This is a genomic window from Vibrio splendidus (assembly GCF_001557875.1).
Taxonomy (GTDB): domain Bacteria; phylum Pseudomonadota; class Gammaproteobacteria; order Enterobacterales; family Vibrionaceae; genus Vibrio; species Vibrio splendidus_F.
In genome coordinates this window covers 57,672-115,342 of record NZ_LNRF01000010.1, presented here as the reverse complement: position 1 = coordinate 115,342, position 57,671 = coordinate 57,672, and the positions used below count along the sequence as shown (strand labels likewise).

Here is a 57,671-nt window from a genome sequence, read left to right as displayed (position 1 = left end):
TGCCAAGTATTTACGGTCACGAATATCGCCCCAGTAATGTTGGCAAGGGTTGGTGAACATCAAGTGGACATCAATCTGCTCACCCAGAGCCTTCAAGGCATCCATGTAGCGAGGAGGCAGTGACGAAATACCAAACACAAACAGGCGTTTAGGCAGATGCTGCAATTGACCTTGTTGATTGGCTAACGCTTCAATGAAGTCGTGATACAAGTTACCACGGTGATATTTTGATTGGCCTTGATAGAGTGTTTGATCGTAAAGTGCCTGCCACAAAATTGGCTGCCAAGGGTGCTCTTGTTGCCCTTCACCATCAATCAACTCTGCAACAGGCTCTCCAGCCTCCCACATCGCCATCCACTCAGGACGATACACTAAGTAGCCATCGAAGATATCGGCAATTTTCTCGGCTAATTGATACAACTTAGAGCCGTCTTCGTCGTTTTCAAGATAGCGCTGTAGGGGTAAGAAATCAGGGTGGTCAAGTTTCGCAGGTAGCAAGCTCATTAGCTTCCACGTCATCGCTTCTTTGTTAAAAGCACTGCGTTTCGGTACATCAGGAAGCACTTGGGTAAACATATCCCAAATGAAGGTTGCTGGAAGAGGAAAATCGATATTTGCTGCTACACCAAACTCTTTGGCGAGTTCCATCTTAAGCCATTGAGACATACCCGGGCTCTGAACCAAGATCTGCTCTTTCTCGAAAGGGTTGGCTAAAGGGTCACTTTTGATTAAGTGAACGAGAAGAATTTTTAAAGTATCAACTTTATTGGAATGGTAAACAGTAAACAAAGTGCACTCACGCTAATCTTGCCACAATATAAAGCCAGATTAGCATAAGTGCTGAGTTTGGATTAGGAATATAAGCTTATGAAATACCGAAAGCTTAAAGTCCGCTTATCTTTTGAACTATTGCCTCTTACAATCTACCCGCTACCGCGCCTAAAACACGGTGAGGTTTGTAGTTCATGTAGTAACGAATAGCGACATAACCCACTACCAATGTAGCCACAATCAATTCAAGATACGCTAGTCCAAACACTTGATTGATGTAATGCGCTTCAATACCTTGAGTTTGCATCCACGCAGCCAATTTAAACAGTGCCGTTGCACCAATCACAATTGGGAAGGTAAATGCGGCATAGCCTGGGCTAAACGGTAAACGAAGTAGTTTGAAGAACGCTGCGTAAATGATGAACGTCATTAGCACTGCAATACCAAACAATAGACCGATGATAACTGGCGATGGATCTGCTGAAACCGTTAGGTATCCCGCTAGAGATAGGCTTGCAGGTGCAGCCATAATCGCAATCGTTGGTTTCGCTGCGTCTGGCACTTCATGAGAGAAGAGCAAGCGGTAGATCATCACAGGTAACATTACCGCATAAATCAACAAACCAAAGACCAAAACAGCGTTTGCCACAGGCTCTAGAGTCGGGTTACCAGAGAAGGAAACATCCGCAACGATAATACCGATTGGTGGTACAAACCAGCTAGGCACCATATGGTGGATCTCAAACTGTTTTGCTCTGTGGTATAGAAAGCTCACCAAGAACACCACGTGCAATGCAACAGACGCCAACCAAACACTTTCGCTAAGGAAGGTCGAAATTGGTGCCAAAGAAGCTGAAACAACCATACAACCCATCGCAAATGTTGGCACAACACTTCCCACGACTGGGTGAGCAAGATCTGCACGCAATAAATGTCCGTGAATCAAAAACTTCACAGCCAAAACAAGAAGCAAACATCCAGCAATCGCTGCGCTTACCCATTGAACCAAACCCGGTGTATGTAAGATATCTTGTGATACTAAAACGCCATCCCAGCACCAGCCTAAGCTTGCGATTGCTAGTGCTAACCCTGCCATGGGTGTTGGAGCTCCTGTTAATCTATATTTAATACGTTGAATCATGTCAGCCTCTCTTAAACTTAATTCACTAAACTTGTGAACTCATCAGCTTGTTGAAGCCATAATACGCTTGCGCTTCGTTAAACAATATCCAATTATATATAACAAGTGTTCATCAATGCTGAACATAACCCATTTTCACCAGCAGAGTAAAACTAGGAATCTGATGGCTAATATTTCAATTAAACAACTCAAAGTGTTTGTCACTATTACTCAGCACTCGACATTGACTGCAGCCTCTGAGGCTCTGTTTCTATCTAAGGCCGCTGTCAGCATGGCACTAGGCGAAATGGAGAAACAACTCGGTCACTCTCTATTTGACCGGGTCAACAACCGATTAATTCTCAACCAAGAGGGACATAAGTTGCTCCCATTGGCCGATGAGATATTACATCGTGCTGCTGGTATTGATGTTTTGTTCCGTGACGACCAGCCCTTAAGTGGCAATCTAAAGGTAGGCGCGAGTGACACAATAGGTAATCAAGTTGCGCCATTTATTCTATCTGGCTTTCGTGAACGAACTCAGCATCAGGATCAAAGCTTGTTCATTTCAAACAGTGCGCTGATCTGCCAAAAGTTGGTGGATTATGAACTTGATATCGCGCTAATTGAAGGGAAAACATTACACCCAGAACTAATTTCGAGTCAGTTTAGCAGCGATGAAATGTGTATTATTGTTAGTAATCAACATCCTCTCGTTTCAAAAGAAAAAGTGACTTTAAGCGATTTGGAAGATAGTCACTGGATTCTACGTGAATCAGGCTCAGGGACCCGCGAGTTTTTCCTTCGTACCGTTGCGCCTCGCATCGAACATTGGTATGAACCCTTTGAACTCAACACCACTGAAGCGATCATCAATTCAGTATCAGCCAATCTTGGATTCGCGTGTTTATCACGACTGGCGGCACAACGAGCGATTGATTCAGGCCGAGTAAAAGCGCTTGATGTGCCACTCGACATGAAACGACGTTTCTGGATGCTGGTACACAAAGACAAATATCAGAGCCCGCTGCTGAAATCTTTCATGAGTTATTGTGAAGACTGGGCTACACATCAAGATTGAGGCCGCATAGTTGGGGCTCCAACTGGACTTTTAACATCAGAAACTGTATAAAAAGCCAGTAAAATTTATCAAACTTAGAGGATTAACCATGGCTGTTATCGTCAAGTACGTGGTGGAACGCAACGGAGAAGAGAAAATGACTTTTACCTCTAAAGCCGAAGCCGACGCATACGACAAAATGCTGGATATGGCTGATGAGCTTTTTGAACTTTTAGGCAAAAGCGATTTAGTTGAAGATGAAGGCAAGCAAGAAGAACTTGCAATGTACCTAGCGAAGAACAAAGAAGAAGTTCTTTATGCACTAGGTGCTAAGCGTAAACCAGCTCCGAAAAAAGCGAAGAAGCTTGAAGCTGTTGAAGACGCAGAAGAAGATGCAGCGTAACTAGCTGAAGTTTTCTAAAAAACGCCAATTACTCTCTCTAAGCAGAGTCCATAATTGGCGTTTTTTTATGCTTAACGAAATATAATGAACTCTGTTTATAGTTGAAATCGCTCTAAACATTCGCTTGCACTAAAGTGTGATGAAGATCTAATCTATAGCCATCAGGTGATGGGGTTCCACCTAAGCTTTTGCTTCAACCGCCCGTTCTTTTGAACCGTGCTAATGACTCCTACAGAATCGAAAACAGGTAATACTGTTGGATGTATCGCTATTCCTCCATTTTAAATGGACTTGGTTTATTAAGGCTGAGTTTCATGGGCCTTTGGATTATCGATACTCAAGATCTGTAGTGAATTAACCGCACCTCTTCCAACACATCCTGTTTTCTCAACGCCCTAAGTCTTCAATGACTCTAATAGTGAGAAAACATTATGCACTACTCTTCCGAAATTCAATCCATGTGCCCTATTCAAAGGGGTGACCTTCACAATTCAGCGCCAATTCCAGTTGAGGGCGCAATGGTTAGTCCAAAAGATGTTATCGCTATTTCTGGCTTAAGCCATGGCGTCGGCACTTGTGCACCACAACAAGGTGCAGCAAAACTAACACTGAACGTAAAAAGCGGCATCATCGAAGAAGCACTCATCGAAACAATTGGTTGTTCTGGCATGACTCAATCTGCCGCGATGGCAGCCGAAATCCTCACCGGAAAAACCATTCTTGAAGCGCTTAATACCGACTTAGTGTGTGATGCGATCAACGTAGCGATGCGTGAAATCTTCCTGCAGTTTATTTACGGTCGAACTCAGTCCGCTTTCTCTGAAGGTGGTCTAGAAATCGGTGCAGCATTAGAAGACTTAGGTCAAACGCAGCGCAGCCAAGTGGGAACCAGCTACTCAACCGCAGCAAAAGGCGTCCGTTACCTAGAACTCGCAGAGGGCTATGTGACTAAGCTTGCACTTGATGATCACCGTGAGGTAATTGGCTACGAATATCTCAACCTCGGAAAAATGATGAAGGCGATTAACCAAGGCGTGCCAGCGAATGAAGCAGCCGACCTTGCGACAGGGACATACGGTCGCTTCGATGAAGCCGTGACCACCATTAACCCACGCCAACAGTAATTTTTGCCAATTTAGAGGAAAGATATGATGAACACTCAATTTAATGAATCTGTAAGTCGCGTATTGGCAGAAATGAACTTCGACTCTTTGGAGCAAGCTGACCAATACTGCAAAGCCCACAACGTTGATCCAAAAGCGTTAGTAATGGACACCCAGCCTATCGCTTTTGAAAGCGCTGCCGATGCCTATATTCTTGGCTCAGCACTAGCGCTATTTCGTAAAGCCACCAGCGCAGAGCAAGCAGCGAATATTATTGGTGAAGGCCTTCAAGCATTCACCAAACCCGGCAGTGTTGCTGAGCAACGCCAAGTTGGTATTGGGCATGGCGCGCTAGCAGCTCGTCTTCTCAATGAAGAGAGCCACTGCTTCGCCTTCCTTGCGGGTCACGAGTCTTTTGCTGCTGCAGAGGGTGCGATTAAAATTGCGCTAAACGTCAATAAATCACGTAAAAATCCATTAAAAGTTATCCTAAATGGTTTAGGTAAAGATGCGGCGTACTTAATCTCACGCATCAATGGCTTCACTTACGTGCGCACTCAGTACGACTACCAAACGGGTGAACTTGTTGAAACAGAACGTCGCCGTTTCTCAAATGGCCCTCGTGGCGAGATCTTATGCTACGGCGCCGATGATGTTCGTGAAGGTGTGGCAATCATGCACAGAGAAGAGGTAGATGTGAGCATTACGGGTAACTCAACCAACCCAACACGCTTCCAACATCCTGTTGCGGGTATCTACAAAGCAGAGCGTACTCGCCAAGGTCTGCCTTACTTCTCAGTCGCTTCAGGCGGCGGTACAGGTCGAACATTACACCCAGATAACGTAGCAGCAGGCCCAGCGTCTTACGGCATGACAGATACCATGGGCAGAATGCACGCTGACGCGCAGTTCGCAGGTAGCTCTTCTGTTCCTGCTCACGTGGCAATGATGGGCTTCATAGGCATGGGCAACAACCCAATGGTCGGAGCGACGGTTGCATTGGCTGTGGCAGTGAGCGAATCTCAAAACGCATAATGACAAAGTGAACTCCTCAACCTGCCTGTTATGTAGAGTCTGTTAGTTGAGAATCAAGCAATAACGAACGACTAAAACTCTACACCTATCACTAAAACCAAACAGCCAGCCTTATGCTGGCTGTTTTTTATTCATACTTGCTCTACTATCTATTTCTAATAATTATTTGTATCTAAGATTAAAGACATTCAGCTGTCGCATTTAACTACATATTTTCAAAGGATTAATATGAAAGAGCTCATCATTCATACCATTACCGTGTTCATGGGCTTTTTTGCCATAATGAACCCTATCGCCAACACTCCGATCTTTCTTGGATTAACGGGTGACAATGATAGGGAAACAGTCAAGTCTATCGCTTTCCGCTCGGTGTTCATCGCCTTTATAATCGTCAGTACCTTTGCAGTGTCAGGTAAGCTCATCTTCGACCTATTTGGTATCACGCTTTACGCACTTCGCATCACTGGCGGGATCCTAGTTTTCTTGATTGGCTTTCACATGCTGCAAGGAGACTCGACACACTCTAAAGCGAAAGAGAAGGTCAACTCAGATGCTCAACAAGATGCTGCGCTCAGTATCGCCGTATCGCCATTGGCAATGCCAATATTGGCCGGCCCGGGTACCATTGCCACCGCGATGAACTTTGCCAGCACCGAAGGCATCTATGAAACCATCATCACCATCGTCGCCTTTGGTCTCTTGTGTGCATTAACCTACGTATTGTTTGTATTCGGCGAGCGCTTCGTTAAAGCAGTTGGACCAAGCGCATTGAATGTAATTACCCGAATGATGGGTTTGATACTCGCCGTTATCGGTATGCAGATGCTGATTGAGGGTATAGAACAGGCTTATAAGGCGCTGTTTGTTTAAGCTCAGACTACGAAAATCTAATACAAAAATAGCCAGCTATTTGCTGGCTATTTTCTTTGTCGCTTTTGTTTATGAGTTATAAATTAGTTCGCAGGGCAGCCTTTTACTTCTGAACCATTACTCATGTAGATTAGATCACCATCCACTGGTGCGTAATTCGCTGCAGTGACATCGGGGTTATTAACAAAGAACTCGCGTAGCACTGAGGCATCCGTTAACTGCGTCGATTCAACATCAATGACTGGGTAGTCATCACCACCAGCAGCACTGAAACTTATCACAGAGAACGTGTAGGTGTCCGCTAAGTCAAAGCCTTTGCCGTTGATGTCACGAATGGTCACATCACCCAAATCACAGTCTACAGTTAAACTAATATTATCCAATTGAGCGTAAGCGCCAGAGCCTGCAGTCATAGTCGCAACAACGTCTAAATACGCTTTCACTTCAGCTCCCGTCATCGTTGCTTTAGTCACGAAATTACCGAAAGGCTGTACCGTCAGTACATCACGATAAGCAATATCACCCGCCGCAATTGAGTCACGAACACCACCAGAGTTCATTACACCAAAGTCAGCATTCACTAAGTCGTAAGTACGGTATGCTTCACCTAATAAATGACCCAGATTAGTTTGTTCTGAGCGAACAACATCACGATCACCTTCCAACTTATCATCAGTTTTCGAGATAATGACATCCAACAACTCTTGCCCCTGCTGCTGATACGCGGAAAGAGTCGCTATTACTGTTGCGTTAGGTTCGATTTCAGCTTGGATAAACTGATAATCACCATTTTCGTCTTTCTCTTTCAAGTTTACCGGCACTAAGTCGTACTTCGCTAAATGCAGTTTACCGTCATAAAACTCAAAGTCAGCTCTGCCTACATACTTACCCCATTCATGTGCTTGCATGATGTAAGTACCATTCTGCTGATCTGGCTTACAGTCATCTCCCGGATTAAAGTCTGCGTATTCATTACCTTCCATACAAACTGGATTTTGAGAGTGTCCGCCAATAATTGCGTCTAGCTGACCTTCTTCTAGAGAGCGAGCAAGTAACACATCACCAGGCGCTTCACTACCATGTTGACCATCGGCGTAGTGACCCATATGCGTGGTAGCAAAAATCAAGTCAACCGTTTCATTCGCCTCGATTTCTTTTATAGCTTTTTTGATTTCTACTTGCGGGTCCGCAAAGTGAATCGTTGCGACATTATCAGGGTTAACCAACTTCGCCGTGTCTTTGGTTGTTAGGCCAATAACAGCCACTTTTAGCCCATTAATAGTGAAGACTTTATATGGAGAGAAAAGGCGTTCATCAGTAACTGTGTCTCCATCTTTGATATAAATATTCGCCGCTAGCATTGGGAAATCAGCTAGCTCAGACTGCATCTCAAGCACATCCAGGGTGTTGTCGAATTCATGATTACCTAATGCCATTGCGTCGTAACCAAGAAGGTTCATACCAACAAAGTCTGGTACTGCGTCCTGCATGTCAGACTCAGGCACACCGGTATTAATATCACCACCAGACAATAGAATGGTTTCACCACCGTTTTGGGTGACTTCAGCTCGAATGCTATCGATCAAAGTCTTGCGAGCAGCCATTCCGTACTCACCCTTACTGTTCTCCCAAAAACGACCGTGGTTATCATTAGTATGTAAAACAGTAAACTTGGTACAAGAAGCAGCAGTGTCACATGTCACTGCGGTATCATTGCTGCCCGAGCCACAACCAACCATCGCCACGCCGATAGAGAGCACCAGTAAAGACTTAGTAAAATTCATAGAAGATCCTTTATTAATCGTTTTAATGTCGTTATGGCTGGAAATATACTTAATTAATATAGGGTTATAGTGATCTTCATCTTAATTACGCAGCTGAAAATTTGAGTATTTACTCGGACTGTAGGCACAAGCGATTAATCAACAGAAGTCGAATAATTCTGATAATAAACATAAGTTTATAAAGAAAGTGTGACTCAGCCTATTGATACTGCTAACAACACGGTGAGTTGAATATGAGTGACGAATATAGAAATGAAAGCATACTGAGTGGTTGAATAAAACGCCGTAGCATTAAGAACATGGTGCAATATCCGGATAATGAAAACTATCGCCAGAAAGACAAGCAATATCATTTTACAGACTTTATCCCAATGCGCCCTTTCATAACGAGGGCGCTCTCTTTATGATGAACGCAATTAAATTAACTTTGCTAACGGCAGCGCTTGTTATTCGAGCCGTTGTTTTGGAATAGCAAAATCAAGACTCAACACATGGAGATTCAACATGGCTTACTTTTCACTAGCCTTCGGTACGGCAACCAAAAATCGCGACAATAAAATCATTGAAGCGTTCTTCCCTAACCCACTTCTAAACCCAAGCGACGCTCTTGTAGCGGCTGTGGCAGAAGTATCAGGTTACTCTGAAGGCAACCAAGCTATCGAAATCTCTGCTGCACAAAGCGCAGAACTGGCGAAAGCATTCGCAGCAAACGACGATGCAGCTAACGCATCTTTCGCAGAAAAAGCAGCAGCATCTGAGCAGCCACTTGTTCTTGTTGTTCTTGCGGCTGACGAGAAGCCAGCATCAGTTGCTGAAGGCTTCCTAAAGCTACAACTAATCTCTAACCGCCTAGTTCAACCACACGGTACGGTACTAGACGGTATCTTCGGTCTACTGCACAACATCGCATGGACTAACGAAGGTCCAATCGACCTTCCTGAGCTGGCTGAGCGTCAAATCGAAGCTCGCCTTGCAGGTCGTGCTCTATCTGTAGATTGCGTAGACAAGTTCCCTAAAATGGTCGATTACGTGGTACCAACAGGTATTCGTATTGCTGACACTTCTCGTGTTCGTCTTGGCGCACATGTGGGTGAAGGCACAACAGTAATGCATGAAGGTTTCATCAATTTCAATGCAGGTACAACTGGCGTAAGCATGGTTGAAGGTCGTATCTCTGCGGGTGTTGTTGTAGGTAACGGTTCAGACATCGGCGGCGGCGCTTCTATCATGGGTACTTTGTCTGGTGGCGGTACTATGGTTATCTCTATCGGCGAAAACTGCCTACTAGGCGCAAACGCAGGTCTTGGCTTCCCTATGGGCGACCGTTGCACGGTTGAATCTGGTCTTTACGTGACTGCGGGTACTAAGGTTCGCATGCTAGATAAAGAAGGCAACGAAGTAGAAATCATTAAAGCTCGCGACCTAGCTGGCGTTTCTGATCTTCTGTTCCGTCGCAACTCGATCACTGGTCAAATTGAATGTCTTGCAAACAAGTCTGCTGTTGAGCTAAACAGCGAGCTACACAGCAACAATTAATCGAAGCGCTAGATGCTAGATGCTAGATGCTAGATGCTAGATGCTAGAAAATACGAAGCCGCTGGGGTTAAATCCAGCGGCTTTTCTTTTATCTGTAGATAACGAAAGTCGTTACACCTTCTCTGCGGCTAACTGCTCAAGAGCTTGGATAGAGGTTTCAGATACCAGTGTGCCATCCATGTAGTAGCTGACCTTGTCGCCATCGCGAACACCCAGCAGTACTGCTTTTTGACCATCGTTGTAAGTAATGTCCATACGAATGGTGTTCTCATCGATCTGCTGCATTTCACCCCATTCAATCTGACGATTATTGAAGCCAAGTGGTGCATCTTTCAGAGAGTCATCAAGGCTATCATTCACATCAATCATGGTATCGACTTTACTATCAAAGATGTGAGGCGCACCAGTGAGTGGGTTTTTACCCGCCCAGAATTCAATTGAGTTAAATACAATATAATCGGCTGCCATTGTTAGCGCGTAAACCGGAGCAAGTAAGAAGTTGACCCCTGCACGAGCGTAGCGGTTGTCTACAACCTCAACGTTGAACTTCATTAATTTACCAGTCACAGCGTTACTACCGACACATCCAGCTAACGACATGACAATCGCTGCCACTGCTACTGCTTTTGTGATTGTTGTTTTCATAGTTCCCTCTTATGCCACGATGATTGATTCAATTTTTTGCATAGCCAAACGATACTCTCTGCATAAATGCAGAATTTGTTGGCCTAACAAATTGATTCCATAACATTTAGCGTAGTGGAGATTTTTAGAACAGCAAACTGCAAAGGTTAATTTCTTCGCTCTGGTTCCTAAATTTTGAGAAATAAAAAAGCGCAGACCTTTCGATCTGCGCTTTTCATTTTTGCTTAACCTAGCCTAGATTAATGCGGCTAGTAAGAAAGTGATTAACCCACATTCTTACGTGCATTTTGGAACATACGCATCCAAGCACCATTTTCACCCCAACCTTCTGGAGACCAAGAATTTGCAACCGTACGGAATACACGCTCTGGGTGAGGCATCATGATAGTCACGCGGCCATCCGTCGTTGTTAGGCCGGTGATAGCATTTGGTGAACCGTTCGGGTTATTCGGATATTGCTGCGTTGGGTTACCGTAGTTATCAACGTAACGCAGTGCAACCGTACCTGAGTTTTCAATCGCATTTAGGTGGTCGTTGTCACGCACTTCTACGCGGCCCTCACCGTGAGAAACAGCGATTGGCATACGAGAACCTTCCATGCCGTTGAAGAATACAGAATCAGACTTCTGAACTTCAACGAGGCTGAAACGAGCTTCAAAACGCTCAGATTCATTGCGAACAAAACGTGGCCAGTATTCAGCTCCAGGGATAAGTTCACGCAGGTTAGACAACATCTGACAACCGTTACACACACCTAGAGAGAAGGTATCTTCACGCTTGAAGAAGTTTTCAAACTGGTCACGCGTCGAATCGTTAAACAGAACCGATTTAGCCCAACCTTCACCAGCGCCTAGTACGTCACCGTAAGAGAAGCCACCACAAGCCACAAGGCCGTTGTACTCTTCTAGAACCGCTTGACCCGTTAGGATGTCGCTCATGTGAATATCAGTTGCTTCGAAGCCTGCACGGTCGAATGCTGCTGCCATTTCAACGTGAGAGTTAACACCCTGCTCACGTAGAATCGCCATCTTAGGCTTAGCGCCCGTGTTAATGAACGGTGCAGCGATATCTTCATTGACGTCAAAGCTTAGTTTCACGTTCAGGCCTGGGTCTGAGTTATCTTTCTTCGCTTCATGTTCTTGGTCAGCACAAACTGGGTTATCACGTAGACCTTGCATCTTATGCGTGGTTTCAGCCCAGATAGTACGTAGCTCAGTACGGTTACGTTCAATCACTACAGACTCACCAGACTTAATCACTAGCTCATCAGATGCTTCAACAGAACCAATTACGTGTGAGCACGCTTCTAGGCCGTTTGCTGCAAGGGTAGAAAGAACCGCGTCTAGGTCATCGTTGCGAACTTGGATTACTGCACCTAGCTCTTCATTGAACAGTGCTGCTAGTGTGTCTTCACCTAGCGCTGCAATATCAGCGTTGACACCACAGTGACCTGCGAACGCCATTTCGGCTAGCGTTACGAATAGACCGCCATCGCCTTTATCGTGGTAAGCCACAACTTGGTCGTTAGCAACCAATGCTTGAACGCCTTCGTAGAAACCTTTTAGTTGCGCTGCGTTGTCTACGTCTGCTGGCTTATCACCAAGCTGCTTGTAAACTTGTGCAAGTGCTGTCGCACCCATACGGTTTTTGCCGTTACCTAGGTCGATAAGAACTAGGCTTGTATTACCTTTGTCAGTGCGAAGCTGAGGAGTAATCGTCTTACGAACGTCTTCAACACGTGCAAACGCAGTGATAACAAGAGATAGCGGAGACGTTACTTCTTTCTGCTCGCCGTTCTCTTCCCACTTAGTCTTCATCGACATTGAGTCTTTACCCACTGGGATAGTTAGACCCAGTGCTGGACATAGTTCTTCACCAACAGCTTTAACCGCTTCGTAAAGACCTGCATCTTCACCTGGGTGACCCGCTGGAGACATCCAGTTAGCCGACAGTTTAATGTGTTTGATATCGCCGATGTTAGTCGCTGCGATGTTGGTAATTGCTTCACCAACCGCTAGACGAGCCGATGCGCCGAAGTCTAGAAGTGCAACTGGCGTACGCTCACCAAGTGACATCGCCTCACCGTGGTAAGAGTCGTAACTAGCTGCAGTTACAGCACAGTTAGCAACAGGAACCTGCCATGGGCCAACCATTTGGTCACGAGCAACAAGGCCAGTTACCGAGCGGTCACCGATGGTGATAAGGAATGTTTTCTCAGCGACTGTTGGTAGACGAAGAACACGGTCAACCGCTTCGTTCATTTCGATACCAGAACGGTCAATCGCTGGGTTATTTGCTTTTAGCGTTTTCGCGTCACGGTGCATCTTAGGTGTTTTACCTAAAAGGATGTCCATTGGCATGTCGATTGGCGTGTTGTCGAAGTGTGAATCTTCAAGTTTAAGTTCACGCTCTTCCGTCGCTTTACCAACCACTGCGTATGGTGCACGCTCACGCTTACAAATCGCGTCGAATGTTGCCATGTCTTTATCAGCAACTGCCATTACGTAACGCTCTTGAGATTCGTTACACCAGATCTCAAGTGGGCTCATGCCCGGCTCATCGTTTGGCACGTCACGTAGGTTGAAGATACCGCCACGCTCACCGTCGTCTACTAGCTCAGGAAGTGCATTTGAGATACCGCCTGCGCCCACATCGTGGATGAATGCGATTGGGTTCGCATCACCTAGCTGCCAACAACGGTCGATAACTTCCTGACAACGACGTTCCATTTCTGGGTTTTCACGTTGTACAGAAGCGAAATCTAGATCTTCAGAAGAAGAACCAGAATCCATTGAAGATGCCGCACCGCCACCAAGGCCGATGTTCATCGCAGGACCGCCAAGAACGATTAGGCTTGCACCTACTGGGATCTCTTTCTTCTGAACGTGCTCATCACGGATATTACCAAGACCACCAGCTAGCATAATTGGCTTGTGGTAACCACGTACTTCTTCACCTGCGTGAGAGTTTACTTTCTCTTCGTAAGTGCGGAAGTAGCCAAGTAGGTTTGGACGACCAAATTCGTTGTTGAATGCCGCGCCACCAAGAGGACCTTCAAGCATGATATCCAAAGCAGTAACGATACGGCTTGGCTTGCCAAAGTCAGTTTCCCAAGGTTGAACGAAGTTCGGGATCTTAAGGTTAGATACAGAGAAAGCAACAAGACCCGCTTTTGGCTTACCACCAATACCGGTTGCGCCTTCATCACGGATTTCACCGCCTGAACCTGTCGATGCGCCCGGCCACGGAGAGATTGCCGTTGGGTGGTTGTGCGTTTCAACTTTCATCAAGATGTGTGTTTTCTCTTGGTGGTAGTTGTACTGGCGAGTTTTTGGATCTGGGAAGAAACGACCTACTTCAGAACCTGTCATTACCGCTGCGTTATCTTTATAAGCAGACAGAACGTGTTCTGGTGTCGTTTCAAAGGTGTTCTTAATCATCTTGAACAATGATTTTTCTTGCTTAACGCCGTCGATAGTCCAGTCAGCGTTAAAGATCTTGTGACGACAGTGCTCTGAGTTCGCTTGTGCAAACATCATTAGCTCGATGTCAGTCGGGTTACGACCTAGCTTCTCAGTGAAGCTTTCAAGAAGGTAATCAATCTCATCATCTGCAAGAGCAAGACCTAGGGTAACGTTTGCTTTTTCAAGCGCTTTACGTCCGCCAGCTAATAGGTCAACTTCCGCATAAGGAGCAGGCTCAGCAACAGTGAACAGCGCTGCCGCAGATTCGAAGTCAGTGAAAACGACTTCCATCATACGGTCGTGCAGGATTGCTTTCAGCTCAACAAGTTGAAGCTCAGAAAGTTCAGCAGAGGTTTCAATGTAGAAAGCAGTACCGCGCTCTAGACGTGACACTTTAGCCAGTCCGCAGTTGTGTGCGATATCTGTAGATTTTGAAGACCAAGGCGAGATAGTGCCCGGGCGTGGCGTTGCAAGCAGCAGTAAACCTTCAGGTTCATGCTCTTCAATCGTTGGACCGTAAGTCAGTAGCTTTTCTAGCTTCTCAACTTCAGACTCATCTAGGTCTGCCGTTAGATCAGCAAAGTGGGCAAACTCAGCGTAAATACCTGTTACAGGTAAGCTTAATTCACGACAAAGCTCTAAAAGCTTGTTAACACGAAACTCAGATAGAGCTGGGGAGCCACGCAAAATTCTCATGTGCTTACGTCTCTTATGCAGTTGATTAAGGTAGTATTGGAATAAATTCAGTGGGTTATAGGAACAACCTAACTGTTTTCTTCGAAGCTATTCCCGAAGGTTGCCAAACCTATGCCGATTCCACCTCTTCAATGCGAGCGCATTATAAAGCATTTCTTTTTGTGACGTAACACCAAAAGCAACCGTTTGCGTGATTTTTTTTATCTTTCTGCGTAAATGGTACTTTTGCTGCATTTATCACCACTTTTACAACTGTTTAATTAAACCTGCTTTGCCAGCCTTCCGGGGTTTGGTATAAAGGGGCTTCCACTTTTCGAGATTTCATTTTGATGCCTAAATTTACGCTCATCTTTTCGTCTAAGTTCCTTCTGCTCGCGATCGCCCTATTTGGGTTGGCTGGATGTCAGATTGAATCTGAACCTAAAAGTGTCCTTGAGCAGATACGAGACCGTGGTGTTCTTCGTGTCGGCACCCTAAATAACCAACTCTCTTATTACATCGGTCCTGATGGCCCTGCTGGCTTGGATTACGAATTAGCTCGTGAGTTTGCACAAGAGCTCGGTGTAAAGCTTGAGGTTAAACCCGCTTACCGTTTGTCTGGCTTATTCCCTGCACTGCAGAAAGGTGAGATCGATCTTATCGCGACCGGCTTAACGCAAAATAACAACCTGACACGCGCTTATCGCGCCGCGCCTGCTTATTACTATGTAAGCCAGCAGGTCGTATACAAAAAAGGTCAGTGGCGACCAAGAAATCTTGAACAACTGATCAAGTTCGAGAATGAGCGTCAGGCTGACTTTGTTAAAGCGCAAACTGAATCAGAAGAGGCGGCGTCTACTGACACATTAACGCCATCTTTGGTTGTGGTGAAAGACTCACACTTTGAGCCAACACTAAAACAGCTGCAGAAAACACACGATGACTTTATCTATGATGCGGTCGGCAATGCTGATATCAACGACCTGTTAAAAGAAGTTTCGACTGGCGAGCGCTTATTCACTGTGGCTGACTCGATTGAGCTGTCACTGGCACAACGTTTATACCCAGACGTAGCTTTGGCTTTTGAACTGACAGAAGACCAACCTATCTCTTGGTATTTGCAGAAGTCTGAAGATGAAAGCCTGTATGCTCTGTTGATTGAGTTCTTCGGTAACCTAAAACAGTCTGGTGAGCTGGCTTCACTAGAAGAGAAATACATCGGCCACATCGGCACTTTTGACTACGTTGATACTCGTGCCTTTATCCGCGCACTGGACAGCAAGTTACCAAAATGGTCGCCGCTATTTCAAAAGTACTCTCAAGAGTTTGACTGGCGCTTGATTGCCGCTTTGGCCTACCAAGAATCACACTGGAACCCTGTTGCGCGCTCACCAACGGGTGTTCGTGGCATGATGATGTTGACATTACCCACCGCGAAGAGTGTCGGGGTAACCAACCGTCTCGACCCGAAACAGTCGGTACAAGGCGGGGTTGAGTACCTACGTCGTATCGTTAACCGAGTGCCAGATTCAATCACTCAACATGAAAAGATCTGGTTTGCCCTAGCCTCATACAACGTAGGTTACGGGCACATGATGGATGCTCGCCGCTTAACCAAAGCACAAGGTGGTGATCCTGATGCTTGGGGTGATGTGAAAGACAGGCTCCCTCTACTCAGACAGAAGAAGTACTACAGTAATACTCGTTATGGGTATGCGCGTGGTGATGAAGCAAGGAATTACGTTGAGAACATTCGCCGCTATTACCAGAGCATTATTGGCCATGTGAATCAGCGTAATAAAGAACAAGAAGCAAGCCTTGAAGGTTTGGTGGTGATCCCACCTTTAGAAACCTCAGGTGCTGAATCAAGTATCAGCGCAGCTCAGTCGACAGTAAGCAGTTCTGAGCCTTCGCAGTAAAAACCAAAAGAGCAATGCCATCTAGCATTGCTCTTTTTTATTGTCTTTTTTCGACTCTTCTTTCGTCACTAAGGGATAAGTGAAGCCGGCAGGAAAATAATGATGAGATCTCGAGTGTCATATTGCAGTAACAATCGAACCTTATAACGGCACACCACAATCAAGATTATGCTCTGTTGCACTGAGATGCTGGCTTTAGGCTAGAACTGCTCTTCTATTTAAGCCAAGCGTGCGACAGGCCAAACAAACGAATAACACTATAATTAAATCGTTAGTCCAAACTAAAAAGTCAGACGACAAATAGGAAATCATTGAAATGATGAAGAAACTGAAATCGAAACGCCTTGATAAGACCGTTGCTGCAAACCGTCGTAAGCGTATGCTTTCAAATAATAAGAAGAAGATCATTTGGCGCAATCGCGCTTTCATGCAGATGATTGCTGAGTAAATGTAGTTACTAAGTCAGCTTGCTTGGCACTCTTGCGATTGAGAGTGCCGAAAGTACGCTGCTATTTCTTGTTGCCAACCTTCATTTCCGCCTCTAAACGCTGCTCTTCCAACTGACGTTCTTGCTTTCGCTTCTCTTTTATCTCTTTTCTACGACGCTTGAAAAACGCTTGTAATTGCTCACGGCACTCTTCCTCTAACAAGCCATGTTCAACGTCGGCATAGTGGTATGAGGCCTGACTTTCAAACAAATTCAACACTGTACCTGCAGCGCCCGCTTTTAAGTCTGGGGCGCCAAATACAATGCGCTTTACTCGACTGTGTAGCAACGCACCTGCACACATTGGGCAAGGCTCTAGCGTGACGTATAAAGTGGTATCGAGCAGGCGATAGTTTTCTATGGTTTGGCCGGCTTTACGCAAAGTTTCAATTTCTGCGTGTGCCGTGGCATCGTGGCTACCAATCGAACGGTTCCACCCTTCAGAGATAATCTCACCATCTTTGACCAACACGGCACCCACGGGAACTTCTCCCTCACTCTCAGCTTGCTTAGCCACCTCGATGGCGCGTCGCATGAAGATTTCATCTTGAGGGGTGAATTGGTGGTCTGACAAAGGGAACTCCAGAAAACAAAGGATAAAAACGAAAATAGGTATGCGGTGAAGCATACCTAATCTTTGAGATAATGAACAATAAAGAGATAAGAGACAACAAGAGACAATGAACCATTGCCGCTTGCTGGTTAGTCGAACTGTTAGCTATTAGCGCCTTCTGTGTCATCGACTATTGGCGTCGCTTTGATGCTCACAATGCGATTGTTCTCAACAGAGATAATTTCAAACTGCCACTGTTGGTATTGAACAACCTCGCCTGCATCAGGTAAGCGTCCTATTAGCCAAGTCACAAGACCATTCAACGTTTGGAAGCTCTCGCTTTCACCCTCAAAATCCGACAACTCTAAACGATTTTTCAGTTCACTGATCGGAATCAATCCATCCACCAGCAAACCGTCTTCCACTTGCTCAGTCCAAAGATCGTTCGGGTTATTCGATAGTTCGCCAGCAATCGCCTCAAGAATATCGTAATGAGTCACAAGACCTTGAACATCGCCATACTCGTCGACAATGAATGCCATCTCAGTACCCGACTCTTTAAAGTAGCCAAGTAAACGCAGAGCTTTCATCGATTCTGGAACATAGATCGGTGAGCGAGACAGCCCCATGATCACTTGAATGCTTAGATTGCCCGCCTGATTCAGCAAGGCTTTGGCTGACACCGTACCCACCACTTTATTGAGGTGGTCTTGGCACAATGGAAACACACTGTGTTTTGATGAGCGCAGTTTCTTTAAGATTTGATCAACGGGTTGGTCGACATCCAAAAAGTCGATGTCTCGACGCGGAGTCATCAATGAGCTCACAAGGCGATCATCAAGCTGCAAGATATTACGAATCATCTCTTGCTCGCCGCGTTCAATCACACCCGATTCAGAGCCCTCTTTCACAAGTGCATGGATATCATCTTCTGTAACGCTATCTTCGTCACCACCTCGGCCCATCAACTTGAGAATGCCTTCCGTAGAAGCCGACAACGCAAACACAAACGGCGTCGCGATTTTAGATAACCAGAAGATTGGCAGCGCAACTAACACAGCAATGTTTTCAGCTTGAGACTGAGCAAAACGCTTTGGTACCAACTCACCGACAACGATAGCGAAATAAGTAATACCCACTACTACGACCGCGGTAGACAAGATATTCGCTTGTGCTGGATCAAGCCCCCACAGTTCAAGTTGAACGGCCAGTGGAGCTGATAGCGTCGCCTCGCCCACAATACCGCTGAGCAGGCCGATAACCGTAATACCGATTTGAATAGTCGAGAGGAAGCGGGTTGGGTTTTCTTTGAGCTCAAGAGCAATCTGAGCGGAACGGTGTTTTTCGGCTAAGCGTTTCAGCCGACTATTTTTTGCTGCTACCAATGCAATCTCTGACATGGCAAACAGACCATTTAAAACAATTAACCCTACTAAAAGCAGAATTTTCATGTGGCTTGGATTTCCTAAATTTACCGGCCAACAATTAGCCGTAATCCGGAGTATAAGCTGAGTGCCTTTCTTTTGGATATAAAAAAAATAGAAAAAGATAGCGAAAAAAAAAGCCCGCACATTTCGGTGCGGGCTTAAGAATGAGTAAAGCTTAATATCGCTTAGTTCAATCTTACATAGTGTAAGTATAAGGTGCTTGGATACCTAGTGGGATACCAAGAGCCCAGTAAGCTAGCAAGAACAAAGACCAACCGATTAGCATGGCAATCGAGAATGGCATCATTAGAGAAGCTAGAGTACCGATACCTGTCGACTTAACGTAGCGCTGACAGTAAACAACAACCAGTGGGAAGAACACCATTAGTGGAGAGATGATGTTAGACACTGAGTCACCTACACGGTAAGCCGCTTGAGATAGCTCAGGAGAGATACCCACAACCATTAGCATTGGAACTAGGATTGGACCGATAAGCGCCCACTTAGCCGAAGCAGAACCTACAAGCAGGTTAACTGAAGCCGTTAGTAGAATCATACCAACAACCGTTGCTTCACCAGGAAGGTCCATCGCTTTCAGACCTTCAGCACCGTAAAGCGCAAGCATTGTACCGATGTTTGATTGACCGAATGCAGATAGGAACTGTGCACAGAAGAACGACATTACAATGTATGCGCCCATCGTAGCCATTGTCTCTGACATTGCTTTGATTACATCATTGCTGTTCTTGAAAGTACCCGCTACGCGGCCATAGACGATACCTGGGATAATGAACAGGATGAAGATCAGAGGAACGATAGACTTCATAACTGGAGCAGAGAACGCTGTTAGCTCACCTTCAGGCGAACGAAGCGCTGAGTTCTCAGGAACTAGAGCTGCGATAAGCAGACCAATACCCGCAACCATTGCCCAACCAGCGTAACGGAACGCTTTAGATTCGATTGCTGTAAACGTACCTAGATCAGGTGCCGCTTCTGCATCTTCATCAACTGGAGTATTAGCAAGACGAGGCTCGATAATTTTCTCAGTTACGTACCAACCGATAGCAACAATAAGAACTGAAGATAGGCCAGTAAAGAAGATGTTCGCTAGAGGGTTAATCACGTATTCAGGGTCAAGAACGTTTGCCGCTGTTTGAGTGAAACCAGCTAGTAGCGGGTCAATACCTGAAGGAATGAAGTTCGCAGAGAAACCACCTGATACACCAGCAAACGCTGCTGCAATACCCGCTAGAGGGTGACGACCCGCAGCGTGGAAGATGATACCGCCAAGAGGGATTACTAGAACGTAACCTGCATCTGCTGCTGTGTGAGACACGATAGCAACAAGGATTAGCATTGGCGTTAGTAGCTTAGCTGGCGTGAAGTTAAGCATCTTCTTAAGGCCAGTCGTAATGAAGCCTGAAGAGTCAGCAACGCCTACACCTAGCATAGCAACAAGTACGATACCTAGAGGGGCGAAGCCTGTGAACGTGGTAACCATATTCGCTAGGAAGCTAGCAAGCGCTTCACCAGTTAGTAGGTTGTTAACTTCAAGAGCAGCACCCGTTTGAGGGTTGATTAAGTCGAATGAAAGATTCGATAAAAGTGCAGATGCTACCCATACAATAACTAGAGCCCAGAAGAACAGAATTGCTGGATCTGGAATTTTGTTGCCGGCGCGTTCAATGAAGTTTAGAAAGCGGTCCATACCACTGATCTTCTCAGTCGATGGTGCTTTTTTTACGGCTTGGTTACTCATTGTAACTCCATATGTGATGTTGTTTTGTTTAGGCCTAATATAAGTTTTGACCACGGCCTATTGGTACAGCACATATTCTATTAAAGTCGTTATTAAAAAGCACAAGATTCCACCTGAATTTCCATAAATGGAGACATATTTTGCAAAAATACCATACAACCACAACAATATAAAAACACAAAAAACACCATTCCATATACAGAACTTTAACTAGCACGCAAACAATGTCCGAGGAGTGAAAACTATCAGTAAAAGAAGTGACGAGAGTCTTGGCATACAGTAAACGTTTGCTTGAGGATCAATCAAACTCACTGTATTTGGAAAGCATAGTTTCGAGGTAAATACTTTGCGCATGGTTCATACGATCTTGCCATGCAATTGTGACAGTAATACTTTTTAACGCGCCGGACAAAGCACCGCCTGCATTAGTCACTTCACAGGTCATGGCATAGGCAGAACCCGACAAACCGGATAAAGGATCTGAACTGCCTCTGTTGAGACAATGACTCGCCAGGTTTAGTTCCGAAAAAGGAATTAAACCTACCGCCCCACTCGTATTAGATACCCGAGTTCGATAATACTCCATCTGCCTTTCAGCAAAATGCAGCGCCTCTACGCTGTGGAGCGCAAAATCCGATTTTTGTTCAGCGTAGACCTGCAATTTAACCAGACCTAACGAGGCAACGCCAATCAACAAAAAAGAGATAAGAACCTCAATCAAGCTAAAACCTGAGTTCTTAGAAATCATTCCATGAGCCTCGCTTCCACTGATAAGTTGAAGGCGGATCAATCGGATTAGAATCCGCACGAAAATCTAAGTCCATGTCACCAACAATAGTCGTCACACCAGCAGGTGAGTCAAAAATAAGGCCACCAGAAGGCAAGCCAGATGCAAACTGAATCCCGACACTTTTTTTGACGACACTGGCGTCATCTATGTCTTTAATAAAAGGCGCAAATACGTTATTCGGCAAAAGGCTCTTCCAAAAGTCATCGACACGCGTTTTTACATGGCTCTTTTGATAATCGACCAAATGATAAATCACTCCGTTGTAAGCCATGGCTCCATTTAGTGCCAACACACCATCTTGCACAACCAACAGCTGTGATGGATTGACTGTGGCCGCAACCGCGGCATTAATATAGCAGTTGCCTTCAACCCACAGCCCTTTGGTTTGCCCTGCCGTAAAGTGGTCCATGATCTCAGTGCCGCACTCAGTCGCATTCAATAGCTGAACATGCTTAAACAAATCCGTATCTTGTGACAGGTCGACAATATTTTGCTCGGTTTTAGCAACACCAAAAAAGGTGTAAAAGGGGTTCATATTCGGATCCGGATTAAAGTCCTTCTTAAAAGGCGCAGGATTGGTTCCTTGATAATAATCAGGGGCATAGATCGAATAAGAGCTACCGGAAGCGCCTTTAGGGATCGCTGTTTTATAGTCGCTATGGCAAATGCCATCAAAGCCAGAAAATGGACCATCAGCAATAGGATCGAGTACCTCTAACCCTAATGCCTGTCCTGAATTACTATGAGTTTCGTTATATTGATAGGTGAACAGATCAGCAAAAGAGACACTGACACACTCATATTCATTGCCATTTATAGGGTCTTCTTTCGCTGTCGGCTTCAGGCTCAAAGTTCCAATAAGTTCGATAGGACCAGTAGACTGAATCGCCCCACTACCGAGCTGAGATCTTTCTCTTATTGTCTTAAAAAGTGACTGTACGTTTGAGGATGACGCTACGATGTAAGCGCTAGGAATTGCACTATCCGAGATTTCGATCTGCGGTTTATTTTCGTAAGGAGAACACCAATCAGAAAAATCTGCAGGACGAGTACTCGCGTCTTTGATATCAGCAATTGTCTTGTCCAATTCAAGTAAGTAGGAGTAGGTACACTCTAAGCCCCCTTCCGACCGCCAATGTTCTTGCCTGCCCTGCACTTCATTTTGTGCGACTTTGATTTGATGGAAAACACTGCGGTACGTGCCTAGCGTCACCACCAAAGATCCAACTAGAAGAACCGATGTCACCAACAAGGTCACCACGCCGCGTTGCTTTCTAAACATCATCATTGCCAGTTCCTTTGTTTAACGGAAATCGAGACCGATTTGGAAACACCTGCGGTTGGAATTGAGGCTGTGATACTGATATCAGTAAATGTGCTCTTGATAGAGTTCTGCTCTAATACCTGAGAAGTAATGCTGAGCTCGTCAACATCAATGAGGCTGTCATCAAAAAGTGAGTAACATCCAGTAACCTGATGAAATGTAGGAATTGCCTCCGATACAGTGATGCCCTTCTCACATATTTGCAGTTTGGTTCCATTTTTTCTGTAAACGATATTTCGATAATCTTTACTTGCGCTTGAGCCCTCTCGGAAGTAAACAAAACCAATAGCAACACCACCGCTTACTTGAATGGTGCCCGTTGCGCCAGACAACTTGATTGAGTAACCATTAGATCCATCGTAGCCCGCTCGTTGAATGTCTTCTTTCATTACCTGCATGGTACTGGTGAGGTTTTGCAGCAGCAGTAACTCGATGCCCTTATCTTTGGCAATTCTCTGCCCGGTGATAAAAACACTCCCGATAATCGAGATCGCGAATATACCAATCACAGACGCCACCATTAACTCAATCAATGATGTACCTCGTTGCTTACTAGGCGCTACCATGATCGGCTTAACACGCATAATAGCCATACTGAGCGCTCGACTCGCCGCATACCTTAATTCGTCCTGGAGGGCTAGATAGCTTGATCAAAAGTCGATCGGTGGAAGCACCATTAGGGAATAGATAAATTGTCCCCCTGGCAGGCCTTCCTCTAACACTCTCAAAGCTGATTCTTGCGCCGGTGTAGTTATGGGAAAACGATACATCTCGAAATGGTTTACCCGACAACATCAGTAACGTTTCACCAGAAAGGTCTTCAGTCGGCTTTAACCTTACAGTCCACTCTCCGGTTGATTGCACCTCATTTTTATCCATAGAGAAATGTACCCACAGATCTTGATTCCTTTTGACCGATTCAGACTTGGCCTGAATGAGAAAACCATTCAACTCTCCGGCGAGTCGCTGCATCTTGACGGTTTCAGTAACCGAACTAAAACTCGGGGCAGCCGTCGCTATCAGTATCGACAGTACCGATACCGTTATTAACAGCTCTAACAAAGTAAACCCGCGAGTCATTTCCCAAATTCCTATGTAACTCAATGCGTAACCGCATTTAATCTTGCAGCGATGCTACCACCGGAGAAGAATGGGCTGAGCTATGAAAGGAAACTACTCGCGATGATTCGAAGAAATATATGCAACAGCAACAACTTAAGCATGAGAGGGATGACATTGATCGAGTTATTGCTCGCTGTCGCTATCGTGGGGATACTCGGTGCAATTGCTTACCCAAGTTATACAAACCATGTCATCAAAGCGCATCGAGTCACAGCAATGGCCGATATGACCAAGATGCAACTGGAGATGGAGACCTTGTACACGGGGAACTATGCATCGGCAGCAGAGAGTATTATTTCAGGAGGGACATGTTTGTTTTGTGATACCGATACTAGCCGGTACACGCTAGCGATATCTGCGAGTAGCTCCACCTATTCAATTCAAGCTGAACCACTCTCACCACAAACAAACGATGATTGCTTAAATTCGACGACCGATATTTTGGAGCTACACCATTCTGGCGTTTCAGAGCCAGAAGCGTGTTGGAAGTAACAAGAGCAACCACCAAAGGGCTCTAGAACTTATCTGTGCAACCTCAGCTCTTTCCTCTATGAGCTTCTTTTCTCTAACCTACAGACACAAAAAAGCCTGCTACATGAGCAGGCTTTTCTACTGTTATCAAAAACTTAAAGTATCAATAACCTAATACATCAATGAATTGATTACTTAGTTAGGTCATCGAAGAAGTTTTTAACGCCGCTGAAGAAACCTTCAGATTTTGGCTTGTGCTTACTTGCCGCTTCGCCACAACATGTTTCTTCGAATTCACGCAGTAGTTCTTTTTGGCGAGAGCTTAGCTTAACTGGAGTCTCAACCACTAGCTTAACGATTAGGTCACCCACACCGCCGCCACGAACGCCTTTCACGCCTTTGCCACGCATACGGAACATACGGCCCGTTTGTGTTTCTTCTGGCACTTTAAGGTTTACACGACCATCCAGTGTTGGAACTTCAACTTCACCGCCTAAAGCAGCCATTGAGAAGCTTACTGGAACCTCACAGTAAAGGTTGTTGCCGTCACGCTCAAAGATGTTGTGTTCTTTTACGTGTACTTGTACGTACAGGTCGCCAGCTGGAGCGCCTTGCTCTCCCGCTTCGCCTTCGCCAGATAGACGAATACGATCGCCAGTATCAACACCAGCAGGGATCTTAACGTTAAGTGTTTTCGTCTTCTGTTTGCGTCCTTGACCATGACATGAGTTACATGGATCTTTGATGATCTTGCCTTTACCATTACAAGTAGGACAAGTTTGTTGAACTGCAAAGAAACCTTGGCGCATTTGTACTTGGCCGTGGCCATGACAAGTGCCACATGTTTGTGCAGAAGAACCCGCTTTCGCGCCGCTACCGTCACAAGTATCACACTCGACAAGAGTTGGTACTTCGATTTCTTTAGAAACACCACGAACCGCTTCTTCTAGAGAAAGCTCCATGTTGTAACGTAGATCTGAACCGCGTTGTGCGCGCTGTTGACCGCCACCACGACGACCGCCGCCAAAGATATCGCCAAATACGTCACCGAAGATATCGCCGAAGTCACCTTGACCACCGCCGCCGAAACCACCGCCGCCGCCCATGCCACCTTGTTCAAAGGCTGCGTGACCGTATTGGTCGTAAGCTGCTTTCTTTTGAGAGTCAGTTAGGATCTCGTACGCTACTTTTACTTCTTTAAACTTATCTGCTGCGGTCTCGTCACCCTGGTTACGGTCCGGGTGGAATTTCATCGCTAAGCGTTTGTACGCTTTTTTAATATCGCGCTCTGATGCATCGCGGCTTACGCCTAATACTTCGTAAAAATCACGTTTTGACATGTTCTAGGTCACCAAAATAATTGCTACTACCGAATGATCACTTCAGTAGTCTGTGTATCAATCTAGATAAAAGTTCTGCCGGCTGAAACGCCGAATAAAGCTATTATCTAGATCGACAAGTCTAAATACAAATTTACGGGCGTGAGAGTTACCTCTGACGCCCGCAATAATAAGCCTTTGAGACAAATTTCTAAGCAGATAGCTTGAGTTCTAGGAGGAAGCGCGGAGCCTACGTTAGTAGGTGAGCACTTCCGACAACGAAATCAAGCTACTCTGAAACGAAATTATTTTTTGTCTTCTTTAACTTCTTCGAACTCAGCGTCTACCACATCGTCGTCTTGCTTAGGTTGTTCACCAGCGTCAGCACCAGCTTGTTCAGCTTGAGCTTTCTGTTGAGCAATTTCCATTAGCTTCTGAGCTGCTTGCATAAGTTCTTGAACTTTAGCGTCGATAGCTTCTTTGTCGTTACCAGACTTAACTTCTTCTAGTGCCGTGATAGCCGCTTCGATTTTAGCTTTCTCGTCTGCAGGTAGAGCTTCACCAGCTTCTTCTACTTGCTTCTTAGTGCCGTGAATCATTTGGTCAGCTTGGTTACGTGCAGTTACTAGCTCTTCGAACTTTTTGTCCGCTTCTTTGTTAGCTTCTGCTTCTTGTACCATTGCTTCGATCTCTTCCTCAGACAGGCCGCCTGATGCTTGGATAGTGATCTTCTGCTCTTTACCTGTTGCTTTATCTTTAGCAGATACGTTCAGGATACCATCAGCATCTAGGTCGAATGTTACTTCGATTTGTGGCATGCCACGTGGTGCTGGTTGGATACCTTCTAGGTTGAACTGACCAAGAGACTTGTTGTAAGTCGCTTGCTTACGCTCACCTTGAAGAACGTGGATAGTTACTGCGTTTTGGTTGTCTTCAGCTGTAGAGAACACTTGATCCGCTTTAGTAGGGATAGTTGTGTTTTTCTCGATAAGCTTAGTCATCACACCACCCATCGTTTCGATACCGAAAGATAGAGGAGTAACGTCTAGTAGTAGAACGTCTTTAACGTCACCAGCTAGTACACCACCTTGAACAGCAGCACCCATTGCAACAGCTTCGTCAGGGTTCACGTCTTTGCGTGGCTCTTTACCGAAGAATTCAGTTACTTTAGCTTGAACCATAGGCATACGAGTTTGACCACCAACTAGGATAACGTCAGTGATTTCGCCTACAGATAGGTCAGCATCTGCTAGAGCAACTTTTAGTGGCTCAAGAGAACGTTGAACTAGGTCTTCAACTAGAGATTCAAGCTTCGCACGAGTCACTTTGATGTTCATGTGCTTAGGACCAGTCGCATCAGCAGTAACGTAAGGTAGGTTTACGTCAGTTTGAGTAGTAGAAGAAAGCTCGATTTTCGCTTTTTCTGCTGCTTCTTTAACACGCTGCATTGCTAGTGGATCAGCTTTAAGATCGATACCTTGCTCTTTCTTGAACTCATCTACTAGGTAATTGATCATGCGGTTATCGAAATCTTCACCACCAAGGTGAGTGTCACCGTTAGTTGAAAGAACTTCGAAAGTTTTCTCGCCTTCTACTTCATCGATTTCGATGATAGAGATATCGAATGTACCACCACCAAGGTCGTATACAGCGATAGTGCGATCACCACCTTGCTTGTCTAGGCCGTAAGCTAGAGCAGCAGCAGTTGGTTCGTTGATGATACGTTTAACATCTAGACCAGCGATACGGCCAGCATCTTTAGTTGCTTGACGTTGAGCATCGTTGAAGTAAGCAGGAACAGTAACAACTGCGCCAGTTACTTCTTCGCCTAGGAAGTCTTCAGCTGTTTTCTTCATTTTCTTAAGAACTTCAGCAGATACTTGAGGAGCAGCCATTTTTTGGCCTTGCGCTTCAACCCATGCATCACCGTTATCAGCTTTAACAATGTTAAAAGGCATGATTTCGATATCGCGTTGAACTTCTTCATCTTCAAAACGACGACCGATTAGACGCTTAATTGCGTATAGCGTGTTTTGAGGGTTAGTAACTGCTTGACGTTTCGCAGGTTGACCAACTAGCGTCTCGCCGTCAGTGTATGCGATTACCGATGCTGTTGTGCGTTCGCCTTCAGCATTTTCTAGTACGCGTGGTTTGTCGCCGTCTAAAACAGCAACACAAGAGTTAGTAGTACCTAAATCAATACCAATGATTCGACCCATCAGGCTATCTCCGAAATATAATCTATATTAGTTTTTTGCTATACCCACATATGTGGGGGGCGGTAATCAGGGATTCAACCCTAATACACAAAATTTAAGTGCAAATGTAATTTGCTTTCGTATGCACCATAGATAAGGGCTCACGAAGCCTTTTCAAGGGTGAAAATGGATTTTTTTACATTTATTTTAATAAAAGGAATGATTAGGCACGAATACATATCATTACCGCCTATATAAGTCCCATAACTGGGTTTATTCACCCTCTACTATCGTTTATTGAGTAAAAGTAGATAAAGTGACCTTCTCACCCAATAAAAAACGGAGCCACTTGGGCTCCGTTTATCTACTCAGGGTTTCAGCTCAGATTAAATCTATAGCGGAAAGAGTCTCTGAATTAAGCTTCTGCTTTCTGTAGCTCAGCTTCTTCATTAGCTTCAACGCCAATTTCGTTTTCAGATTTAGCAACGATAGTATTCACCGCTGTATCACCTACTACGTTTGAAGAAGTACAGAACATGTCACAGATACGGTCAACAGCAGCAACAATCGCTAGACCTTCTGGTGGTAGACCTAGTTGGTGCAATAGAACACCAACCATTACTACACCGCCACCAGGAACACCACCAGCACCGATAGACAGTAGCAGGATAGTTAGACCAAGAGTGAAGATATCAGCAGTGTTGATTGGCTGACCAAACGCGTTTGCTACGAACATAGTTGCTAGTGCGATGTAGATAGATACACCAGACATGTTCATTGTTGCACCTAGTGGTACACCGAAACCTGCTACTGACTTAGATACGTTTAGTTTGTCAGTAAGAGTACGCATTGTTACTGGGATTGTTGCGTTCGAACTTGCTGTAGATAGTGAGAATAGAACTTGCTCACGCGTTGCACGTAGGAACTGCTTTGGAGAAATACCAGTGAATGAACCAACCATCATTGGGTAGAAGAAGAAAATCCAGAACACAAGCATTGCAACCACAAGCGCCACATAGCCAGCAACTGACATTAGCGTGTCTGCATCCAGTGTTGCGCCCAGTTGAATCATCAGAGCAAATACACCGTAAGGTGCCAAGCTCATTACTAGGCCGATAAGCTTCATCATGATTTCGTTAGCCATCTTGAATGTCTTGATAGCTGGGCCACCACGAGAATCAAGTGCTTGAATAGCAAGACCTGTCAAAATTGCCATGAAGATGATTTGTAGCATGTCGCCGCTTGCGAACGCTTCTACAGGGTTGCTAGGAACGATGTTAACAACAAGAGAGAAAATGTCTGGTGTTTCAGTTGTTGTAAGCGCAATTGTCTCAGAAACCGTACCCGCTAGATTCGCACCTGCACCTGGTTGGAAAATAAGACCAATCGTTAGCGCTGCTGAAATCGCGATGATGGTGTTAATAATGTAAAGACCAAAGGTTTTACCACCAAGACGACCAAATGAACGAATATCTTTTAGCTCAACAATACCGCAAACAATAGATACGTATACAAGAGGAACTACAAGTAACTTGATAAGTGATACGAACATACCACCAGCACCCTCTGCAGCACCAAGTAGATACGTATCAAAAATAGCAATACCGCTGAATAGGTACTGAATAGCAGTACCAATAAGTAGACCAGCGAACAAGCCTACAAAAATTTTACTTGAGAGCGATTTATCCATCGTTCTTCTCCAGTTTGTTGTGTTTGAAATTTGTACTTTTATAGTTATATATGCGACCAAAATCGCTATATGGCAGTGGATTTTACATACAAAGATAACAATTAAAAGCGTTTATTTACAAAAACATCACAAATGTGACATCAAAACATTTACTCAATCACAACAAGTTTCATAACACAAAACTCTAAAATACTGATCTAAATGAAATAAAAAGAACGACATTCTTAATGCGGTTTTAATGCTTATTTACGTGGACTCTCAAGCTATAGACATAAAAAAAGAGAGGCATATGCCTCTCTTTTCATTTCACGTAAACCAGTGATTTATTTTGCCGCCACGACTTACTCAGCCAATGCGCTAGTCAATCAGCTGGCAACGTAATAAGTAATTACTTAGCAACCATAACCATCGCTGGACGAACCACACGACCGTTTAGTTCGTAGCCTTTTTGCATCACAAACATAACCGTGTTTGATTCGTGATCTGGGCTTTCTTGGATAGACATTGCTTGGTGGAATTCAGGGTTGAACGCTTCACCTTCAGGGTTGATCTCTTTAAGACCAAACTTAGCAACTGTATCTACGAACGTCTTGTGCGTTAGCTCAACACCTTCAAACAGTGGCTTAACCACTTCGTTTTCAGCGTCTGCCGCTTGCATTGCACGCTCTAGGTTGTCGATGACAGGAAGCAGACCTTCAGCAAACTTGTTCAAAGCGAATTTACGCGCTTTATCAATTTCTTGTTCACTACGGCGACGCATGTTTTCAACTTCAGCTTTCGCGCGAAGAACAGAATCTTGCTGTTCTTTCACTTTAGATTCGCTAGAAAGCAGTGCAGCTTCCAGTTGAGCGATTTTTGCTTCCTGCTCATCAGCAGCGTCTTCATTCAGCTCAGCTTCTTCAACTTTCTCAGCTTCAGCGATGATCTGATCTAGCTCTTCTTCGGTTACTTTGTTTTCTTCGTTGCTCATGATATCTCCAGAATTCGTTTTCAATGCAAGTGACAGGCGTGTTTGCGCCCCAAATTGATATAAAACACTCGCATAGACGTTCAACTTGCCTTTATTATGGGGATGAAGAATTTTGATTCAAGCCTAATTCGTTTGGAAACGTTATGAAAAAGCCATTTGAAGTCATCGCCATTATTGGTAAACCTCGAGATCAGCAAGCAATTCAGACTCATAGAGAGCTCTATCAGTGGTTAAGTGCTGAGGGTTATCAAGTGTTTGTTGATGACAGACTCGCCACTATTTTAGACGACATCCCAAAAGAACATTTTTCTAGCCTGATTGAATTAGGTAAACGCGCCGATCTCGCCATTGTGGTCGGCGGCGACGGAAATATGCTCGGTGCCGCTCGAATCTTGTCACGTTTCGACATTTCAGTGATTGGTGTTAACCGAGGCAACCTTGGTTTCCTAACCGATCTCAACCCTGAAAACTTCCAGAGTGCGCTTACTGATGTTCTCAAAGGCGAGTTCATGGAAGAGGAACGCTTCTTACTTGAAACGGAAATTCACCGTCACGGCCAAATAAAAAGCCATAATGCAGCACTAAACGAAGCGGTACTTCACCCAGGTCAAGTTGCACACATGATCGAGTTTGAAGTCTATATCGACGACAGCTTCGCTTTCTCGCAGCGTTCTGATGGCTTGATCGTTTCTACGCCAACAGGTTCTACCGCTTACTCGCTTTCTGGCGGTGGCCCTATCCTGTCATCAAGCTTGAATGCCATCTCTTTGGTACCCATGTTCCCACACACGCTTTCAAGCCGACCGCTTGTTGTCGATGGAAAGCGCCGCATCAAGCTGATCGTATCGCCTGATAACCGCGGCACTCAGGAAGTCAGCTGTGATGGTCAAATCTCGCTGCCTGTTTCCCCTGGCGATGAGATCCACATTTACCAAAGCCCAAATGTACTCAAACTGATCCACCCTAAAGACTACAATTACTACCACGTTCTACGTAACAAACTAGGCTGGTCGAGTAAGCTGTTCTAACTAAACAGCTCTAGCAATAACCGAAAATTTCAAAGGCTGACGACATTCGTCAGCCTTTTTTATTACCGATTAAAAGCCCACCATCTCTGTCTTTACGCCAATCCACCACATCGTCATTCCCAAGAGGAAGGAACGACCGAGTTGGGAATCTATAGCGGTTTCAGTGATCTACAGACAAGCTTAATTCTGAGAGCTGTCGCAAAAAATTTTCACCTGCCGACTTTACTGTATAAAGAAACAGTATATACTGAGCTTATATACAGTATTGTTCAGTTATACAGGTAAATAAAAATGCTGGCTCATTTAAGTGTTAATAATTTCGCTATTGTTAAGTCTTTACAGCTAGAACTCTCTAAAGGCATGACAACAATCACCGGTGAAACTGGTGCGGGTAAATCTATCGCTATCGATGCTTTAGGCTTGTGCCTTGGAGGAAGATCCGATGCAGGAATGGTTCGACAAGGTGAAGAAAAAACCGAAGTCAGTGCCGCTTTTTTACTTGAGAACAATCTGCATGCTACCCGCTGGTTAGAAGACAACGAATTGCTTGATGGCAGTGAGTGTATCCTGCGCAGAACCATCTCAAAAGAAGGTCGTTCTCGTGCATTCATCAACGGTAGCCCTGTCCCTCTTTCACAATTGAAATCGCTAGGGCAACTATTGATCAACATTCATGGTCAACACGCGCATCACCAGTTGATGAAAAGCGATTACCAAATGGCCATGCTTGATCAATACGCAGGCCACTTGAATCTATTGAAATCAACACGTAATGCTTACCAAGCGTGGCGACAAGCGGATAACCACTTAAAAGAGTTACGTGAAAATAGCCAGCAAAACCAAGCTCAAAAACAACTTCTTGAATACCAAATCAAAGAGTTAAATGAGCTGTCTATTGGGGAGGAAGAATATGAAGACCTCGAACAAGAGCATAAGCGCCTCTCCAATAGCGGAGAACTGGCCACAACCTGTCAGCAAGCTATCGAGCTTATTTATGAAGGCGAAGAAGTTAATGCGCTTGGTATTCTGCAATCGGCCAATAACTCCTTAATTCAGTTAGCTGAGCTCGATGAAAGATTGGCCGAGTTACCGAACTTGCTTTCTGAAGCCATTATTCAGATTGAAGAAACCAACAACGAGTTAAGAACATACCTAGACAGCATTGATGTTGATCCCGGTCGTATGGCTTACGTTGAAGAACGCTTCTCAAAAGTGATGTCAATGTCTCGTAAACACCACGTGTTGCCAGAAGAGCTATATAAGCACCATCAAGATTTATTACAACAAGTTGAAGCGCTTGATTGCTCAGATGAAAAGTTGGAAGAATTAGCAAACGAGGTAGAAAACCAATACCAATCGTTCGTGGCTAAATCAGAGAAGCTTCATAAATCTCGAACTCGTTACGCAAAAGAGCTCAACAAGCTGATCACGCAAAGCATGCACGAACTGAGCATGGAAAAAGCGCAGTTTGCCATTGAAGTGAACAACACCAACACACACCCTTCCCCATTGGGTATGGATAACGTGACCTTCATTGTTTCGACCAACCCAGGCCAGCCAATGCAGCCGATTGCGAAAGTGGCCTCTGGTGGTGAGTTATCACGAATCTCACTAGCGATTCAAGTAATCACAGCGCAAAAAGTGGACACACCAAGCCTGATTTTCGATGAAGTCGATGTGGGTATCAGTGGACCAACCGCTGCGGTTGTCGGAAAAATGCTTCGCAAGCTGGGCGAATCTACACAGGTGATGTGTGTGACTCACTTACCTCAAGTGGCAGGTTGCGGTCACCAACAGCTGTTTGTAGCGAAGAACACGAAATCGGGCAAAACAGAGACTCAAATGCACACTCTTGATAAGCAACAACGTGTTTCAGAGCTTGCTCGACTGCTTGGTGGCAGCCAAATTACCGAATCGACGCTTGCCAACGCAAAAGAGCTATTAATCGCAGCTTAGGTTACATATTCAGCAACTTTCTGATAATTTACCGAAAATTCTTGGCAATTTTGCAACTTAATTCAAAATTGCCAGTCATAACAAGCTCAAAGCGCAAGGAGCTTTTTACTTCTTGCTGGAGCTTGTTTATTATCAGGCAGTATTTTAGCGAAGAAAGATCTCAAACTATGCGAATTAAAAAGTGGTTAGTTGCAGTTCCACTTGCACTAACAATGTTGACCGGTTGCTCTCTATTAGAGAAGTTGGTTTATCGAATTGACATCAATCAGGGTAACTATGTTGAACAAGAAGCTGTCGACCAGCTCAAGTTTGGCATGACAAAAACACAAGTTCGTTACGTTATGGGCTCACCTATGCTTATCGAAAATGGCTACCCAGACACGTGGTATTACATTTACCACCACCAAAAAGGCCATGAAGACCCGATTCAGAAGAACCTTGTCGTAAACTTTGATGCGACAGGCACTCTAGTAACGATCAATGGTGATTTTGAAGCCAGTGATGAGTTCTTCGAAAGCCTTCGCTAGCTTTCAGTCGACAAAACTATCAGTCGACAAGGTATGAATCGCAAAAGCCTGCTCATGAGCAGGCTTTTTAATATCTGCTAACAAATTAGCTACTGTGTCTAACTAACAGCCACAAAAAAGCTCGCCGATATAGCGAGCTCTCTTCTTAGTTAAATTTGTTTTGCGTTACGATGATTTAGCTGCGGCCGCTTTCGCTTGTTCAGCACGTTTGCGACGAATCTCTTTTGGATCAGCCAATAGCGCACGGTAGATTTCGATACGGTCTTTATCACGAACCGTCGCATCTAGCTTCACATTACGACTGAATACACCAACCTTATTTTTCGCTAAGTCGATCTCTGGGTACAATTCCAAAACGCCAGACTGCGCAATGATCTCTTCAACGGTCGCGTGCTTGTTCACTACCAAAGTAAACACACGCTGTTCATGAGGAAGTGCAAACACAACCTCTACGTGGATCATATCCGATTCAATAGTCATGGCTTAGTAGACCTGTTTCGCGCGTTGAGTAAAAGCACTGACCATATTGCTCGTCAGCTCATTGAAAATCTTACCAAATGCCATTTCAATCATTCGGCTAGAGAACTCAAACTCTAGCTTAAGTTCAACCTTACAAGCTTGCTCGTCGAGCGGAGTAAAGTACCAACCACCCTGCAGCTTTTTGAACGGGCCGTCCACCAGCTCCATCAAGATCTCAGCACCATCAGCTAAGCGATTCGATGTGGTAAATGTTTTGCTGATACCCGCTTTAGAGACGTCAACCGAAGCTACCATAGTTGAATCTGAAGATTCGATCACACGTGAACCAGAACACCCTGGCAAAAACTCGTGATAACGAGCAACATCATTGACCAAGCTGAACATCTGGTCGGCACTAAACGACACTAATGCTGAACGAGTAACCTTTGGCATATAGACTCCTGTTAAAGACAGCGTTACATTAACACAAACTGCAATTTTAATTGTATTGGGCCAGAGCGCAAATAAAAAGGATTCCCCAACTAGGGCGCAATCCGTATAATGAGGCCATTATGGCAAAGAATAAATCAAAATCAAAAGCCGGTAGTAATACCATTGCGCTTAACAAGAAAGCTCGCCACGAATATTTCATCGATGATGAGATAGAAGCGGGGCTTGAGCTACAAGGCTGGGAAGTAAAATCCCTACGTGAAGGCAAAACCAATATCGCAGAAAGCTACGTTTACATCCGAGATGGCGAAGCATTCATCAGTGGTATGACGATCACTCCGCTTACTCAAGCGAGTACTCATATCGTGGCGAACCCAACACGTATCCGTAAACTCCTGATGTCGAGAAAAGAACTCGACAACCTTATCGGTCGTATTAACCGTGAAGGCATGACACTTGTCGCAACCGCGCTTTACTGGTCTCGCTCTTGGGCGAAGATTAAAGTTGGCGTAGCGAAAGGTAAAAAGCTGCACGATAAACGTACTGATATGAAAGAAAAAGATTGGGCGAGAGATAAAGCACGAATTATGAAGAGTAATTTGCGTTAATTTTAAGCACTTAAACGCACAGTGCTAGACAGGGTAAGCTTTTCTGGTACTATGCAAATAACACTTGGGGCTGATTTAGGATTCGACAGGAATTTTGAAGTCTGAGGTGCATGCCGTGGGGCGGTTGGCCACGTTAAAAGCCGCAAAAAAATAGTCGCAAACGACGAAAACTACGCACTAGCAGCTTAATAACCTGCTCAGAGCTCTCTTACCCTAGCTTCCGCTCGTAAGACGGGGACCAATAAGAGATCAAACCCAAACTAGCTAGCGTGGCTTCTCCCACCTGAGAGGAAAAGCGCGAATTATAATTCAGGTTAGCCTTTAACTAGCGTGTCGGTTCGCAGGTTGCTGGTGAAATTAAAGATCGACTAAGCATGTAGTACCAATGATGAATGATTTTTGGACGCGGGTTCAACTCCCGCCAGCTCCACCAAACGTTTGGAAAGGGCCAACTCGAAAGAGTTGGCCCTTTTTGTTTGTCTGCATCTTATGAATTAATGATTAAGTTCATTTATAACAAACACTTAACTGCCAGAACATCAATATCAAAAAACAGACAATCAACAAAAAGCCACACATCCCATTGCTGAAATGTGTGGCTGTGTAGAACTGTTCTGATACGAACTTAGATAAGTTTAGGTTTTACTCCATATCACCCAGCACATAATCTTCATCGCTACTCACTACTGCGCCGTGCTTTAAGAAGTTCTTACCTAGAATCATGCTGTATTCGAAGCGCGAACGGTCTTGGAGGTTTACCCGCACCTCTTTCTCTAGGTCACCCAACTTAACCTTCATTTCTACTACAGGGCGAATGTTCACCTTCTCGCCTTTCTTCGCTTTGATGCGCATTACATCAATCACTGGCTTGGTGAAGTCTTGCTTATCGCCTTGGTTGTTTTGATAAGTAAAGGTCACCATGTCTTGGCCATCTTTCTTAAATCGTTTGATATTGACTGCGTTCATTGAACTTACATCCGCGCCAGTATCTAGCTTGGCCGGGAACTTCATACCATTCACTTCAACAACTTCGATGTGTCCAACTTTAAACAGTGGCTCAGCCTTCAGAAGGTAATCAGAACGCGTATTAACGTAAACGCCTTCTTTTGCCATCTTCTTACCTAAAATAAAGTACGCTTCTTTCTCATTTGTGTTGAGCACGTCGATAGCAAACTCTTGCGTGCGCACATTTCCAGACACCGCAAACTCACCACTTACAACCGGACGAGTATCATCCCCGACTTTAAGCTTCTTAATAATGGGCTTGGTTACCTTCTGCTTCTCACCGTTTACATCGGTAAGATAAAATTCAACGGAAGCATCTTTGCCTTTACCTGTCATTTCAAAACTGTCGACCTTCAACAAAGGCGTATTGACCGTGAAAGAAGCCACAGCCTTAAGCGGGAAGTCATCTAGGGTGATGTCCTCTTCCGGCGAGATAATCATAGGCTCACCAGACTCAGCCACATCACTAAAGCTCTCTGAACCTTCTGATAAAATATTCTCCGCACTGGTGTCAATCATGAAAAGTTCGCTGGCGGTACTGGTACCAAATCTCAACTGCGACTCACTACTCGAGCGCTCACGTAGGTACACCAGAACGTCTTTTGTTGTGTTTTCATCGAGTTGAACAGGCACATACACCAAAGGTCTCTTCTTCCCGCTCACGCTTAACATACGAACCAACGGCAATGTCATCTCTTTTTGCTTGCCGTCGTTGTCGAACATATCAAACGTCACTTCTTTGTTCTTTTTGTCTATGTCGATGTCTTTTGCATGCAAAATACTGTAGCGGTTCTTTAAAGAGAAGGTCGCATTCATCGCCATTCCAGAGATAGACACCACCTCTTTTCGGCCAACAACCGTCGCATTTTCTTGCTCTTGCAAGTAGTCATAACCCGCAAACACTAAAGCGTTGTCAGCAAGGAAAGTTTTACCTATTAGCACTGGTGCAGAGAAGTGACTTCTGTCGGTCAGGTTAACGTCTGTTTTTAATTCTTGATCCGCAATGGTAAGCGACATTTTAATAGTCGGGCGAAGCAAAGGCGTGCTGCTGGTACGGCTTCGTATCATGCTGACACGCTCTAAAGGCGCTTCGATTAATACCATATCTCCCGTGCGTGGGTTTTGAACCTTAAAAGACACCACAGCTTCATATTTCGCGAAGGTACTGCCATCCCAATCATCGTAATCAACGTCGGAATTGTTCAACAGGTCTTCGGTTAACGCCGCCATCAACTCTTTGTCTTTAAGGTTTTGGTAGTCGGCATTAGAGCTCTTCACATGAATGTCTTCAGCATGCATAGAAGTGGTTTCTGCACCGGTATCAATTTTACCAATGAAAGGAACGTCTTTTAACCCTTGAACGCTAGATAAGTACACGTTCTCAGTGCGACCTAATACCGACTTACCATCGAGTTCGTAAGTAGGGTTTTGAGTAGTGTGTGAAGTATCTGTAGCCAAAGAATATTGTGAAAAAAGTAAAGTGCTTAAAAGAGTTAGAGCCAAAGGTATCTTTTTCATTAGTTGGTCCGTTGTGATCAGTTCACTAATAATACTGGCGATTCGGCAAAGAGTTCCCCCACCAGCAATGGTTCTCACAAAACGTTAACGCTATGAGTTTTTCAATGACAAACCGATGACTTTGCGCTGCATTAGCTTGTAGATTATTGACTAATGGATACCCAATAACCTTTTCAATACGTGGTGTTCTATTGAAAAAATGAATACAAAAAAAGGCCAACGGCAAGCGCTGACCTTAGCTATTCAAAACACACCTGAAGCGAGTTTAACTTGCTAAAACACAAACGGTTCTAGATAAACATAGCACTAAAAAGTCCCGACTGTTTTCTTTGCACAGATAGCTCGAGCTTTTTCTGCGTCCTCACCTTTATTTTTGAGATAGCACTGTCGATAAGATTCGACGTAGCGCTCAAATAATACCTTGGCTTCAGGCTGTGGTTTAGAAAGCAGTTGGTTAACGAACTTTCTTGAGCCGACCTCAAAATGCTGAGTATCGATAGGGCTATTCCAATCCCCTCCCCAGATCATAAATCCGTGATGGGCAAACAGCTCGACCACATCTTCCGCCATGCCGCGGCGTTCTATTTCATCACGCGCACGAAAACGAGTTCGGTTCACATAGCGAGTCGCAGATTGTGAAGGCTTTACCGTGATTATTCCGTTGCTATCAAACTCTAAGAAAGGGTTTTGAACTGGGTTGATGTCTATCGCCACACCATAAGCATGCTTCGACCAACCACCTCCACCTGTAATAGGACGAGCGTTAAACGCACTGCTGTTGTTCGCGTCCATTGAGGCGTTATCGTCACCTCTGAATTCACGCATTAGGCGAGCAGAATGAAGAGGGAAATTGCGCTGTTTAAGCTCTGAAAAGATTTGTTCAACAGCAGGCGCAATAACATCAAGCACGATAATATTGCCCTGTTGCGTTTCCCCTTTGAAATTAATGAAATCGAAATCCACTTTAGATAGTCGCTCACAACCAACAGGTGCACCACTACTCAAGACATTGTTCTTTTTCATCATGTCGCATTGCCATTGAGATATAGGGGCGACTTGGGCATAACTAGCAATACTGAGCACAGTGGCCAGACAGCCGACAATAAAACGTTTCATATCAAAGACTCAAAAATAGTAAGAGTGAAAAGTAGCAGAAGTTGGGAAATAGCATATTAGGCCAAGTTGAGCGCACGCTTTGTTAGCGCGTTTTGTCCCAATAGACAATCTCTCGAACTCGTCCGTTCTGGTCGACATCCGCTTCTCCACCAACATCAGAAAGCTCAGGTAAGGTCGATAATTGCGGAGCGTAATAGGCAACCAACATAAGTACGAACGCATCATAGATATCGTCTATCGCGACGTCTTTGCGTTTAGTGTTTGAAATGGCCAACGACAAGCCGTCACACCATTGAGGGGCGAGTTGCTGAATAATAGAAAACCTTTCCTCTTTGCCTTCTTGTGTTCGTTTGGAAAAGGTCAGCGGTTCGCCTTTCAATGCTGCAAACACCACCTCAGGATGTGATTCTCTGATAGAAAGATTGGGATGATATTCAATGAGCTCATCAAGCTCACGGATCTTGGGAACTATGCCCCAAGTCTGTTTAGAAAACTTCTTATCAAGCTGCTCAACATTAGCACTACACGCCGCAATGTAATCGGTTTGATAAACCGCCTCTCGGCACGGCACTGGAAACACGGAAGATCCACGCTTGCTGGTTAGGAAACGTCTTGCTGCTTTATCGCATAATCTATCTGGAGTCTGTGCGTCACTAAAACCAATCGGCATATCGATAAGCACGGTAGAGCCGACAAGATCACTCGCCAGCTCATCAAGCGTGTTTACCACTTTGAACGTAGGTAGCTCATTGCTAGAGACAATCCAAGCGATCCACCCCGCCTTACAGCCATCAATTCCGATGTATTTCATTATGTTCTCGATGATTAGTTTGTTGAGGGTTATTTGAGATAACTAACCCACTTAATGATCAGTGCCACTCACTAATCAACAGTCTGCTTTTCACACCCCGTACCTGCAAGCCCATTGCATCGAACACCTCTTCGAAGTCTCGACATTGTGGTAGAATATTGGGTAAAGAAAGCGCTGCTTCAGAAAAGAACTGCTGTTCAAAATGAGCCGAATCACTCCATGCTAACTGCCACCATTCGAGAATACGAGACTTAGACGTGCGAAGTTTTTCAGCGGTAGGGACTTTGTCACTTTTACTTAAGTTCTCTTTGCTTGTAGTAGGAAAGAGATTCCACTTATCGTTGTTTGGCCAGTAAGCGAAAGGCAAACAGTGATCAACGTGATACTCATGTTTTAATGCTTTTCCACTCCAGACGCTGACAATGTCGGCACGATCAGCTCTAAGTTGCTCAACACGTTTACGCACATCGCGAGTATCGTGGTTTTGATCGATCCATACCAAGCAGTCGTGGTAAGTCTGTAGTGAGATACTTCGCTGTCGGTTCAACTCGAAACGCTGCATCTCCATGACCCATTGATTCACCACCAGCGGTTCAATCCAAGAGTGGTAGATTCTAAAGCACTCCCACAAGCTTGCATCGAGGGTAAAATAGCCAAAGCTCTCTAAGAACTCACTATCAATGACCAGCGATTCTCGGCTCTTCCGTCGTTTTTGAGGTGGGTGTATATCGAATAGTCGGTTGTCTTTCGAGCCTTGATAAATAAAAGTCACAGGCCCTGATTTAATGGTGCTGATCGTCTGTGAAAATAGCTTTTGTAGAGCCTTAGCTTCATCGCCGAGAAACATAGCGCCTATCGCTAGGTCATCAGCACTTAGGTGTTTGAGTTTATTCCACCCGTCCTCTTTTACAAACCCAAGTCCCTTCGTTGTGTTGCTATTTTGCTGAATCCCGACGCCTTCTATGTCGATATCAATCAAACGCTTAAACTGTCTTACCCAATACAGAGCGACCAAGCCCACTGGTAGAGAAATTTTCCCATCAGTTCGATCAATCACAGCGCCTGAATGCGCATCCGCAATTCGCAGTAATGTTCTTAACAAGGCCAATTTGTATGTGGCCACTTTATTGTCATTCACAATAATGTGGCGCACCTTGTTCAAGTCACCGGAGCCATCGTCTGGCAGTGTCATCACCACGGTTTGCCACCACACTTCACTGCGGTTCAATGTGTCTTGGCTATCATCGACATGACGAACCAACAAGGCGCTGTTTTTTGATAAACGCTCGAGCTCTTCAACCGAGACTTCATAGCCTTGTCGACTGTCTTGAAACTCCCCATGACGCAGAGTGATCACTAGCTTGCCATTTGGAGCCAGCAAGTTAGACAACTTTCTGAATGCACGCTCTCGATGAGACGGAGCGAGATGCATCCAAACAGCACTCACCAATATCAAGTCAAAACGCATTCCGAGGTTTTCAGTGCGGCTAATCGAGGGAAGTGAGTCATCAATCCAGGTAACGCTTGGGCCTGTATATTTCGAGCCTTGTTCACGTAATGAAGCACTTGGTTCTATCGCAATAACATCAGCTCCGACTTTATGCATCCATAGCGCATCACGACCGCTCCCTGCACCGACATCTAGTACTTTATCGCCCTCTAAAGGCCAATAAGCTTGCCAGCTTTTATGTACCGTCTCGAACGCCACTGAGTTGTACTGCTGGCAAATTGTGTGAGCATTTTTATCGTAAAATGGAATCGATGAGGACATATGCGTTATTGGAGTAAGGAATCTATCTCAATAGTAATGGGGAGCTTGGGCGATTGCTAGCAGCTCATGTAAGTTCAGCCATACCAATCAACATTTATCGTTAGTGACTGTTTTATATCAATATCCACCTAATGAGCTCATCAGGCGAGTCACATCATGAATCAATTTCGTCAGCAAAACAAAAACAAACAAGGTGCAAGGTGACGTGCGAACAGAGATAATTGTTTGAAGATGATTAACTCGCCTAAAGCACCTAGCCGATAAAGACTAATGAACACATACTCGCAAATAGATACCCCATTCAACCTGCGCCACACCTGTTGGTTTTGTGGTGAACCTTCCAGTAACCTTGTTGAATTTCCTAAGACAGCGCAGGTTGTTGCCAAGATTGGCCATTCACCGATAGCACTGCCGGCTTGTAATGAGTGTGCGAGAATTAACTATTCAAAGAATCTGACCTCAATTTGGGCTGTTCGCGATCAGATAAAACACACTCTGATAGACAAGTACGCTAAGCACCTTGGCATTGGTGAGAACTGGACAGAGCAAGAGCTTATTGATTCTGATTTCTCGGGTTCGACGCTTGGCGGGTTTGGGCGCAGCGCATGGAAGATGTATCAAATAGCTAAGCAACGGGTCGATTATAAAGGCTGGCCTTTGTCGGTTGATGACATCCCACTAGAGGTATACGACGAAACCAGTGGTTTTGAGTTTGACGGTACTCGCTATGCCTCAATCAATTCGTGTATCGACTATTTCACCAAAGCAGCAGGCGTAGACAAAGAGCTGCTATCGCAGCTTGTCGACATCGTTTCATCAGACCGATTTAACTACGCACTGCGAATCGCCAAGTTGAACAAGAATGTCTCTAATACCAAGCGCTCGGAGATCGTCGAAGAGATAATACAACAAGAGTCTGAACAAGAAGAGATACTGCTTGAGCAAGCTAATTCCATGTTTAACCCAAACGTCGAAGAGGTGAATATTTCAGGCTCAATAGCGCCTGTATTTGCCATTCAATGGGCGCTGGCTAACAAGGTTATAGATTTAGCCCACCTTTGTGCTCTAGAAGATGAGTATTTTGACTATTTCGAGCACCTCGGCGGCCCTGCAGCTTTCATGTCTTATAACGGCCTACAACTCTACTTGGAATCGCGTCAAGATCCGGAATGGGTAGAAAAATCGGATCCAAATAAACAATATTGGTGATCTTAAGCCATTACTGGTGAACACGTGTAAGCTCGATAACTGTGTCAAACACCCATTGTTAGTCCTTGTTTTATATAAAGATCTAAAAATTGCCCCCTATCACAGTTAATTGTTGCAATTCGGTTAAATAGAGTGAAAACTTCAAGCATCTAAAACTATTTAATCACTGCCATCTGCGGTGAGTAAGGAGTGAATTGTGCTTGCTGTTCTTCGTATTATTTTGGCTACGGTGTTTATTATTTTCACCACTCTATGTGCTTTTGTTTACTGCTTGTTTAGCCCCAAGAACCCCAAGCATGTGTACGTTTTCTGTCGTTGGTTCAACCAGCTCCAAAAGATCATCGGTGTAAAACTGGTGCAGCGTGGCCTAGACAATGCCCCGACACCAGAAAACAGCGTGTATATCTCTAACCACCAAAGTATATTGGACTTTGTGACCGACCCTGGAATGCTAAGACCACGCACTGTTTCATTGGGCAAACGCGATTTGTTGTACGTGCCTTTCTTTGGCCTGCTGTATTGGATCACCGGTAACATCATGATTAACCGTGAAGACAAATCCAAAGCACGCGATACCATCAAGCAAGTGGCGGAAGCGATTCATCAGAGAGATCTGTCTGTTTGGGTTTACCCTGAAGGAACCCGTAGTAAAGGGCGTGGATTACTGCCATTCAAAACAGGCGCTTTCCGAATGGCGATTGAAGCCGGCGTGCCTATCACCCCGATGTGTACCAGCACCACGCACAATAAGATCGACTTTAATCGTGCCAATAATGGCATTGTGATCACCGAGATGCTGGAACCTATCGATGTATCCGGATACAAGCTCAGCGATGCAAGGGAGTTGGCCAATCGCTGTCACGCACTCATGGCAGAGAAAATAGCAGAGCTTGATGCCGAAGTGGCTCGTTTAGAGGCGCAGCAAAACCCAGAGTTGGATTCAGACCGTTCTTCTACGAACTAACTCGCAACGAAACCACTGAGTCATCGCTCAATTACTTAAAAAGACACTCAACGATCGCAACTCTCATTGTTCTTGTTTTACTTGCTGGCACTTATCCGCAAAATAAAAACAGGCGTTAACGGCTTTATAGAGCAATGGGAGCAAACGATGGAAGTGATTCACCATGGTGGCAAACATACTGTCACAGGATCTTGTCACGAGCTAAGAGATTCAGGCCAAGCGGTACTCATTGATTGTGGCCTTTTTCAAGGTAAAGAGTCCCAAGGTGAAGATGCACGCCCTCTTGATATTGAATTTGAAACGTCCCACCTCAACGCTCTGCTGCTGACCCATACTCACATTGATCATATTGGCCGATTACCTTGGTTACTCGCCAGTGGCTTTAACCAACCTATTTATTGCACGCAAGCCACCGCTGAACTCGCCCCTTTAATGATTGAAGATGGCTTAAAACTGCAAGGACTCAGCAATAAACAATCAAAGCTGATACTCAAAAAAATTCATTCGTTAATGGCTCCCAAGCCTTACGGGGAATGGTTTCCAATCACATCTAAACAGCGAAACAACGGAAAGGATCATCATAGGCCAAGTACTCTGCATGCCCGTTTTCAACCCGCTGGGCACATCTTAGGTTCCGCCTATATCGAGATTAAGTTACCCAACAAAGAAGTAGTTGTGTTTTCTGGCGACTTGGGCCCGAGTAACACACCACTGCTGCCGGATCCTCAGCCACCACAGCAAGCTGATTATCTGTTTATCGAATCCACTTATGGCACCAGTACACATGATGATATTGCTACGCGATCTGAGCGTCTCAAGGCCATTATTGATCGTTCACTACTTGATGGTGGCGTTATTCTAATCCCGGCTTTTAGTATCGGCAGAACTCAGGAATTGTTGTTTGATATCGAACACCTGATCTTTGAGCATCAACTCAGCAGCGATATTCCTATTATTCTCGATTCTCCGATGGCTCAAAAAGTGACGCGTTCATACCGACGTTTTAAAGAGTTGTGGGGACAAGAAGCAAAGCAACGCCTTGAACTGAAACGCCACCCACTCGCTTTTGAGCAATGCATTACCGTTGATGGGCATAGAATGCACAAGAAAATCGTGAATCGCCTTAAGTCGACAGGTGAACCCGCGATTGTGGTCGCAGCTTCTGGAATGTGTCAGGGTGGCAGGATAATGAACTACTTATCGGCCTTGCTTCCCGATAAACGAACCGATGTAATTTTAGCGGGCTATCAAGCGCACGGGACGCTCGGACGAGAGCTGCAACAAGGCGAAATGCAGGTTTTTATTGATAACAAAGACGTTGAGGTTAACGCTCAAATTCATGGCATGTCTGGCTATTCTGCCCATGCAGATAAAGAGGATCTCTACCAATTTATAGAAGGCATCGCGACTCCACCGAAAGAGGTGCATTTGATTCACGGTGAGCCAAATACTCAGTCCGAATTCACTCAAGAATTACAAGAGCGAGGGTTCGTGGTTGTTTGAAACAGATATCAAATAAGTAACTTTTACTGATTAGACATTAAAGCCTTAGTTATCGAGCCTTCCAAAACTATAGTCTCTTAGACCTGCTAGCTCACACGATGCAGGTGATATATTCCAACCTAGTTATCCCTGCACTCCTACATCAGTCGTTCATGCTAAGCGACTTCAACTTCTGTTTGCCGCGATTTCGCTTCTTATGCGCACCTCAAATTCCTCTTTCTGTATTAATCACTATTTATTCACTTTGCAAAACACCAAAAATTACAACCAGTTGCATAACAAACTAAATAGAACGATTATCAAATTAGCACTAAGAGTTAACAAACACCCTCTACAACATGCTTTATGTCACAGTAATCCTAATGCGCAGTTAAATAATTTAACACTTGGGTTACAAGTGAAGTATTGTGTTGTTCGAAAAACAATCATAAGCAAAACTAACAGGGAAAATACTCATGCAGTCATTCGTTGATTTTTTGAATGGAATAATCTGGAGCCCAGTACTTATCTACCTATGTTTAGGTGCAGGTTTGTTCTACTCCATCATGACTCGATTTGTTCAAATCCGTCACTTCTTTGAAATGTGGCGCTTGCTACTATCGGGTAAAAGCTCATCAAAAGGCATCTCGTCTTTCCAAGCTCTAGCCGTTTCGCTATCTGGCCGTGTAGGTACAGGTAACATTGCTGGTGTTGCTGCTGCTATCGGTTTCGGTGGCCCAGGTGCAGTATTCTGGATGTGGGTTGTAGCCTTCTTTGGCGCCGCGACTGCTTACGCAGAATCTACGCTAGCGCAAATCTACAAAGAAGAAGATGAAGGCCAGTTCCGTGGTGGTCCGGCTTACTACATTGAAAAAGCAATGGGTCAGAAGTGGTACGCATGGATCTTCGCAATCGCGACTATTTTTGCATGTGGTATTTTGCTTCCAGGTGTTCAGTCAAACAGTATTGGTAATGCTGTAGAAGCTGCATTTGGCTCAGGTGACATGATTGAAACAGCTGTCGGTACATTCAGTTTCGCTAAAATTTTCACCGGTACTGTTGTTGCTATCATTCTTGCTTTCATCATCTTTGGTGGTGTTAAACGTATTGCGAACTTCACACAAATCGTTGTTCCTTTCATGGCATTGGCTTACATCATCATCGCGTTCGTTATCATTTTGCTAAACATCAGCCAAGTGCCAACGGTTTTCGCAATGATTGTTGGTGATGCATTCACACCTATGGCAGGCTTCGGCGCTGCAATTGGTTGGGGTGTTAAGCGTGGTGTTTACTCAAACGAAGCGGGTCAAGGTACTGGTCCTCACGCGGCAGCGGCTGCAAGTGTTGATCACCCAGCTCAACAAGGTTTGGTACAAGCGTTCTCTATCTACATCGATACACTTCTAGTATGTTCTGCTACAGCGTTCATGATCATCATCACTGGTGCTTACAACGTTCACGGCGGCGCTGAAGGCGTGTTCCTTGTTCAGAACCTAGCAGCAAACATCGGTGCGAATGGTCCTGTATTTACACAGCTTGCTATTGAAAGTGCGCTACCAGGCATTGGTAAGCCGTTCATCGCATTTGCTCTGTTCTTCTTTGCATTTACAACGATTCTTGCTTACTACTACATTGCAGAAACGAATATTGCTTACCTACGTCGTACCATCAAGATCCCTGGCATGATGTTCGTACTTAAGCTTGTTCTTATCACTGCAGTTTTCTATGGCACAGTTAAAACAGCGAACCTTGCATGGGCAATGGGTGACGTTGGTGTTGGCTTGATGGCATGGTTAAACATCGTAGGTATTCTGATCATCTTCTTCATGTCTAAGCCTGCGCTTAAAGCTCTAGCTGACTACGAAGAACAGCAGAAACAAGGCGTAACTGAGTACACGTTCAACCCTGTAAAACTAGGCATTAAAGGTGCAACTTACTGGGAAGAGAAGTATAAGCGTAAAACAGGCAAGTCTCCTGAAGCAGAAGCTGCAGACACTAAACCTGTAGAGCAACCTTCAGCTTAAGCTTTCCTTAGCAAATAGATCGCTTTAAAAGAATAGCGCTATTAATAACGCATAAAAAAGGGGTTAGCCATTTCGGCTAACCCCTTTTGTTTATTCATAACCAATAAACGGCTTATAACAAACTAACTGTTCCCGAGTTAGAGTATTAAGCAGCGATTTCTTGTGTTGCCATTTGAGGTGCTTTCTTCTCACCGATAGGCAGTACTGTACGGCCGTATTCGTTGTTGATTACTTGTGCCATTGCAAAGTAAATAGCTGAAGCACCACAGAAGATACCTTCAAAACCAGCGATAGTGCCGATTAGTTCGCTGCCAGTGAAATCACGAGCTGCAAGTAGGAAGAACAAGATAGTTAGTGAACCGAATACTACTTGCTTAGCCACTGGGTAGCATAGAGAGCCGATGAACATGAAGCCTGTGAAGATGCCCCATAGTAGTAGGTACCAACCCATGAATGCTGCAGGGCTTGCAGGTAGGCCCATGTAAGGCATCACGATTAAACCAACCAAAGACAACCAGAATAGGCCGTAAGAAGTAAACGCAGTTGTACCGAACGTGTCACCACGTTTGAAACACATTGTGCCCACGATAACTTGGCTCAAACCACCGTAAAAAATACCCATAGCAAGAATCATTGAATCGATTGGAAAGAAACCTGCGTTGTGGATATTAAGAAGAATAGTGGTCATACCGAAACCCATTAAGCCTAGTGGCGCTGGGTTAGCTAGTTTGGTCGACATTGCGAATTTACCTTATTAAAGTGGTTGATTAAAAAAAATCGATAAGATTTGTAAGAAAATTTTAATCCATAAACCGCTCAACTAGGTAATCCAGTTATCGAAAACTAAGATTGTGTAAATGATCCTATGGAAAATTAGTTTCATAACAATGCCAATCAATTCATAGAAGCTATAAGTGAGCGAATTCCCTGTCACGCTATAAAACAGATGCGAGTAACGAGATACGAGATGCGAAAAGAGTCTTTAGATTCGAGTAAGCGGGATACGAAGAGCGTGTTGAGATTGAAGTAAGTGATATGCATATGAAAAAGGTGCGGGTAACGAGATTCGGGATACGAAAAGAGTCTTTAGATTTGAGTAAACGCCCCATTAATAGCAAACGTAGGCAACAGAGGGCGAGCTCTTCGCTACTCGTTTACTCGCATCCCGTATCTATTCATTGAATCGTCATTCCAGAATCGAGGAACTAGATATCTGGAATCTCCTCTTAGACATAAGCACCGACGATAAACGCCAGAGATTAACTACGCTCATACCTCGCTATAGGGAATAACGGATAGAGTAAGAAAATATGAGGTAATAAAGTGACGAACGATAGGGAGCGAGCTTTTCGCTACTCGTTTACTCGCATCCCGTCTCTAGTCTCTCATTTGTAATCTTAAATTACGCTTGTTGAGCTTTAGAATCAGACACTTGAAATTGAACTTCTGATGAAGCATTTTTACTCGCATCGCGCTTGGCTAACAGCGTCACGATAATCAACTGAGCAACAAGAGCGCCCAACACTACCAATGCACTTCCCGTAAAGCCTGCGACTACAAAACTAATCAGAGCAATAGAGCCGTTCATTAATGCGTAAGGGAGCTGCGTCTTAAAGTGTTCAAACTGATCACACCCTGCCCCGGTTGAAGAAAGAATCGTGGTTTCAGAGATCGGTGAGCAGTGATCACCAAACAAGCCACCCGATAACACGGCACCAATTGCGACGAGAAGCGGAGCATCTATCGCAATCGCGGTTGGAATAACTAAAGGCATCATTATCGCGAAGGTTCCCCACGATGAGCCCGTTGCGAATGAAATAATGGCAGACAACAGGAACGCGACCGCAGGTACTAACCAGTATGGAAAACCACTCTGTGCTTGCTCAGCAATATAAGCCGCTGCACCCAGCTCTTTACCGACAGTGCTTAACGCCCAAGCTAATACCAAGATGATAGCTACAGGCATCATGTTTCCCATACCTTTTAAGTACACAGAAACACCATCTGAAAGCTTTCTTACACCGTAGTAAGCCATTAGCGAGATTAAGGTAATCGCGGCAAAGAAGTAAGCCGATGATAATGCCGCTCTGAACGATGAACCTGCGACCTTTTGGAACGGGAAGCCTTGTGGAACCAACATGGCGCACAACACCACCAGCATCACTAGAAGCGGTGCCCAGACAAAAGATGCCTTTGCATTTTTATGCGAGAACGGATTTAGTGATTCGTTATTCACGCCAGAGTTAATTCCCGCCTGGCAATCACGCTCGGCTTTTGCCATTGGTCCAAAGTCTAAACCTTTAACGGACACTAACGGAACGATGAAAATCGCGAGGAATGCGTAGAACTGAAAAGGAATTGCACCAATGAAAGCATCCCAGTCAGACATGTTGACATTCAACGCTGTAAACTCTTTTTGAATCAGACTCATAATGTAAACACCCCACCCAATGAAAGGGATAAGAATAGCAACGGGCGATGAGGTTGAATCAATGATGAATGCCAGCTTCTGTCTAGAAAGTTTCAGTTTATCGAAAAGAGGACGAAAAACAGGGCCAACAATTAAAGGGGTGCCTAAGTCTGAGAAAAATATAACGATTCCACCCAACCATGCTGACAATTGAGCTTGGCATTTATTGCTTACCCACTCCGTCACACGCTTGGCAAACGCAACTCCGCCACCAGACTTTTCCATCAAGGCGACAAAGCCACCGATGAATACCAACAGCATAATTACGCCAGCGTTGTAGCTATCAGTCAGCTGAGGCACTAGGTAGCCTTTCACCATGGTACCAAACGTATCAAGAGGGTTCAGTTCGCTAAACATTCCAGTGAGCATAGCTACACCACTGAGTACACCAGCAAAAAGGCCAATCACTACATTCCTTGTCGCCAACGACAACACCAAAGTAATAACAATGGGGATGAGTGACGTGATATCTGTCTGTTCCATAGGTAAACCTTAACCCTAAAATAAAGAATAAGTATAATTTAAAAGTGAATATAAATTCACACGAGGTATTTGTACAGGACTTTATTCTCTAAATGGAGAATTGGCATTCAGATAGGGTTGATAGCGTTGGATTCCTCGAGGAGAACTGAACAGAAACGCAAAAGCCGAAAGCAATCACTTTCGGCTTTGATTAGCCAGTTAAGTCACCTAAAGTAAGGTACTTAATGTATTGAGTAATTAATTACAGCTAATTTCATCCCAGAACCAATTTGACTGAACAGGGCTTTCCCATACGCCCGGGCCGTTTTTAGCCACGAAGCACTTGCCGTTATGCGTCACTTTGTCACCGTTACTCACTTGGCTAACGCCCGCTTGCCATGTGATGAACACCGATGGGTCAACGACGACAGGCGGTTCGGTAACAGGTGGTTCAACTGGTGTTGGGTCAACCGGAGCAGGCTCAACAGGTGTAGGATCGACTGGCGCAGGATCGGTGACTACCGGTGGTGTTGGCTCTCCAGCAATCAATTTCCAAGGGCCGCCATTGGCAGGATCATCTCCTTGTGTCCACCATTTCGCTTCGTAGGTTGCGCCATTATGAGTCACTTGTTCACCCGCATTGTAAACCTTGGTCGCACTCCAACCATTACCACCCGGATCAGTACCAGGGTCTACCGGATCAAGCTTATCGACCACTTTCACTTCGGGCCAGCTCGCATGAGAACCATAAAAGTTGGTCACACACTTCTCGTAATCGCCAGCCACCAGCGCTGAATATGCAGTTTGAAAACCAACCAACTCACATTCAAATGAGTATCCTTCCGGGCGGTCTGCGTAGTATTTCCAGTTACCATCCCAGTTGGTGTACAACACATCCGTTGCACCATTCAAGTTCAAGCTTCCGTAAGGCGTTTGCTGCCAACATGTATTGGCTTCATCTGCTTCTACAGGGATTTCATAGTGTGCTGCTAACCCTTCCCAGTAACGAATGCGGTTAACTGGTTGACCTTTATCTTTGTTCTGCTCACCACATTCAATACCACCATTAATCACGTTGATCGTGGTGCCAAATCCATAACCAATACCCGCATCCAATTCGCGTTGAGAGGGCGTCCAAGTGCGGTCGATGACATGCAGCATGGCTGGTTTAGGAGCTTGAGGGGTAAGGAAGAACCAGATAGCAGAAGCTAAGTTCAACCAAGAGTCCGCCACTAACCCCGGATTATTGAGAAGAACCGTCGCATCACCATCGAACATCACTTCAGAGAAAGCGCCGTAGTTAAAATGGTAAGAAAGCTGTTTAGCACCACGACCGAAGTAACCCTGCCCCGCAGCACATGGCCAACGTGCATTTTGCCAATCGTTCTGGCCACAACCCGTGGTGTAACCTTCTTGCCCTTCAGACCACCCCATTTCACGAACATGCACCAGCGCTTGCTGCCACTCTTCTAGAGCTAATGGGTTATCTGAGGTGTTGTCTATCGCGATGTGACCGCCCGTCTCTTGAGAGAAGTGAGCAAAAGCGGTGATGATGGATTTCTTGCAGATGGCATCTGAATCACGGCCATCAGTGTACTCTCCACAAAACGCAGGGAATTTACCAATCGCACGTAAGAAACGAGTGTAAGTGTATTCTGGTGCAGCCATCTGAGTAAGAAAATCCCATTCAGATTGAGGGAATACACGCTCAACCCGCTTTACGTTTTCAGGGTTGGAAGATAAACCGGGTTCAATCGCCTCAACGATGGTGTTCGAACGAGTTTGTAGAGCCTGTGACCAGATCGCATACATAGGGTCCGACGTTTTTGCTTGTTCAGCAGCTTGTAATGCCGACTTTTCAACAAGGTAACCATTCGGGTTTTGCGGATCAGGTTGAATGTTCAAAGACGCATAACTTTGCGCTGCCAATGTGCAGCCCAGTACTGTCGCCAAATATTTGATTTTTAACATGATGGGTTCTCTTATCTGTCCTTAATAAGTCCATCAAAGAGTATGCTTCACATGTGAAATGGCCTAGCTGTAGCTGTATGAATTTATAAAAAGTGCGAGTGATATTTTTTATATATAGCTCAACACAACAAAGCGTCTCATGGTTTCTTGAGCTGATATCTAGTTTCCAACTCATTTGGTTTCTAGGTATTGTTCATTTGATTTCGAGGTATTGCTCATAAGCCTTTAATGCAATGAATCAATATAATGAATCGAAAAGAAAAAAGCCCCGAACTGAGTTCGAGGCTTAAGGTTTTAATCAACGCTGGTTAAATCTCTAAGAGATTATTCCCACTCGATAGTTGCTGGTGGCTTACCAGAAATATCGTAAACAACACGTGAAATGCCGTTAACTTCGTTGATAATACGGTTAGATACCTTACCTAGGAAGTCGTATGGTAGGTGTGCCCAGTGAGCAGTCATGAAGTCGATAGTTTCTACAGCACGTAGAGATACAACCCAATCATACTTACGGCCATCGCCCATTACGCCAACTGAACGTACTGGTAGGAATACCGTGAATGCTTGAGATACTTTGTGGTAAAGGTCAGCAGCGTGAAGCTCTTCAATGAAGATAGCATCAGCACGACGCAGTAAATCACAGTATTCTTTCTTCACTTCGCCAAGTACACGAACACCTAGACCTGGACCCGGGAATGGGTGGCGGTAAAGCATGTTGTATGGAAGACCAAGCTCCAGACCGATCTTACGTACTTCATCTTTAAATAGCTCACGTAGAGGCTCAACAAGGCCCATTTCCATATCATCAGGAAGGCCACCAACGTTGTGGTGAGATTTGATTACGTGTGCTTTACCTGTCTTAGATGCAGCAGACTCGATTACGTCTGGGTAGATAGTACCCTGAGCAAGCCATTTAGCATTCTTCAGTTTCTTAGACTCTTCATCGAAGATATCTACGAATACGTGACCGATGATCTTACGCTTAGCTTCTGGTTCAGCTTCGCCTTCAAGAGCGTCAAGGAAACGTTGCTCAGCATCTACTTTGATGATGTTTAGGCCAAACTTGTTGCCGAACATCTCCATAACCTGCTCTGCTTCGTTTAAACGAAGAAGGCCGTTATCTACAAATACACATGTTAGTTTGTCGCCGATAGCGCGGTGAGCAAGCATCGCAACTACAGATGAATCAACACCACCAGAAAGACCAAGGATAACTTCGTCGTCACCTACTTGTTCTTTAATACGTGCAACTGCATCTTCAATGATTGAAGCTGAAGTCCACAGACCTTCACAACCACATGCGTTAAGAACGAAGTTCTCAAGCATTTTTAGGCCGTTCTTAGTGTGTGTTACTTCTGGGTGGAATTGTACGCCGTAGTACTTCTTCTCTTCGTTTGCCATTGCAGCGTATGGGCAAGTGTCTGTTTCAGCGATCTTTGTGAAATCAGCAGGGATCTCCACCACTTTGTCACCGTGGCTCATCCAAACATCTTGAGTAGACTCAAGGTCAGCGAAAAGTGCAGATTCACCAGTCACTTGTACAGCAGCGTAGCCGAACTCGCGCTCAGTAGACGTTGCTACTTTACCGCCAAGTTGCTCAGCCATAGTTTGCATGCCGTAGCAGATACCGAATACAGGAACACCTGAATCAAATACGTACTGAGGTGCACGTGGAGAGTTCTCTTCCGTTACACTTTCAGGGCCACCAGATAGGATGATACCGTCTGGATTGAATTCACGAATATCCGCTTCTTCTACGTCCCAGCTCCAAAGTTCACAGTAAACACCGATTTCACGAATACGACGAGCTACTAGCTGTGTGTATTGAGAACCGAAGTCCAGAATTAGAATACGTTGGTCATGAATATTTTTAGTCATTGTAAGCAGTCTTATTGGCTATGTGATAAAACGGAGGCGAGTTTACTCACCTCTGATTAACTCTTCAAGAAATAAAGCAAACGTTTTCGTTGGTTATCTATAAGGCGATGTTTTGTGAGAATCACTCTCTAAACAAAACAGGCGGTAGATATAATACCAATCACAGTAAGTAAGTGTTCAGGAATAGCGCAGGAAAAAAGCTTGAGAACAAGGCAGAATTTTCTGATAAGTAGTTATTCTACAATCAAAAATTCTAACGAAGTTATCGAGGTTTTTAACAAGCTAGGATGACCAGTTATTTACTACGATTGGTATAATAATGTGCCGACTAAATCAGCACATTATTCAAACGTTTGGACGTATTATTAACCTAAACGGTAGTTAGGTGCTTCTTTCGTGATTTGAACATCGTGTACGTGAGATTCTTTCATGCCCGCACCAGAGATACGAACAAACTCAGCTTTAGTACGCATGTCTTCAACAGTTGCAGAACCCGTTAGGCCCATGCTTGAGCGTAGACCGCCCATCTGTTGGTGAACGATCTCTTTTAGACGACCTTTGTATGCGATACGACCTTCAATACCTTCTGGAACAAGCTTGTCTGCAGCGTTGTCAGATTGGAAGTAACGGTCAGAAGAACCTTGAGACATAGCGCCAAGAGAACCCATACCACGGTAAGACTTGTAAGAACGACCGTTATAAAGAATAACTTCACCCGGTGCTTCTTCAGTACCCGCGAACATTGAACCAACCATCACACAAGATGCGCCAGCAACGATAGCTTTACAGATATCGCCAGAGAAGCGGATACCGCCATCTGCGATTACTGGAATACCGTATTCATTAGCGACTTCAGCTGCGTCTGCGATTGCTGTTACTTGAGGAACACCAACACCAGTAACGATACGAGTCGTACAGATTGAACCCGGGCCGATACCTACTTTAACCGCACTAACACCCGCTTCAATAAGAGCACGAGCGCCAGCGCCAGTTGCTACGTTACCACCGATGATTTGTAGATCTGGGTATGCAGCGCGAGTTTCGCGGATACGGTTAAGTACGCCTTCAGAGTGACCGTGTGAAGAGTCGATAAGTAGAACGTCTACGCCAGCTTCAACTAGAGCAGCAACGCGCTCTTCGTTACCAGCACCAGCACCAACAGCTGCACCTACACGTAGGCTGCCGCGCTCATCTTTACAAGCGTTTGGTTTACGTTCTGCTTTGTGGAAATCTTTTGCAGTGATCATTCCAGTAAGTTGGAAGTCGTCATTTACAACAAGAACTTTTTCAACACGCGCTTCGTGCATTTTCTCTTGAACTTCTTCACGAGTTGCACCTTCTTTAACAGAAGCAAGGCGAGCTTTAGGCGTCATTACTACATCAACTTTCTTAGAAAGGTCAGTAACAAAGCGAACGTCACGGCCAGTAATAATACCAACAAGTTCGTTTGTTTCAGTAACAACAGGGAAACCGGCAAAGCCGTGTTTTTGGGTAAGGGCTACAACATCAGCGATTGTCGCGTCAGGGCTTACAGTTACTGGGTGAGAAACCACACCAGCTTCGTAAATTTTAACCTGGCGAACCATTTCAGCTTGCTGCTCGATTGACATATTCTTATGAATAAAGCCAATGCCACCTTCTTGCGCTAGGGCAATTGCTAGGCGTGCTTCCGTAACAGTATCCATCGATGCAGAGATCATTGGGATGTTTAAAGAAATGTTTTTCGTTAACTGAGTGCGAAGATCAGCTGTGTTCGGAAGAACGGTTGAGTGTGCTGGGACGAGTAAAACGTCATCAAAAGTTAAAGCTTCTTTTGCGATTCGTAGCATTTGCAATATCTCACAACAAAGGTGTTAAAAGGAGTAAACCCAACTTTATCGTTTCGCATAATAAAGTGATTTGGATTTGATATTGCAGACGGATTATACGCACGGCGAAATCGCTTGGCTACACATTTTTGTACTTTTAATTTGCATTTACCCCCTTGCTATGTATTATATTGCCGCTATCTTCCATACTCACGCCCTGTGAGATTCCAAGAAAGACCTTCCTTCAAGGAAAGATAGTGCTTTTATGACTAATCCAAACATCTTTACTGTTTCTCGCCTCAACTCAGAGGTTCGTCTCCTATTAGAAAACGAAATGGGAATAGTCTGGCTCGTTGGTGAAATCTCAAACTTCTCTGCACCTGTATCTGGTCACTGGTACCTCACGCTTAAAGACTCTCGCGCTCAAGTTAAGTGCGCCATGTTTCGTGGCAATAACCGCCGTGTCACTTTTAAGCCCCAGAACGGTAATCAAGTGTTAGTCAAAGCCCGCCTGTCTCTTTATGAGCCACGCGGTGACTATCAACTGATCATCGAAAGCATGCAGCCAGAAGGTGACGGTAAGCTTCAGCAAGAGTTTGAAAAGCTGAAGATGAACCTTGCCGCAGAAGGCCTGTTTGCTCAATCGAGTAAGCAACCGCTTCCTGAGCATCCAAAGCGCGTTGGTGTTGTCACCTCTAAAACCGGTGCAGCTCTCTACGATATCTTGGACGTACTTAAGCGCCGTGATCCTTCGTTACCTGTGGTGGTGTACCCAACCATGGTTCAAGGCGAAGAGGCGGCGATTCAGATTGCTCAGGCGATTGGACGTGCCAATGAGCGTAATGAGTGTGATGTGTTAATCGTCGGCCGTGGTGGCGGCTCACTGGAAGACCTATGGTGCTTCAATAACGAGATCGTAGCCCGCACAATTGCAGCAAGCCAGATCCCGATTATCAGCGCAGTTGGCCACGAAGTTGATGTCACTATCGCCGATTTCGTCGCAGATATGCGTGCTCCAACGCCGTCAGCGGCTGCAGAATTGGTTAGCCGTGACAACAGTCATAAAGAGCAAGCTTTTGCCTCTAAACGTGCTCGCTTGGTAAGTGCTATTCGTCATGTGTTAATCAGACAAGCACAATCCACTCAAACGTTGAAATACCGCTTAGAGAAGCAACACCCGAGCTACCAACTGCAAAAGCAGAGTCAGCAGCTTGATGACCTAGACATGCGTTTGCGTCGTGGTATGACTCAATACCTAAAACAGCATGCACAGCGTGTTGAACGCAAACAGCACCAGCTTCAGCTGAACTCGCCAGTAAAACGCCTTGGTGAACAGAAACTGCATCTGCAACGCTCTGAGCAAAAGCTACTGGATGCGATGGATAAAACCTTGCTGACCACTCGCCACCAACTAGCCATGGCTGCCGAGAAGTTAGAAACCGTTAGTCCACTAGCAACCCTAAAGCGTGGCTATAGCATTACTCATTCAGCATCGCGTAAGACTGTGTCATCGATTAACGATGTTGAGGTGGGCGAAGTGATTACCACTCAAGTAGAAGATGGTGTGATTGAATCGCAAGTGACTGCGAAAAGCGGTGGCAGCTAATATTTTACTGGGCACAACATCAATGTAAATTTATAAAGGAGCCCTATACAATT

The 57,671-nt window shown here is 44.9% G+C and carries 45 protein-coding genes, 1 other RNA gene and 1 riboswitch (1 of these 47 only partly in view); of the genes, 19 read left to right on the top strand and 27 right to left on the bottom strand.

Features of this window, described 5'->3' with window-relative positions:
• Nucleotides 1-789: the beginning of an exodeoxyribonuclease V subunit gamma gene (recC, locus tag ATB74_RS19440; RefSeq protein ID WP_061019492.1), read on the bottom strand. The gene continues 2,688 nt to the left of window position 1, outside the view; 789 of the gene's 3,477 nt are visible here — the first part of the coding sequence; it begins with the start codon at nucleotides 787-789; the stop codon falls past the left edge of the window.
• A gap of 127 nt (nucleotides 790-916) precedes the next feature.
• The gene (locus tag ATB74_RS19435; RefSeq protein ID WP_155645159.1) at nucleotides 917-1,867 is read right to left on the bottom strand and encodes a TDT family transporter; all 951 of its coding nucleotides are present in this window, start codon (nucleotides 1,865-1,867) and stop codon (nucleotides 917-919) included.
• Nucleotides 1,868-2,075: 208 nt separating this feature from the next.
• On the opposite strand from ATB74_RS19435, the gene ATB74_RS19430 reads away from it, so the two are divergent.
• The 5 genes from ATB74_RS19430 (at nucleotide 2,076) to ATB74_RS19410 (ending at nucleotide 6,362) form a co-directional block, all read left to right on the top strand.
• Nucleotides 2,076-2,972: a LysR family transcriptional regulator gene (locus ATB74_RS19430; protein ID WP_061019490.1), complete on the top strand. Its 897-nt coding sequence runs from the start codon at nucleotides 2,076-2,078 to the stop codon at nucleotides 2,970-2,972.
• A gap of 88 nt (nucleotides 2,973-3,060) precedes the next feature.
• On the top strand, nucleotides 3,061-3,354 hold the full coding sequence (locus tag ATB74_RS19425; protein WP_008223840.1) for a YebG family protein: 294 nt from the start codon (nucleotides 3,061-3,063) through the stop codon (nucleotides 3,352-3,354).
• Between the two features lie 155 nt (nucleotides 3,355-3,509).
• Nucleotides 3,510-3,593: riboswitch (Fluoride riboswitch) on the top strand.
• 192 nt (nucleotides 3,594-3,785) lie between these two features.
• Nucleotides 3,786-4,478 carry an iron-sulfur cluster assembly scaffold protein gene (locus tag ATB74_RS19420; RefSeq protein WP_060983343.1) on the top strand — a complete coding sequence of 231 codons (693 nt, stop codon included), beginning with the start codon at nucleotides 3,786-3,788 and terminating at the stop codon, nucleotides 4,476-4,478.
• 24 nt (nucleotides 4,479-4,502) lie between these two features.
• Nucleotides 4,503-5,492, top strand: a complete 990-nt coding sequence (locus tag ATB74_RS19415) for a GGGtGRT protein (protein WP_061019489.1) — start codon at nucleotides 4,503-4,505, stop codon at nucleotides 5,490-5,492.
• Between the two features lie 228 nt (nucleotides 5,493-5,720).
• The gene (locus tag ATB74_RS19410; RefSeq protein ID WP_060983341.1) at nucleotides 5,721-6,362 is read left to right on the top strand and encodes a MarC family protein; all 642 of its coding nucleotides are present in this window, start codon (nucleotides 5,721-5,723) and stop codon (nucleotides 6,360-6,362) included.
• Nucleotides 6,363-6,445: 83 nt separating this feature from the next.
• Here ATB74_RS19410 and ushA read toward each other — a convergent pair whose 3' ends face one another.
• Nucleotides 6,446-8,146: a bifunctional UDP-sugar hydrolase/5'-nucleotidase UshA gene (gene ushA / locus ATB74_RS19405; RefSeq protein ID WP_061019488.1), complete on the bottom strand. Its 1,701-nt coding sequence runs from the start codon at nucleotides 8,144-8,146 to the stop codon at nucleotides 6,446-6,448.
• Between the two features lie 504 nt (nucleotides 8,147-8,650).
• Between ushA and dapD the strand changes: the two genes are divergently transcribed.
• On the top strand, nucleotides 8,651-9,682 hold the full coding sequence (dapD, locus tag ATB74_RS19400; RefSeq protein ID WP_050646969.1) for a 2,3,4,5-tetrahydropyridine-2,6-dicarboxylate N-succinyltransferase: 1,032 nt from the start codon (nucleotides 8,651-8,653) through the stop codon (nucleotides 9,680-9,682).
• A 111-nt stretch (nucleotides 9,683-9,793) separates the two neighbouring features.
• On the opposite strand, the gene ATB74_RS19395 is transcribed toward dapD, so the two are convergent.
• Nucleotides 9,794-10,327, bottom strand: coding sequence for a DUF3332 domain-containing protein (locus ATB74_RS19395; protein WP_061019487.1), 534 nt, complete (start codon nucleotides 10,325-10,327; stop codon nucleotides 9,794-9,796).
• Between the two features lie 263 nt (nucleotides 10,328-10,590).
• Nucleotides 10,591-14,487, bottom strand: coding sequence for a phosphoribosylformylglycinamidine synthase (gene purL, locus ATB74_RS19390; protein ID WP_061019486.1), 3,897 nt, complete (start codon nucleotides 14,485-14,487; stop codon nucleotides 10,591-10,593).
• Between the two features lie 329 nt (nucleotides 14,488-14,816).
• On the opposite strand from purL, the gene mltF reads away from it, so the two are divergent.
• The gene (gene mltF, locus ATB74_RS19385; protein WP_061019485.1) at nucleotides 14,817-16,385 is read left to right on the top strand and encodes a membrane-bound lytic murein transglycosylase MltF; all 1,569 of its coding nucleotides are present in this window, start codon (nucleotides 14,817-14,819) and stop codon (nucleotides 16,383-16,385) included.
• A gap of 316 nt (nucleotides 16,386-16,701) precedes the next feature.
• Entirely contained in the window at nucleotides 16,702-16,833 is a 132-nt protein-coding gene (locus tag ATB74_RS24495; RefSeq protein WP_017059878.1) for a hypothetical protein, read from the top strand.
• 61 nt (nucleotides 16,834-16,894) lie between these two features.
• On the opposite strand, the gene tadA is transcribed toward ATB74_RS24495, so the two are convergent.
• The 7 genes from tadA to ATB74_RS19350 all read right to left on the bottom strand — a co-directional run bounded on the left by tadA (nucleotide 16,895) and on the right by ATB74_RS19350 (nucleotide 23,805).
• Nucleotides 16,895-17,500: a tRNA adenosine(34) deaminase TadA gene (gene tadA, locus ATB74_RS19380; protein WP_061019484.1), complete on the bottom strand. Its 606-nt coding sequence runs from the start codon at nucleotides 17,498-17,500 to the stop codon at nucleotides 16,895-16,897.
• An 86-nt stretch (nucleotides 17,501-17,586) separates the two neighbouring features.
• Nucleotides 17,587-18,876: a hemolysin family protein gene (locus ATB74_RS19375; protein WP_061019483.1), complete on the bottom strand. Its 1,290-nt coding sequence runs from the start codon at nucleotides 18,874-18,876 to the stop codon at nucleotides 17,587-17,589.
• Between the two features lie 172 nt (nucleotides 18,877-19,048).
• The gene (locus tag ATB74_RS19370) at nucleotides 19,049-20,611 is read right to left on the bottom strand and encodes an AbgT family transporter (protein WP_060983336.1); all 1,563 of its coding nucleotides are present in this window, start codon (nucleotides 20,609-20,611) and stop codon (nucleotides 19,049-19,051) included.
• Between the two features lie 298 nt (nucleotides 20,612-20,909).
• Complete coding sequence (locus ATB74_RS19365) at nucleotides 20,910-21,359, bottom strand: type IV pilus modification PilV family protein (protein WP_060983335.1); 450 nt, start codon at nucleotides 21,357-21,359, stop codon at nucleotides 20,910-20,912.
• On the bottom strand, nucleotides 21,349-22,689 hold the full coding sequence (locus tag ATB74_RS19360) for a hypothetical protein (protein WP_061019482.1): 1,341 nt from the start codon (nucleotides 22,687-22,689) through the stop codon (nucleotides 21,349-21,351). The genes ATB74_RS19365 and ATB74_RS19360 overlap by 11 nt, the downstream gene beginning before the upstream one ends.
• Nucleotides 22,686-23,318 carry a PilW family protein gene (locus tag ATB74_RS19355; RefSeq protein ID WP_060983333.1) on the bottom strand — a complete coding sequence of 211 codons (633 nt, stop codon included), beginning with the start codon at nucleotides 23,316-23,318 and terminating at the stop codon, nucleotides 22,686-22,688. Before ATB74_RS19355 ends, ATB74_RS19360 begins: the two co-directional genes overlap by 4 nt.
• On the bottom strand, nucleotides 23,299-23,805 hold the full coding sequence (locus ATB74_RS19350; protein ID WP_060983332.1) for a GspH/FimT family pseudopilin: 507 nt from the start codon (nucleotides 23,803-23,805) through the stop codon (nucleotides 23,299-23,301). Before ATB74_RS19350 ends, ATB74_RS19355 begins: the two co-directional genes overlap by 20 nt.
• A gap of 102 nt (nucleotides 23,806-23,907) precedes the next feature.
• Between ATB74_RS19350 and ATB74_RS19345 the strand changes: the two genes are divergently transcribed.
• A complete protein-coding gene (locus ATB74_RS19345) occupies nucleotides 23,908-24,339 on the top strand; it encodes a type IV pilin protein (RefSeq protein WP_081090149.1) in 432 nt (143 codons plus the stop codon).
• A gap of 170 nt (nucleotides 24,340-24,509) precedes the next feature.
• On the opposite strand, the gene dnaJ is transcribed toward ATB74_RS19345, so the two are convergent.
• From dnaJ to grpE, 4 genes are all read right to left on the bottom strand, one after another.
• Nucleotides 24,510-25,658, bottom strand: a complete 1,149-nt coding sequence (dnaJ, locus tag ATB74_RS19340) for a molecular chaperone DnaJ (RefSeq protein WP_048608049.1) — start codon at nucleotides 25,656-25,658, stop codon at nucleotides 24,510-24,512.
• A gap of 284 nt (nucleotides 25,659-25,942) precedes the next feature.
• Nucleotides 25,943-27,856: a molecular chaperone DnaK gene (dnaK, locus tag ATB74_RS19335; RefSeq protein WP_017059868.1), complete on the bottom strand. Its 1,914-nt coding sequence runs from the start codon at nucleotides 27,854-27,856 to the stop codon at nucleotides 25,943-25,945.
• 394 nt (nucleotides 27,857-28,250) lie between these two features.
• Nucleotides 28,251-29,525: a dicarboxylate/amino acid:cation symporter gene (locus ATB74_RS19330; protein WP_019823920.1), complete on the bottom strand. Its 1,275-nt coding sequence runs from the start codon at nucleotides 29,523-29,525 to the stop codon at nucleotides 28,251-28,253.
• Nucleotides 29,526-29,913: 388 nt separating this feature from the next.
• Nucleotides 29,914-30,495 carry a nucleotide exchange factor GrpE gene (grpE, locus tag ATB74_RS19325; RefSeq protein WP_019823922.1) on the bottom strand — a complete coding sequence of 194 codons (582 nt, stop codon included), beginning with the start codon at nucleotides 30,493-30,495 and terminating at the stop codon, nucleotides 29,914-29,916.
• 143 nt (nucleotides 30,496-30,638) lie between these two features.
• On the opposite strand from grpE, the gene nadK reads away from it, so the two are divergent.
• The 3 genes from nadK (at nucleotide 30,639) to bamE (ending at nucleotide 34,006) form a co-directional block, all read left to right on the top strand.
• Complete coding sequence (nadK, locus tag ATB74_RS19320; RefSeq protein WP_017066747.1) at nucleotides 30,639-31,523, top strand: NAD(+) kinase; 885 nt, start codon at nucleotides 30,639-30,641, stop codon at nucleotides 31,521-31,523.
• 291 nt (nucleotides 31,524-31,814) lie between these two features.
• Nucleotides 31,815-33,479: a DNA repair protein RecN gene (recN, locus tag ATB74_RS19315; protein ID WP_061019480.1), complete on the top strand. Its 1,665-nt coding sequence runs from the start codon at nucleotides 31,815-31,817 to the stop codon at nucleotides 33,477-33,479.
• A gap of 167 nt (nucleotides 33,480-33,646) precedes the next feature.
• Nucleotides 33,647-34,006, top strand: coding sequence for an outer membrane protein assembly factor BamE (bamE, locus tag ATB74_RS19310; RefSeq protein ID WP_004735159.1), 360 nt, complete (start codon nucleotides 33,647-33,649; stop codon nucleotides 34,004-34,006).
• A gap of 165 nt (nucleotides 34,007-34,171) precedes the next feature.
• Here the strand turns inward: bamE and ATB74_RS19305 are convergent, their stop codons facing one another.
• A complete protein-coding gene (locus ATB74_RS19305) occupies nucleotides 34,172-34,486 on the bottom strand; it encodes an RnfH family protein (RefSeq protein WP_061019479.1) in 315 nt (104 codons plus the stop codon).
• A 3-nt stretch (nucleotides 34,487-34,489) separates the two neighbouring features.
• Nucleotides 34,490-34,918, bottom strand: coding sequence for an SRPBCC family protein (locus ATB74_RS19300; RefSeq protein ID WP_017106599.1), 429 nt, complete (start codon nucleotides 34,916-34,918; stop codon nucleotides 34,490-34,492).
• Nucleotides 34,919-35,037: 119 nt separating this feature from the next.
• Between ATB74_RS19300 and smpB the strand changes: the two genes are divergently transcribed.
• On the top strand, nucleotides 35,038-35,523 hold the full coding sequence (smpB, locus tag ATB74_RS19295) for an SsrA-binding protein SmpB (RefSeq protein ID WP_004735156.1): 486 nt from the start codon (nucleotides 35,038-35,040) through the stop codon (nucleotides 35,521-35,523).
• A 66-nt stretch (nucleotides 35,524-35,589) separates the two neighbouring features.
• Nucleotides 35,590-35,956: a transfer-messenger RNA gene (gene ssrA, locus ATB74_RS19290) on the top strand.
• Nucleotides 35,957-36,165: 209 nt separating this feature from the next.
• Here the strand turns inward: ssrA and ATB74_RS19285 are convergent.
• From ATB74_RS19285 to ATB74_RS19270, 4 genes are all read right to left on the bottom strand, one after another.
• Complete coding sequence (locus ATB74_RS19285) at nucleotides 36,166-38,046, bottom strand: ATP-dependent zinc protease family protein (RefSeq protein WP_061019478.1); 1,881 nt, start codon at nucleotides 38,044-38,046, stop codon at nucleotides 36,166-36,168.
• Between the two features lie 306 nt (nucleotides 38,047-38,352).
• The gene (locus tag ATB74_RS19280; protein ID WP_061019477.1) at nucleotides 38,353-39,162 is read right to left on the bottom strand and encodes a M15 family metallopeptidase; all 810 of its coding nucleotides are present in this window, start codon (nucleotides 39,160-39,162) and stop codon (nucleotides 38,353-38,355) included.
• A gap of 82 nt (nucleotides 39,163-39,244) precedes the next feature.
• Nucleotides 39,245-39,973 (bottom strand): DUF429 domain-containing protein, encoded by a 729-nt coding sequence (locus ATB74_RS19275; protein ID WP_061019476.1) that lies wholly within the window; start codon nucleotides 39,971-39,973, stop codon nucleotides 39,245-39,247.
• 58 nt (nucleotides 39,974-40,031) lie between these two features.
• Nucleotides 40,032-41,744, bottom strand: coding sequence for a class I SAM-dependent methyltransferase (locus tag ATB74_RS19270; RefSeq protein ID WP_061019475.1), 1,713 nt, complete (start codon nucleotides 41,742-41,744; stop codon nucleotides 40,032-40,034).
• A gap of 270 nt (nucleotides 41,745-42,014) precedes the next feature.
• On the opposite strand from ATB74_RS19270, the gene ATB74_RS19265 reads away from it, so the two are divergent.
• The 4 genes from ATB74_RS19265 to ATB74_RS19250 all read left to right on the top strand — a co-directional run bounded on the left by ATB74_RS19265 (nucleotide 42,015) and on the right by ATB74_RS19250 (nucleotide 47,423).
• A complete protein-coding gene (locus tag ATB74_RS19265; RefSeq protein WP_061019474.1) occupies nucleotides 42,015-42,953 on the top strand; it encodes a hypothetical protein in 939 nt (312 codons plus the stop codon).
• A 196-nt stretch (nucleotides 42,954-43,149) separates the two neighbouring features.
• Nucleotides 43,150-43,917: a 1-acylglycerol-3-phosphate O-acyltransferase gene (locus ATB74_RS19260; RefSeq protein WP_061019473.1), complete on the top strand. Its 768-nt coding sequence runs from the start codon at nucleotides 43,150-43,152 to the stop codon at nucleotides 43,915-43,917.
• Between the two features lie 147 nt (nucleotides 43,918-44,064).
• On the top strand, nucleotides 44,065-45,420 hold the full coding sequence (locus tag ATB74_RS19255) for an MBL fold metallo-hydrolase (protein WP_061019472.1): 1,356 nt from the start codon (nucleotides 44,065-44,067) through the stop codon (nucleotides 45,418-45,420).
• 455 nt (nucleotides 45,421-45,875) lie between these two features.
• Nucleotides 45,876-47,423 carry an alanine/glycine:cation symporter family protein gene (locus tag ATB74_RS19250; protein ID WP_017069529.1) on the top strand — a complete coding sequence of 516 codons (1,548 nt, stop codon included), beginning with the start codon at nucleotides 45,876-45,878 and terminating at the stop codon, nucleotides 47,421-47,423.
• 145 nt (nucleotides 47,424-47,568) lie between these two features.
• Here ATB74_RS19250 and ATB74_RS19245 read toward each other — a convergent pair whose 3' ends face one another.
• The 5 genes from ATB74_RS19245 to guaB all read right to left on the bottom strand — a co-directional run bounded on the left by ATB74_RS19245 (nucleotide 47,569) and on the right by guaB (nucleotide 56,033).
• Entirely contained in the window at nucleotides 47,569-48,162 is a 594-nt protein-coding gene (locus ATB74_RS19245; RefSeq protein ID WP_010440610.1) for an acetate uptake transporter, read from the bottom strand.
• 663 nt (nucleotides 48,163-48,825) lie between these two features.
• The gene (locus tag ATB74_RS19240) at nucleotides 48,826-50,376 is read right to left on the bottom strand and encodes a Na+/H+ antiporter NhaC family protein (protein WP_061019471.1); all 1,551 of its coding nucleotides are present in this window, start codon (nucleotides 50,374-50,376) and stop codon (nucleotides 48,826-48,828) included.
• A 237-nt stretch (nucleotides 50,377-50,613) separates the two neighbouring features.
• Nucleotides 50,614-52,326, bottom strand: a complete 1,713-nt coding sequence (locus tag ATB74_RS19235; RefSeq protein ID WP_061019470.1) for a chitinase — start codon at nucleotides 52,324-52,326, stop codon at nucleotides 50,614-50,616.
• A 324-nt stretch (nucleotides 52,327-52,650) separates the two neighbouring features.
• Entirely contained in the window at nucleotides 52,651-54,204 is a 1,554-nt protein-coding gene (gene guaA, locus ATB74_RS19230) for a glutamine-hydrolyzing GMP synthase (RefSeq protein WP_019820323.1), read from the bottom strand.
• Between the two features lie 365 nt (nucleotides 54,205-54,569).
• A complete protein-coding gene (gene guaB / locus ATB74_RS19225; protein WP_017062496.1) occupies nucleotides 54,570-56,033 on the bottom strand; it encodes an IMP dehydrogenase in 1,464 nt (487 codons plus the stop codon).
• A gap of 244 nt (nucleotides 56,034-56,277) precedes the next feature.
• Between guaB and xseA the strand changes: the two genes are divergently transcribed.
• Complete coding sequence (gene xseA, locus ATB74_RS19220) at nucleotides 56,278-57,618, top strand: exodeoxyribonuclease VII large subunit (RefSeq protein ID WP_061019469.1); 1,341 nt, start codon at nucleotides 56,278-56,280, stop codon at nucleotides 57,616-57,618.
• Nucleotides 57,619-57,671: the final 53 nt, after the last annotated feature.

Coding starts and splice junctions, on each gene's coding strand:
- ATB74_RS19300 (WP_017106599.1), bottom strand. CDS start 34,918: ATGCCAAAGGTTACTCGTTCAGCATTAGTGTCGTTTAGTGCCGACCAG.
- ATB74_RS19360 (WP_061019482.1), bottom strand. CDS start 22,689: ATGATGATGTTTAGAAAGCAACGCGGCGTGGTGACCTTGTTGGTGACA.
- smpB (WP_004735156.1), top strand. CDS start 35,038: ATGGCAAAGAATAAATCAAAATCAAAAGCCGGTAGTAATACCATTGCG.
- grpE (WP_019823922.1), bottom strand. CDS start 30,495: ATGAGCAACGAAGAAAACAAAGTAACCGAAGAAGAGCTAGATCAGATC.
- ATB74_RS24495 (WP_017059878.1), top strand. CDS start 16,702: ATGATGAAGAAACTGAAATCGAAACGCCTTGATAAGACCGTTGCTGCA.
- guaA (WP_019820323.1), bottom strand. CDS start 54,204: ATGACTAAAAATATTCATGACCAACGTATTCTAATTCTGGACTTCGGT.
- mltF (WP_061019485.1), top strand. CDS start 14,817: ATGCCTAAATTTACGCTCATCTTTTCGTCTAAGTTCCTTCTGCTCGCG.
- ATB74_RS19250 (WP_017069529.1), top strand. CDS start 45,876: ATGCAGTCATTCGTTGATTTTTTGAATGGAATAATCTGGAGCCCAGTA.
- ATB74_RS19275 (WP_061019476.1), bottom strand. CDS start 39,973: ATGAAATACATCGGAATTGATGGCTGTAAGGCGGGGTGGATCGCTTGG.
- ATB74_RS19345 (WP_081090149.1), top strand. CDS start 23,908: ATGATTCGAAGAAATATATGCAACAGCAACAACTTAAGCATGAGAGGG.
- ATB74_RS19425 (WP_008223840.1), top strand. CDS start 3,061: ATGGCTGTTATCGTCAAGTACGTGGTGGAACGCAACGGAGAAGAGAAA.
- recN (WP_061019480.1), top strand. CDS start 31,815: ATGCTGGCTCATTTAAGTGTTAATAATTTCGCTATTGTTAAGTCTTTA.
- ushA (WP_061019488.1), bottom strand. CDS start 8,146: ATGAATTTTACTAAGTCTTTACTGGTGCTCTCTATCGGCGTGGCGATG.
- ATB74_RS19305 (WP_061019479.1), bottom strand. CDS start 34,486: ATGACTATTGAATCGGATATGATCCACGTAGAGGTTGTGTTTGCACTT.
- ATB74_RS19410 (WP_060983341.1), top strand. CDS start 5,721: ATGAAAGAGCTCATCATTCATACCATTACCGTGTTCATGGGCTTTTTT.
- xseA (WP_061019469.1), top strand. CDS start 56,278: ATGACTAATCCAAACATCTTTACTGTTTCTCGCCTCAACTCAGAGGTT.
- ATB74_RS19240 (WP_061019471.1), bottom strand. CDS start 50,376: ATGGAACAGACAGATATCACGTCACTCATCCCCATTGTTATTACTTTG.
- ATB74_RS19370 (WP_060983336.1), bottom strand. CDS start 20,611: ATGAGTAACCAAGCCGTAAAAAAAGCACCATCGACTGAGAAGATCAGT.
- ATB74_RS19235 (WP_061019470.1), bottom strand. CDS start 52,326: ATGTTAAAAATCAAATATTTGGCGACAGTACTGGGCTGCACATTGGCA.
- dnaJ (WP_048608049.1), bottom strand. CDS start 25,658: ATGTCAAAACGTGATTTTTACGAAGTATTAGGCGTAAGCCGCGATGCA.
- ATB74_RS19365 (WP_060983335.1), bottom strand. CDS start 21,359: ATGATTTCTAAGAACTCAGGTTTTAGCTTGATTGAGGTTCTTATCTCT.
- ATB74_RS19270 (WP_061019475.1), bottom strand. CDS start 41,744: ATGTCCTCATCGATTCCATTTTACGATAAAAATGCTCACACAATTTGC.
- ATB74_RS19265 (WP_061019474.1), top strand. CDS start 42,015: ATGAACACATACTCGCAAATAGATACCCCATTCAACCTGCGCCACACC.
- ATB74_RS19350 (WP_060983332.1), bottom strand. CDS start 23,805: ATGACTCGCGGGTTTACTTTGTTAGAGCTGTTAATAACGGTATCGGTA.
- ATB74_RS19375 (WP_061019483.1), bottom strand. CDS start 18,876: ATGAAAATTCTGCTTTTAGTAGGGTTAATTGTTTTAAATGGTCTGTTT.
- dnaK (WP_017059868.1), bottom strand. CDS start 27,856: ATGGGTCGAATCATTGGTATTGATTTAGGTACTACTAACTCTTGTGTT.
- bamE (WP_004735159.1), top strand. CDS start 33,647: ATGCGAATTAAAAAGTGGTTAGTTGCAGTTCCACTTGCACTAACAATG.
- ATB74_RS19280 (WP_061019477.1), bottom strand. CDS start 39,162: ATGAAACGTTTTATTGTCGGCTGTCTGGCCACTGTGCTCAGTATTGCT.
- ATB74_RS19430 (WP_061019490.1), top strand. CDS start 2,076: ATGGCTAATATTTCAATTAAACAACTCAAAGTGTTTGTCACTATTACT.
- ATB74_RS19395 (WP_061019487.1), bottom strand. CDS start 10,327: ATGAAAACAACAATCACAAAAGCAGTAGCAGTGGCAGCGATTGTCATG.
- ATB74_RS19355 (WP_060983333.1), bottom strand. CDS start 23,318: ATGGCTATTATGCGTGTTAAGCCGATCATGGTAGCGCCTAGTAAGCAA.
- ATB74_RS19245 (WP_010440610.1), bottom strand. CDS start 48,162: ATGTCGACCAAACTAGCTAACCCAGCGCCACTAGGCTTAATGGGTTTC.
- tadA (WP_061019484.1), bottom strand. CDS start 17,500: ATGCTTCACCGCATACCTATTTTCGTTTTTATCCTTTGTTTTCTGGAG.
- purL (WP_061019486.1), bottom strand. CDS start 14,487: ATGAGAATTTTGCGTGGCTCCCCAGCTCTATCTGAGTTTCGTGTTAAC.
- ATB74_RS19420 (WP_060983343.1), top strand. CDS start 3,786: ATGCACTACTCTTCCGAAATTCAATCCATGTGCCCTATTCAAAGGGGT.
- dapD (WP_050646969.1), top strand. CDS start 8,651: ATGGCTTACTTTTCACTAGCCTTCGGTACGGCAACCAAAAATCGCGAC.
- ATB74_RS19255 (WP_061019472.1), top strand. CDS start 44,065: ATGGAAGTGATTCACCATGGTGGCAAACATACTGTCACAGGATCTTGT.
- ATB74_RS19285 (WP_061019478.1), bottom strand. CDS start 38,046: ATGAAAAAGATACCTTTGGCTCTAACTCTTTTAAGCACTTTACTTTTT.
- nadK (WP_017066747.1), top strand. CDS start 30,639: ATGAAAAAGCCATTTGAAGTCATCGCCATTATTGGTAAACCTCGAGAT.
- ATB74_RS19435 (WP_155645159.1), bottom strand. CDS start 1,867: ATGGCAGGGTTAGCACTAGCAATCGCAAGCTTAGGCTGGTGCTGGGAT.
- ATB74_RS19415 (WP_061019489.1), top strand. CDS start 4,503: ATGATGAACACTCAATTTAATGAATCTGTAAGTCGCGTATTGGCAGAA.
- guaB (WP_017062496.1), bottom strand. CDS start 56,033: ATGCTACGAATCGCAAAAGAAGCTTTAACTTTTGATGACGTTTTACTC.
- ATB74_RS19330 (WP_019823920.1), bottom strand. CDS start 29,525: ATGGATAAATCGCTCTCAAGTAAAATTTTTGTAGGCTTGTTCGCTGGT.